Below are 57,671 nucleotides of genomic sequence, written 5' to 3'. Positions count from 1 at the left end.
CCGAACCATAGGCTGCAATCCGTCCGATATCATTCCGTTCCAGATCAACGAGCATAATATGCTCCGCCCGTTCCTTCTCACTGCTGAGCAGTTCATCCGCCATAGCTTTGTCCTCTGCTTCATCCCGGCCCCTTCTTCGGGTCCCTGCGATGGGACGTGCACTGACTTTGCCATTCTCCACTTTGACCAGAAGTTCGGGAGAACCACTTACCAGTTGAAAGTCTGGACTACGCAGCATACCCATATATGGTGATGGATTCACAAGGCGCAGCCATTCATAAATATGCTCAGCGCTCGAATGAAGACGCTTTTCCTGTCTTAAGGACAGATTCACCTGGAACACATCGCCCTGCCTGATATATTCCTGTACCGTACGTACAGCTTGTTCAAAGTCCTCTTGGGGAAAGGATGTCTCCCATCCTTCGGATTCTCTTTCCGCATCTTCAGGCTGCGGTGTACGATTGACCTGCTTGTTGCGACGTTCCAGTGCCTGTTGTTGTTCCTCGGCCTGTGCAGCCCCCATAATATGAAGCCAACGTTTCTGCATCGCTGTCGCTCGTACTTCGGCCGTTGCATACAGGCTACGGATATCCGTTTCGTTCCGGTTAGGCTCTATAGCCAGATGAACCATGCAGAAAAGCGCCTGCTGCTCATGGTCATACGCCCATAGTTCTTCAAAGCGCATCCACCAATAATCCGGCAGACCCGGGTTATCTTCAGCCAAGACTGGAAGCTTCTCCAATGATCTTGCTACATCGTAGCTGAGATAACCCGCGTATCCACCCCCAAAGTCTGGAGCCCCATTAACCTTGGGTGCGCTATACGGGGCAGTCCATCTCTTCAATACATCAAGTGGCTTGCCGCTGTCCGTCGAGGTGGTTCCTTGTGTCACATCATGAATAACCGCTTCTTGACCTTTACCTGAAATTACGGATACGGGGTCTAACCCCAGAAATGTATATCTCCCGCCTTTGCCATTCTCCAACACAATTGCGTATGGTGACGCCTGCTCCCAGGCTGCCTCCCACGATAACGGTAAACCGCCATGATACGGTCCCTCATCCGACTTCGTGATATAGGGCATCATGGTCCAGCCTTGTTCAGCCCACTCCATCCAGTCGGCGTATGTTGTCATCAGGTGTGTCATTGCGGTGTGCCGCCCTCCATCTGTCGCTAGTTCTATTGTCTGATAGTATACTAAAGCGCCGCTTCTTTTAAAAGCATTACGCCAAAAATCCTCCATACCCGTCATACGGGCAAGGAGGATTGGTTTTGTCATTTGTAGACTTAGCCTTCGAAGTTGTAAAGAGGTGTGCTGAGGTAACGTTCGCCGTTACTTGGCACGATTACGACAACGCGCTTGCCTTCACCCAACTGTTTCGCTACCTGAAGACCTGCACGGATCGCCGCACCGGAAGAAATACCAGACAGAATGCCCTCTTCCTTCGCTACCTGACGAGCCGTCTCGAATGCATCATCATTCTCAATGTGAATGATCTCATCATAGATTTCCTGATCCAGAATCTCAGGGATAAAGTTGGCACCAATCCCCTGGATCTTATGTGGTCCTGGTTTGCCGCCCGCCAGAATTGGCGAAGCTGCTGGCTCAACCGCAACAATTTTAATACCAGCGAAAGCTTCTTTCAGCACTTCGCCTGTACCTGTAATTGTTCCACCTGTACCGATTCCTGCAACGAAAGCATCCAACGTACCGCCTACAGATTGAATTGCTTCAACAATCTCAGGGCCAGTCGTTTCACGGTGGATCTTCACGTTGGCTTTATTTTTAAATTGCTCAGCCATGAAATAGGAAGGGTTTTCTTTCAGCAGCTCTTCGGCTTTTTTAACAGCACCATTCATACCTTCAGCTCCAGGTGTAAGCACAAGCTCAGCACCATACGCACGAAGCAAGTTACGACGCTCCAAGCTCATCGTCTCAGGCATTACAATAACGGACTTGTAGCCTTTGGCTGCAGCCACCATCGCGAGTCCAATTCCCGTGTTACCACTTGTTGCTTCAATAATGGTATCACCCGGTTTCAGCTTGCCTTCTTTTTCCGCTTCTTCCACAATGCTAATTGCGATACGGTCTTTCACGCTTGAACCTGGATTCTGGTACTCCAGCTTCACGAATACTTCAGCACTGCCTTCAGGTACGATACGGTTCAGACGAACAAGCGGAGTACCTCCGATGAGTTCTGTTACGTTATTAACTACTTTAGCCATATGAATGCCCTCCTTAGTGGATGAATAAAACTTGAGTCCTGTTAACCTATACTGTGCGGCCGGTAGCCTCTAGCTGTTATAGAAGAACTGCGGAAATCCTGTTGATCCCATCCCTTACTGCTAAGATTTCTAGACAGGGCGGAGGTTTCCGAAAGTTTCTTTGTTCATAAATAGATCCTTTATATCCGAGTAAACGAGTAGGTATTTATTATTTTCATCTTATCAACGTTAACCCTTATTGTCAATATGAGTACTCAAAAAAATACTCTGCCTTTGGCTCTAAGACCGCAGACAGAGTATTTTTATCAAGATGCAGCAGTACGATACAATCTTCTCCATTGAATTCAGGAGGCAGGAATCTCGGACAGGATTACGGCTTCATACTTGTTACGCAGCATTTGCTCTACCTGCGGCAACGGATCAGCCTGACTCAGAGCCAGTTGCATTCGAATCTCCTCACGGACCTCTTCGGCCGACTGCACCTGGCGTTCCTCTTTATCATTAAGTCTGATAATAACATAACCTTCTTCCACTCGAACCGGTCCGGCAATATCGCCAACATCCAGCCCCGCAGCAAGTTGAAGGATTTCTTCTGACTGGAATGGATCATTCCGCTCAATCCATCCCAGCCTGCCACCAGCATCACGAGAGAAGCTGTCCGTCGATTCACTGCGAGCAGCTTCTTCAAAGTCTTGTCCCTTCTCCAACGCATCCAGTAAGGAATCCGCCTCTTCTTCTTCCTTCACTACGATGATGGACAAGTCATATTTCTCGGGGGAAACGTAATCCTCACGGTGTTCAGTCCAGTAATGCTCAATATCTGCATCCTTGATCTGTATGCCAATCGTTGCGATTTTCTCAAGCAGCAGCCTGTAGCCGGCTTCCAATTCAAGTTCCTGTTTTGACAGGCCCAATTGAGACTTCATTTCGTCAAAATATGATTTCTCTGAATCGTACCCATCCATCGCGGCGGCAAGTTCTCTTGCAATCTCTTGGGGAGTGACGATCAGCTTGCGTTCAATTGCTTCGGCAAATACTGCTTTACGGTTTAACATCTGGAGTAATAACTCACTGCCGTAACGTCGTTTCAGCGCATCGGTCCACTCTTTGTCCGTGATAACTTCTCCGTTGATTGTCGCTACGGCGCTTCCTTCTTCCGTATTGGCATCATGGGATGCATCTGCCTCGTCTTTGCCCTGTCTGAGACCATGCATAGCCATCACTGTACCCATGACCAGCATGCCTAGCGTCAAGACAATTACAGCCGTCCACAACCCTTTTTCCTGTCTTGTCATTCCGCATCCCGTCCCCGCATAGATCAGTTCTTGGCTTGCTCTAGGATGGTCTCAAGTTGTTCTTTGTTAAAGTCATAGGCTTCATTACAGAATTGGCAGACCACTTCAGCCTGGCCCTCTTCTTCAATTAGTTGCTCCATCTCCGTTTGGCCCAGGCTGATCAGCGTCTTCTCTACTCGCTCACGTGAACACTCACAGCTAAAATGAATATCCAGCCCTTCCATCACTTGTACATCTGGCAACAATCGGCGAAGCAACTCTTCCAACTCAAGCCCCTGCTCCAGCAAAGTCGTCACTGGCGGCAACGTACTAATGGCATTTTCGATCGCCGTGATCTCTGGATCTGTCAATCCCGGCAACAGCTGCATAATGAATCCACCTGAGACAATAACGGAATTATCCGTATCAACGAGCACACCAACACCTACAGCAGAAGGTGTTTGCTCCGATTGCGCAAAGTAGTACGTGAAGTCTTCGCCCAGTTCTCCTGAAATAATAGGCACACTACCACGATATGGCTCTTTCAGTCCCAAATCCTTCGTTATGTTGATGAAACCTTCCGTTCCAACCGCGCCTGCAACGTCCAGTTTTCCCACACTATTACTTGGCAAATGTACATGCGGATTAGAAACATATCCTCTTACTTCGCCTTTCGCATTGGCATCAGCTACAATCTGTCCAATGGGCCCATCACCGTTGACTTGTACCGTTAACTTCTCTTCACCTTTGAGCATTGCACCCATAATGGCTGCTGTTGTAACCGTACGCCCCATGGCAGCTGTAGCCGTGGGAAACGTATCGTGTCTTCTGCGTAGTTCCTCAACCAGTTCCGTAGTCTGGATAGCAAAGGCTCTTACCTTTCCATTCATTGCTGTACCACGAATTAACCGGTCATGCTTGTTGTTGTTTTCCAAGTCATTCAGCCTCCTTTGGCGTATCGCCATAATAGTTGTAACACAGAAAAAACGGCACAACACTTAAGCTGTAATCTCAGCCCGCTGTATGCCGTCTCTATGCTCACCTTTCCCGGTTCCGCTCATATATAATACGCAGCCCTTCAAGCGTAAGCAGCGGATCAACTTCCTCTATACTACGGGTTTCTTCTGCGATAAGTGTAGCGAGACCACCCGTCGCGATAACTCGGGGCTTCGCTCCCATCTCCTCGCGAATACGTTCTACAATACCATCTACCTGGCCTGCATAGCCAAATATAATACCCGCTTGCATGGCATGAATAGTATTACGGCCAATGACCTTTTTAGGTTTCTCCAGCTCTATACGAGGCAACTTGGATGCCCGCTCATAGAGCGCTTCAGTGGCAATCTGAATGCCAGGTACAATAGCTCCCCCCAGATAGTGGCCTTTCTCGTCAATACAGTCAAAGGTCGTTGCAGTACCGAAATCGACCACGACGAGAGGGCCGCCATACTTCTCAACGGCTGCCACTGCATTAACAATACGATCTGCACCCACTTCACGAGGGTTCTCGTATCGCAGATTCAAGCCAGTTTTGATACCAGGCCCAACGAGCAAAGCTTTTTTGCCTACATACTTCTCACACATCGCTTCGATTACATTCACCAGTGGCGGAACCACAGATGAGATGATGACACCTTCGATGTCACTTGCCCTGATGCCGGACATATGAAATAAATTATAAATCAATACGCCGTATTCATCCACTGTTGACTGACGTGATGTACTCAGACGAAAGTGGTGCAGCAATTCCCGGCCTTGATATACGCCGAGCACCATATTGCTGTTCCCCACGTCTACAACTAGAATCAAAGAGGTTCACCCCTCTTTCTTTTCATTTAAATCCAGACTAATATCCAGGCTCTCAAAGGAATAGGTTAACCTGCCAACCGAAATTACATCCACACCACTCTCTGCAATACCACGAATGGTCTGAAGAGACACGTTACCCGATGCTTCAACCTTCACATGAGGAGCCTGTTCACGTATAAGTTCAACCGCTTCACGCATCCGCTCTGGATGCATGTTATCCAGCATAATGATATCTGCCCCGGCTTGCAAGGCTTCTCTCACCTGCTCCAGATTTTCAGTCTCCACTTCAATCGTCATCGTATGTGGGATAACGGTTCGCGCACGCTGTACCGCCTCGGTGATTCCGCCTGCACCCTTAATGTGGTTATCCTTAATCATAACGGCATCGTACAGTCCAAATCGATGATTCGCTCCGCCACCCACGCGCACTGCATACTTCTCAAGTAATCGGTGGCCCGGCGTTGTCTTACGTGTATCCACGAGTCTGGTCTCAAGACCATCCAGAATATCCACGTAGGCACGCGTACGCGTAGCTATTCCGGACATACGTTGCAGCAAGTTAAGTGCCAGTCGTTCCCCTGTAAGCAGTGAATGTGTACTTCCCTCTACCTCGGCCAAAATCGTGCCATGGGTAACTTTCTCTCCGTCTGTTACCTTAGGTGTAAATACAAGATCAGGATCAACGACCTGAAATACAAGTTCAGCCACGGTCATGCCTGCAATAATACCATTGTCTTTGGCGTGTATAATGGCCTTGGATTGGTTGCCTGCCGGGATCGTCGCACTTGTTGTAACGTCACCTGCACCAACATCTTCACGAAGCCAGTTTTTGATTGATTCGATAAGTCCTTCATTATATCCATTCAGTATCATGACATCAATTCCTCCACAATCGCTTGTTCTCGCTGCTGCAGGCTATGCTTCTGCCACACGATATCATCACGTGCCGGAAAATCCTCACGATAGTGAGCCCCACGACTCTCCTCGCGATGTAATGCACCGCTGGTAACTAACCAGGCACAGGTCAGAAGGTTGGCATACTCCAGCTCTTCCTTATGAGTGAGTGTCTGATCAAAAAATTGCAATTCCTGTTGCAGCTTGTCCATGGCCTTCTGCAGGTCCTCACCATTCCGGCGCAAACCTACCTGACGAACCATCATTTTCTGTAGTCGTAAACGTCTTTCGGATATAGGTTTTTGCTCTTCCGTGATCTTATTGATCTTGTTATTCATGTCCACAGATGAAGGCGCAACCCCTTGTAATAAACTAAGTGGAGGGAGAGATTGAATACGATCAACAATTCTCCGCCCAAATACAATCGCTTCTGATAAAGAATTGCTTGCCAGGCGGTTTGCTCCATGCACTCCTGTAGAAGACACCTCGCCACAAGCAAATAATCGGGAGATGCTGCTCTCTCCACTTAAATCCGTTTTCACTCCACCCATCATGTAATGGGCAGCAGGTGCAACGGGAATCCAGTCCGTTGTCATGTCTAATCCATAACGCATACAAGTCTCATATATGGTAGGGAATCGGTGCTTGATCATCTCTGGCTGTTCATGTGTAATGTCCAAGTACACAAAGGTACTGTTGGTGGACTCCATCTCACTAACAATCGCTCGTGCCACGATATCGCGTGGGGCCAGTTCAAGCTGGGCATGATAACGATCCATGAAGCGCTCGCCCTTCACATTGCGCAAATATGCCCCTTCACCGCGTACGGCTTCTGACACAAGGAAACGTGGGGCCCCCGGGTAACATAGAGAGGTGGGGTGGAACTGGATAAATTCCATATCACGAACAATAGCCCCAGCCCGATAGGCCATGGCTACACCATCGGCAGTAGCTACATCCGGATTCGTCGTGTATCGGTACAGTTGTCCTGCCCCACCAGAGCAAAGAACAGTTGCCTGTGCCTTAACGAACACTTGGGATCCGTCATCCTTCTGAACCAGAGCGCCAATGCATTCCCCTCGATCTCGATCTGTAATCAGGTCAACAACAAAATGCTCATCCCATACTTCAATCCCGGGATGTTCATTCACTTCAACAGCAAGCGCACGTACAATCTCATATCCTGTTGCATCTCCGTTGGCATGCAAAATACGGCGGTGGCTATGCGCACCTTCCTGCGTCAACGCCAACTCGCCGTTCTCCAGATCAAATAAAGTACCCAAACGAATCAGTTCCTTCACTCCGTCCGGACCCTCATTCACCAATACCTCTACCGCTTCGGAGCGGCATAAGCCCGCTCCTGCTACAAGTGTGTCCTGCAAGTGGTAAGCAGGTGAATCATCCTCAGCAATAACCGCAGCGATGCCTCCCTGCGCATATCTGGTGTTACTTTCAAGTAAAGACTTCTTCGTGATCATTAATACACGTTGTTGTTCACTTGCCTTAATGGCGGTAAACAAACCAGCAATCCCTGAGCCTATAACCAGTACATCCGTCTCTACCATGGGTAGCGCAGACAGATCAAAATCAACTAAATATTGCGGTATCATGTTATTCACCTGTCTTGGAGCAAGAGTAGCGCATCCTACTTTACCAACAACATGCGCTCTAGTGATTCTCTGGCTTTGTCGGCAACGGCCGGTGGCACGTAGATTTGCGGCTTCATCGTTTCCAGGCATTTCACCAGTTTCTTCAAGTTGTTCACCTTCATGTTGGGGCATACGAGGAACTTGGTAGCAAAGTGGAACTGTTTATCCGGACTATCCAGACGAAGCTGATATCCTGTACCATCTTCGGTACCTACGATAAATTCCTTCGCTGATGAATTTTTGCAATACTCCAGAATAGCTGTTGTGCTGCCTACAAAATCACCCATTTCTACAACCTCAGGGCGACACTCTGGATGGACAACAAACTCTGCATTTGGATGCTTGGCCCTCATCTCCACCACATCTTTGACTGTGAGCATATCGTGAGTGTTGCAGTAACCTTCCCAGATAATCATTTTCTTGTCTGTATGCTGCTGCACATAATGTCCCAGGTTTTTATCCGGTACCCAGATAATTTCGTCAGAATCCACCGATTGAATAACCCGGACTGCGTTCGCCGATGTACAACAGATGTCAGTCTCTGCTTTGATTTCAGCCGAGGAATTGATATACGTAACCACCTTGGCATTAGGATGTTGTGCTTTCAATTTGCGTAGTCCATCCACATTCACCATATCTGCCATTGGGCAGCCCGCACGTTCGTCCGGGATAATAACTGTTTTATTTGGCGCCAGAATTTTAGCGCTTTCACCCATAAAATGAACACCACAGAAAACGATCACATCCGCATCTGTCTGTGCTGCCTTCTGGGCTAACAGAAATGAATCTCCACGGAAGTCGGCAACCTCCTGTACTTCGTCACGTTGATAATAATGGGCAAGAATAATGGCATTACGTTCCTTCTTCAACACCATAAGCCGCTCACGCAGCTCGCGGTTCATCTCAGCCTTGCGCTCTAAAGCCAGAGCTTCCACCTGTGATCCTCTCCTTTATCGGGACAGCGTCATGCGCTGTTTCGTGGGCTAACCTAGTCGTTATCTTCGCTTGAGAAACGAATCACAAGCGGTTTAACAACTAATTTACACAACGTTCACGACTCTGTCAATAAATGAAAAAGGCCCGGAACAGCGCTGTAACCACCTGTTTGCTAACTGGTTCGCCATCTAACTCCCGTTTATCTTTATCTATCCTCTTTTAAAATAATGGATAAAAAAAGAGAGCCTCGAGGGCTCTCTTGATTTCACCTGCTATCATAGCCAGATGTATTGTGCATTAAGACGTTGGCTTCGTTCCGCCATCATCCGGGTTATTGTTATTACCCTTTTCCAGATTCGGAGCTTCGTTTGGAATATCTCCAGCTGGTGGCTCAGGCGTTTCATCTTTACCTTGAATACGAACACGCACATCACCGATGGTGTCGATGATTGGCTCTCCGCCTTCAGTTGGTGTGCCTTCACCATCATTGTCATTCTCTGCTTTTGGAGTCAAAGAACCTGTTTCGATCAATTGCTTGATCTGATCCATTTCCAAAGTCTCAACCTCAAGCAAAGTTTGAGCGATCAGGTGCATCTCTTTTGAATGTTTAACAAGCAAGTCCTTACACTTCTCATAACAGTCATTGATAAAGCGTTGCATTTCCTGATCAATCTCGTAAGCAATGGAATCCGAGTAATTCTGTTCATGACCGATATCCCGACCAAGGAATACCTGTCCTTGTGAACTTCCGAATTGCATAGGTCCCAATTTCTCACTCATACCGTATTCCATAACCATGCTGCGAACAATACCTGTCGCTTGCTGGAAGTCACTGTATGCACCAGTACCAATTTCTCCGATGAACAATTCTTCAGCTACACGACCCCCGAGAAGTCCGGTTACTTTATCCAGCAATTCCTGCTTGGTAACCAGCATACGGTCTTCTTTTGGCAACATGATTACATATCCACCCGCACGTCCGCGCGGAATAATGGTCACTTTATGTACCATATCAGCATGTTCGAGGAAGTATCCTACAATGGTATGACCTGCTTCGTGATAAGCAACGATTCGTTTCTCGCGATCACTGATGACACGGCTTTTCTTCTCCGTACCAACGATGACACGGTCAATCGCCTCGTCAACTTCCTTCATGGAAATATCTTTACGGTTACGACGCGCTGCAAGCAATGCCGCTTCGTTCAAGAGATTCTCCAAATCCGCACCAGAGAAACCTGTTGTACGCTTCGCGATGATATCCATCTTCACATCTTTGGTCAGTGGTTTATTACGGGAATGTACTTTCAGGACAGCTTCACGACCTCTTACGTCAGGGCGGTCAACCGTAATTTGACGGTCAAAACGTCCAGGACGCAGCAAGGCAGGGTCCAAAATATCTGCACGGTTCGTTGCGGCTATGATGATAATACCTTCGTTAACTCCGAATCCGTCCATCTCAACGAGCAACTGGTTGAGTGTCTGTTCACGTTCATCGTGACCACCACCAAGACCAGCACCACGCTGACGTCCTACAGCATCAATCTCATCGATAAAGATGATACATGGGGCATTTTTCTTCGCATTTTCAAACAAATCACGTACACGTGATGCACCGACACCGACAAACATTTCCACGAAGTCGGAACCTGAAATAGTGAAGAATGGTACACCCGCTTCACCGGCTACGGCACGAGCGAGCAATGTTTTACCGGTACCTGGAGGCCCTACGAGCAACACGCCCTTAGGAATCCGTGCACCTACAGCTGCGAATTTACGAGGGTCCTTGAGGAAGTCTACAACCTCAACAAGTTCCTGTTTCTCTTCGTCAGCACCCGCAACATCTTCAAATGTAACCCGCTTCTTCTCTTCGTTGTAGAGACGAGCACGGCTTTTACCAAAGTTCATTACTTTACCGCCGCCGCCTTGAGCCTGATTAAACAGGAAGAAGAACAGCAGGAACATAATGATCAAAGGAATAAAGGAAGTCAGCAACGTCAACCAGATGCTGTCACCTTTCATTGGCTCCTGATGATATTGGAAATTGTTAGTTTCACTTGCAGCTACAAGCTCACTAATTGCCTCATCCGTAGGAGGAATATACGTTGAGAAATTTTCTGATTTGGCGCCATCAGGTGCCTTCTTGTATTGACCGGTCACGAGATACGTTTGACCGTTGAATTGAACCGTCAATTCAGAGACATTGTTGGCTTTGATCGCTGCACGCAACTGATCATATCTAGGATTATCGGTGGCTTCGCCGCCATTGCTGACGAACTGGACTATCCCCACCACAACTAAAAAAAGAATCAAATAAAAACCAGAATTCCGGATGAACCGATTCATCCCCTACCTCCTCTCGAGACACTTTAATTATTTTAACATAGCCCGACATGGCTTCTCAACAGAAGCCAAGAACAGCTCAAGGCTTGGGTCGGGCAGGATATTAGCTACTATAGACTTCCGGCTTCAAAATCCCGATATAGGGCAGGTTCCGGTACTTCTCCGCAAAATCCAAACCGTAACCAACGATGAACGCGTCAGGAATGTCAAAGCCTGTGTAATGAGCTTCCAACTCAACTTTACGGCCTGAAGGCTTGTCGAACAGCGTAACCACACGCACCGACTCGGCACCGCGGTTTTCTAGCAGTTCAATCAGATAGCTGAGTGTAAGTCCGCTGTCGATAATATCTTCGACAATCAGAACTTCCCGTCCTTCAACGGATACATCCAGATCCTTAATGATTTTGACAACACCTGATGACTTGGTTGAAGCGCCATAACTGGATACCGCCATAAAATCCATTTCAACAGGTACCGTTATGTTTTTAACCAAATCAGCCATAAATATAAACGCACCCTTGAGCACACAAATGACCAAAGGATTGCGATTTGCATATTCGGCACTTAGTGTTGCGCCTAATTCCTTGACTTTACTCTGAATTTCTTCTTCACTGATCAATACTTCCTGAATGTCGTTCTGCAACTGTGCGAACCTCCTAAGTTATACTATGAAAGCCTTACCTGAACCATAACCACTACCCCTGAATCGCTGAATCGCCTACAGTCATGTACAGGATTGCGGAAGTGCCCTCCCTGACAGGAGCCACATTGGACCGTCGAACACCCGGTAACCAGATGATATGACCTGCTCCATCACATACCACAGGAATACGTGGACGGACAGATGGGGGGATTTTCTCATCGATGAAAATATTTTTCACCTTTTTGCTTCCGTTTAATCCCATCACTTTCATGGTATCTCCAGGTAACCGTGAACGCACAACCAGCGGCATAAGCAGTTGATCCGCATCAAACGCGGCTTGATCCGCCGATTCCGGTACATGATAGTCCTCGGGACTCACCGTCATCAACCGAATATGCCGGTTAATTGGGGTGAGTGAAAGCTCATAAGTTCCACTCCATTGCGCAAGACGATATTCGTAAGATTGATCCTGTACGTCCGTCCGTATGCCAAAAGAAATCAGATTATACTCCCGAGTGCAGGCGAGTGTCTGTCCTATATCCAGGCTCCAGGTCGTCACATGGGTCTCCATGACCTTGTGCCGAATGGTTTCTATACGGGTAAAGTCGACAAAATCACTGTCCAAAGGCAGATAATTCAATATTAGTTTAATCAACCTTCGTTGTAAAGCGACATGTAACTTCAAGAAGGAAGGCACCTCAAAGGTTTGCCTTCCGCCGTTCACCTGCACTAGACACCTGTATGTGTCATGTGCACTCTGCTCCATGAAATCGTCTTCATCACCCACAATTTCGGCAAGCCGATTCAATGACGGCGTGAGTTGTCCATTATACTGCCCCAAAAAAGGAAGCACATCCAAGCGAATGGCATTACGCCGATATTTACGCAGGGCGTTGCTCTCATCATTGAAATACATAAAACCCTGGGTATTACAAGCTTCTACAAGGTCTGTCTTGTTTATACGAAGGCATGGACGAATAAGTTCCACATTTTTTTCTCGTCTTTTAAACTTCATTCCTGAGAGTCCCGACAAGCCGGTTCCACGAAGCAAATGAAGCATGACCGTCTCCGCCTGATCATCGGCATGATGTGCCAAAGCGATGCTTGCTGCATTATATTTGGAAGCCACTTCATGAAGAAAGGCATATCGCTTGTTGCGGGCTGCTTCCTGTGGTCCTTGACCCGTCAACTCCATATATGAAGGTACATCGGCCTTGGTCCATTCAAATGGTATACCAAGCTGCTGTGCCAGTTCCATCATTTTCTCCGCTTCGTCATCAGATTCACTCCGGAAGCCATGATGTACATGGGCACAGATCAATTCAAGTGGCACATGCCGCTTGCTGATCTCGTGCATGATATGCAAAAAAGCTACCGAGTCCGGCCCGCCCGATACTGCGACGACAATCCGATCCCCGGGAACCCATAACTGATGCTCTTCCGCTGCATCCAGCACGTTCTTCACCAGCATGTTCCAGCGTAAAGCCTCCATACCTGTTCCTCATTCCTTGCGTTATGTATATGCACTCTCACAGATCAGAAAAGTAGTGCATAGATGAGCACTCCAATAAGTAATATCACAGATACAGCAAATGCATTTTTAAGCCAGCGCGGTGTTGTACTTTTGGAACGACGGCGGAGAGGCGTGGGGCGTGCCATCATTTCCTTCCATCCTTGTGCCGCATGACCTGCATCACGAAACTGACCTCGTAATGCCTGAGTCGTCCAATTGCGAAAAGGACCCAGTCGTTCACTGCGCTCCACCAGCGCTACAAGCTGATTCACACTTCGCAGTTGCGGTAATCCTTCGGCTGCCAGTGCCTTGAGCGCGTCTGCTTCAAGTACATGAATCAACAATAGTGCAAATGCAAATACATCATAGGTACCATCTGCTGTGCGGCTGCCTGCATTCCAGAAGCCCCGATCATACCATTCGGTGAACTGTTTGACGCTTCGACCAATCGACGTAACTCCGCCGTAGTCGATCAATTCCACCTGCCCATAGTCGGATACCAACACATTCTGAGGTTTGAGATCACCAAACACCCATCCCGCCTGATGCAATTGTGCCAGCTTCTGCAAAAGTCTCAGTCCCACCAGAAGTGTCCAGTCTGTCCCCTGACGCCGAATGAAGTGATGAAGTGCCTCACCTCGAACGTAACGCATCACATAAAAGGGAATATCCCGGCCACGAACGGCATAATCATCCACATCTTTAAGATAGGAAGGAATGCCGCTCTGCCGAAGGGCCTCATGATTACGCTGTAGTTGAAAAGATTTGAGCACATTGACTTCCGATTGCAGATCAACCGGATCAAATCCCATTTTTAGCGCGTAGTGTTTGCCATTTTCACCCCGTTGGACAAGAAAAACGATGCCATTGGCTCCTTTGCCCAGTAGCTTCCGAATCGTGTAACGACTGCGATTCCATTTCCCTGTAACCACGGTTCCTGGCGGGAAAGAGGCGTCAGACAACGTTGTCACCGAGCATCCCTTCTCTTTCAATGCGATAGTTCCCTTCTATTTCCTGCTGTTTCTCCAGTGTACCATAACGGTAAAAATCAATCACCTTCTGAATTGCAGGACCTGTCGGCGTTGCACCCTTCATCTGCAACCTTCCAAACAGGGACCGAACACGGCCTGGATCCGTTGTCCAGTCAATATCCATTACCGCATCTTCTCCACTGTGTCGTCCGGGAAAATGAAATACGGAAAGCTTGCTCTGACCTATACGCGCCTGCAAACTTAACATTAAATCACGAATGCCTTCTTCTACCGCAGCCAGTTTGGGCTTCATGCTGGCACTGACGTCTATTAGCAATATAACCTGTAAGGCTGTAGTTTCAGCCATATCATCCATCACTTCCACGACCCGGGCGCGTTGTGCAGGCTCCAGATCGGTTACCGTTTTGGGCTCCTTCTCTCCCAAAATTTGTGTTAACTCTCTATTAACCGCCTGCTGAATGGTCTGAACCACCGTTTTCCTTGTCATCATCTGCATCGTATGGGCAAGCTGCCGTGTACCTACAATTTGACTGATTCCACCTCCGGCTCTGGCAATATCCTCAATCTCCCGACTGCCCAACTCACCAATGGTTCCATAATCAATCACACCAACCACATTAACCGTAATTCCCTCTTCCTGTGCTTCGGCCGCTGCCAGCACCGGACTTGGTCCTACATTGGAACAACCGTCGGTGATCAATAAGATTTGCTTCATCCGATATCCCTCCGTTATTCGTTACTCTCCAACTCTATGACTAGCATTGCCAGAATGAAGAGACTTCAAACAGAAGAATATGCAATTAACTGACGGTCCGTGGACGCTCCATTCGGTTGATGCCAGGCACACGCAGTGTGGCCCATTCAGGGCGGAAATGCTCTACTTTTCCAACAACGACGGTCATATCATCCAATATCTCATGCTGCTGATATCTTATGACACTTTCAAGCAGGCAATCGGCCAAATCTTGTGGATCATCTGTATCAATCTCTTGAATGAGCCGTTTCATCCATAACTCTTTGTTCACCGCATACCCCGGTGCATCATAGATGCCATCCGTCATCATAATGAGGATATCCCCTGGTTGTAGCTGTACTGTCACCAAATCCACTTCAATATCTTTAATAATACCGATTGGCAAATTGCTGGCTGAAACCTGAATAACCTCCTGTCCTCGTTTGATAAAACTTGGCGTCGATCCGATTTTCATAAACGTTGTCTCTGCCGTATATTCATCAATCAGTGCCATGTCCACTGTGGCATACATCTCTTCAGGGGAGCGCAGCATCAGAACGGAGTTCACGGATTTGATCGCCAGTTTCTCGTCCATGCCGGACTGTAACAACTGCTCCAGTATGTTCAGCGCCGCGCTGCTCTCCATGCGTGCCCGTTCTCCATTGCCCATTCCATCACTGAGTGCCACTGCAAATGTACCGTTGCCTAACTCAACCGTACTGAAGCTGTCGCCTGACATCACATCTCCCCCTTTTGCGGCGGCAGCAACACCCGTGGTAACCTCGAAGGTTTTGGCCGAACCAAACGTGACGGTTGCCAGTCCCTGACGAGGATCGGTCATGGTCTCATGCAAGACGGCAATATGCTCGTCCAGTACATCCGAGATCAGCGGAGCAATCATTTTCCGGCACTCATCGAATCCACGTGTATATGCATGTACAATCTCAATCTCTACATTGCCCGCTTCCAGATTGATGATCTCAATGGAGTGAATGGACAAGCCTAATGACTCCAGTGCGTCCCGAATCTGCTCCTCCTGCTGCACCATCTCATCACTTTCCCGCTGAATTTCTTTGGCCAGGTCCTCCATGACCTGAGATACACCAGACAATTGCTCTGCAACCAGCTGCCGGCTATCAATAATTTGACGCTTCCATTGCATGTTATGTTGATGCAGTCCATACTGGGCACGCATGACTTCAAGTACCTCTTCCGGCTTCGCACACACCCTGTTCCAGTCCACTGGAATCTGCTTGCCTGAGATCTCCGGATTTGCTTCAATCGTACTCATCACGTCCGTCATATATTTGTAGGTTTGAATAAACTTTGCATCCCAGCATTGTGTACGCTTGAAGCAGCTTGCACATGTGCCCTCGGCAACCGCATTCATGAAATGATCCATTCCACCTTCTTTCTGTACTTGTTCACCCGCCCCGGACATCTGATCAAAGCTGCGTGACAATTGACGGAATACCTGCGAGAATCGGGTTACCCGTTCTGCCGTGATATCCCGTATCCGTTTGGCATACTCATGCTGGGATTTCGTATGATCCTGCGTACCCGGTACATATTTGGATATCGCCGTCATCAGGCTTTTAGGTGTTAACATGAATAGTACGATAGCTGCACACGTCTCCCATAATGAGTTCATCACATCGCCCGGTCCTCCCAGATATATGGATAGAATGGACGAACCCAGTAGCATGCCCAGTGCAACCGCCGCACGTTTGCCCTCTCGAAGCATACCCGCCAGCATCCCGGCAAAAGCAAGCAGGCTCATCTGATATACCGCTGACATGTCAGCCAGACTCAGAATCAAGCCCGTAATAACCCCAACTGAGGCTCCCAGGGGGGCTCCGCCCACCAGCGCAAAGATTAATATGAGATAACGGGAGAGCATATGCTCGACGGATAAGGACTGAATGGTCCACCCTACGGCTCCCGTCATAACGGAAGCGAGCAATATGATTAGGCAGAGGATCTCCTCGTTCTTTAGGCTGAACTTTTTTTTGCGGTAGGTGAAGATCGGTATGGCTTGTATAAAAACAAGGGTGAGCACAAAGCTTAGTACGGAATCCATCGTGAGCATCAGCATGGCGTACCAACTGAAGGATGGCCCGATCACAACCGCGAATAATTTGACCATAAATGTAGTCGTAAACACCATCGTTGGCGCATAAGATAATTCAGCACGATCATATGACTCCAGACCGCGGAAGAGCAGATAAAAGATGGCGATCTCCGATGCAACAATGAGTGGTACTGGAAACGGTGCAAAGAGACTGCCTGCGAGAAGTGCAGCGCCTACCGGAATGATGTAATCCCTGCGCATGAAAGCAATTACGGCAAAGTACGCAATGGCAAAGGGAGATAACTCATTCAGAATCATCGCCTTTCCGAGCAGGAAACCCATAAACGTAAGCAGCAGTACCCATTTGCGGGAAGCAACCATCTGGACAGCCTTGCGGGAGCCAAGCCAATGTTTCAGACGTACCGACAGCTCCTCCCGAGCTTCCGTACCACCTTTACCTGCTTTCATTCCCGGAAATTGAATGACATTCCACTTTTCCATCATCCTCAAGGCACCCCATTCGATTAATTTGAGTTTTCGTGTTTCGTTCTCGATGGTTCTGATTATAGATAGAATAGAAGACGTAGTTTGTCAGAATAGGTGGGCAGGGTCCAAAAAGTTTACGACAAAAGAAATGAGTCTGGCGCGGTGGAGCGAAACCCCCGGCCTTATTGTAGTTTCATTCATTCCCCTACTTGATTCCGACAAACGGAATGTCTGATTTTGAACCGGAGATGGTTTGGTCTCGCCACCATTTGAGCAGGATAACTGTGGAATGCCACGGAAACCTGTCGGTAAAAAATGGTAGACGACAAATGTTCTTATGGTTCCATTTTGCCGTGCAGAAAAACTGGGGATATGGAGCTTCACCTTACAAAAAAAGCTATTCAACTACTCATCTGTGAAAGAAACGCAAAAAAACCGTTAGCCCATAGGCTAACGGTTTTACTTATATGTTTAGATCAGGTTGTGACAGATTACACACGCTTGGCTCCACGGCCTCCGCGTTTGCCTTCTGTGTTCTTCTTAAGCGAAGAGATCCGCTCTTCACTATCTTTCAGGAAGCGTGACATTTTATCCTCAAATGAAGGTTTGCCTGCTGCGGGCTTGAAAGAACGGCCTCCGCGGTCGCCACGGTTAAATCCACCGCCGCCACCACCACGACCTTGGCCACCACTTGGGCCTCCGCCGCTGAATCGTTCGCGATCTCCTCCACTGCGTTCCGGTCTAGGAGCTCTCGGGGGTCTAGATTGGGTTTGTTGCTCAACCGGTTTGTCAACAGCTTGCTTAATGGAAAGTCCGATCTTGCCATCCTTGTCAACGTTGATAACCTTCACTGTAACGAGGTCATTCAGCTTCAGGTGGTCGTTGACATCTTTGACGTAATTGTCGGCGATTTCCGAGATGTGAACGAGACCCGTGACACCTCCTGACAGATCCACAAATGCTCCAAAATGCGTGATTCCTGTCACCTTGCCCTCTAACTTGGTGCCCACTTCAATTGCCATAGAATAAAATGATCCTCCCTTAAAAATATACAACCCGATTTTTTGAATGCCAAAATCAATGCTGCGCTAATGTAATTATACCTTATGCCATAAACCAAGGTCAACTGAACACTACCCCATCAGAGAGCCTATTTTTTCCGGTTTAACGGCTTCAGACACACGGATAACAAACCTAGCTCGGTAATAGACCGAATTCCATCAGTTCCCTGACTCTTCAACCTGGATCGGCGTTTCCTCAGGAAGATAATATCCTTTTTTCCGTGCCAGCTGTCCTATGTATTCAGGGTCATTCAACCGGCTGACTTCGTACTTCAACTGTTCCAGCTTCTTCAACGTATCTTCCTTTGAAGCTTGCTGAGTGGCCAGATGAGAACTCTTGTCCGAAATTTGTGCAGTCTGCACAAGGAATGTATATCCTGCCCATATTACAAATACAATCATAAACGTCATCCAAAGCATGAGGCGCCTTTTTGCACCGGCAGATTTTCCTTGGTTAGTTGGAGCCTTTGATCTGCCCACAGGTGTTTTACCCATTACGGACCTCCTTAAAACCAGCGTTTCCACATCGCTGCAATTCTTGTACCCACACGGATCATGAAGCGTGGCGTTACCCAATGTTTCAGGAGCGGCCTAAACATCCAGCGGAACAACTTGCCGAAAGGTACCAAACACTGCAGCACCAGCCTGCCCAGGAATAATAGTATCGCAATTACAAAACCGAATAATACGCGAATTAACTTATAAATTCCTTTAGCCGGCATAACGATCAGGATGTTAAGGATATGTCCACACCAATGAATCAGCGTTCTTGCGAGTTTAATTAACATTACCACAAAACGCTGGGTTGTAACACTTAAAAGCCAAAAATAGAAGCAAACCCCTATAATCAGCCCCAAAAAGACATAAAACCGCAACTGTCCGTGGTTTCCGGCGTATAGCATCCGAAAAACGAACAGCGCGGAAGCAACCCAGTACAACAGATCGAGCGTGTGAATACTCCATCTTGGAAACCGCAGCTGTCCGGACAGTACCCGGTAACTGTCGTAGGCCATTCCCATCACGACCCCCGAAGTAAGCATCCACATCAATGTGATCCATTGAGTATCCGGACTCATCGGAACATCTTGCCAAACAGGCCTTTACCATTTTTGGACTGGGAACCGGGGTCCAGATATTGGAGCGAACTGACTGTGCCTTCAATGGATAACAGACCTTCCTCCAGGCTCAGGTTTTTGATATGTAAATTGTGCCCCCGGATGGTCAGATGCCCAAGTTCAGTCTGCAGCAAAAATTCCTCACTGTCGAAGCTCTCCACGTTGGAGACACCCGTCAGATCCAGCAGTTTCCGATTCTGCATGCTCAGATGATGCTGTTTGGCCTTACCGTGCTCAACCATGGCATGTACCCCTCCTTCTTACACCTAGCTTATGGATGAGGAGGTTGGAATAGAACCAGCGTTGTTGAACAAATAACCCGGTATCCATTAAAAAAACAAAAACGCCCTTCCCTGTTACAGAAGGACGTTTCGATTCAACTTGCATTGATTGAATATTTAATACCAGATGTACTGTTACCAGTTCATTCCGTTATCCTTGGCGATCGGCTCTTCCTTCACCAAGGTGTAGAGGCTGCTCGCCTCATCCTTCTTAGTACTCTCGGCAATTCGTTCCACCCTCACGGTGACCAGTTTCTGACCGAACTGAACCGTCAGCTCATCGCCCACTTTGACAGCGGCGCTGGGCTTTGCTTCACGTCCGTTCACCAGAACACGTCCTTGTTCAGAGACGTCCTTGGCCACAGTGCGGCGTTTGATTAGCCGGGAGACCTTCAGGAATTTATCAAGACGCATTATTTTACGGCTTCTTTAAGTTTGTTGCCTGCTTTGAATGCAGGAACAGTGGACTCAGGAATCACGATTTCATTCCCTGTTTGTGGGTTACGTCCGGTACGACCGGAACGTTTGCGGGTCTCAAAAGTGCCAAAGCCGATCAATTGTACTTTGTCTCCGCTGGCAAGTGCATCTGTAATTTCTCCCAAAAAGCCGTTCAATACGGACTCAACGTCTTTTTTAGTCAAACCACTTTTGGTTGAAATGTTGTTAATCAGATCTGTTTTGTTCATTTTTAAAAGCCTCCCAAATTGAAAAAAAAGTATCTGCGATTCCTGACAATGCATCGATTGCCGCTGATTCGCGTTAGGTCACTACACATGTATTCTGGCTTGGTATCTGAAATCCTGCCTTGGTCCGCTACTTTTTTTAGCTTTTTGTCGATGGTCCGCAGGCAACAGTCTAAGACCAGTACCCGAAACCATCTGTCGCTAAACACCAACTCCAATTTACACAGATGAACACATGTTCGTATTATCATAACACACTGCATAGCATGAATGGAATAAAGTTATCTGGCTTTCCCAGAAAATTGAACCCGTTATAATCCTGCCTTCTTCGCATCCTGCCAGAATTGCTCCATCTCTTCTACATTGCTATCTGCTGGTGTTCTTCCCTGTTCACGCAAACGCTCCTCGATGTACTGGAACCGCCCGACGAACTTGCGGTTGGTCGCAGCAAGCGCCTCTTCCGGGTCCGTATCGATGAATCTTGCAACGTTCGCGGCTGCGAATAATAAATCACCCAGTTCGAGCTTCCGTTCTTCCGCAGACTGGCCTTGTTGCACCGCTTCTTTCAACTCCGCCAGTTCTTCCTCGATCTTGGCAAACACACCTTCAACATCATCCCAGTCAAAGCCTACTTTGGCTGCTTTCTTCTGTAACTTGTATCCCTTCATCAATGCAGGCAAGTCACGCGGTATACCATCCAACACGGAAACCTTCTGCTGATCCTGGCCTTTGCGCTTCTTCTCCTCTGCCTTCATCTGTTCCCAGTTCTGAAGAGCTTCATTCGCATCTTCTGCCTGATTATCTCCAAAAACATGTGGATGGCGGAAGATTAGCTTATCATTCAAACCTTCGATGACATCATACACATTAAATGTGCCCACTTCTTCTTCCATCTGGGAGTGCAATAAAATCTGCAGCAGCAGATCACCCAGCTCTTCTTTCATATGGTCGGGGTCATCCTCATCGATCGTCTCAATGACCTCATAGGTCTCTTCAATCAGGTTTTTGCGAATGGACTGATGCGTCTGCTCCTGATCCCATGGACAGCCACCCGGACTGCGAAGAATATTGACGATCTCATGTAAACGCGCAAAGGATCTGCGACGCAGGGCATCATCAGTGTTCTTCGGCACATAGATCAGTGACAGATTGCCGTACCCTTCGATCCGGTCCAGTTCGTGCAATGGAATCTTGTGAATGACCTCCTGGTCCTGTACACCCAACGCGTGACCAACAAATACCGGATAATCATCCGGGTAAACCTCCATCAGGCATAGCTTCACATCCGAAGCAGTGAACACATCGTAGACTTGTCCGATCAACGTATGTAGCTGTGGTTGTACCAGTTCTGTGTTCAGGCTGCTGGCATCCAGGAGTTGAAACCCTTCGATTGGATCGAATCCAAGTCGTATAAAAGCTTCATCTAGGAAGCTCTCCCCGCCCATGACACGCAATGAGATCCCCATCTGCGGACAACGTTCTTTGAGCAGGCGTACACTTGCTTCTGCTACCATCGGATGACCGGGTACGGCATACACAATCTCTGTTCCGGCCTCACCCTTGCGAGCGGCTTCTATCAGTTGATTCGCGATCTCATCATATACCTCGGGGAAGGAGGACTTCGCCTCATAGATGCCATCAAATGATGTCATCTCTAGTCCCTCTTGCTTCAGATCATTCAATACGGGATGATCCAGGGTACGTACATACAGCGTAGCTGCCTGTTTCATTTTTTTGATAATACCTACGGTCAGTTGGTCTGCATCTCCAGATCCAAGACCCACTACGGTTAAAGCTGCACTCATTACATAAACCTCCATCCGGACTACCCTGTCCAGGCTCATAATCATCGTGTCTGAACAGGACTAATTACATGTATTATACCAGAATCATTCGATATCCTATAATTGTATATTAGCTGTGCTGGGTGTAGAAGCACCGTGAGCATGGAGCTAGCGCAGCACACACAGTCTGCGCAGCAGCTTGGCAAGGCGAGGCCCTAACTTGGGCACGGCCGCCAGCTCTGCGGCGGTAAGTAGCCCTGTCCGGGCCGCCGCCAGCAAGAACACGGCCGAGCCTGCGGCAATGCCCAGCAGGCTCACGCCCATCGCGGCCAGCCTGCGATCGGCCGCGACACCCATGCCGCCGAGTACCGCTTCGGCGGCCCAGGCCGTGCCTACCGCCGCCAGACTCATGGCGGCGATCACCAGCGCCGGCTTCGCCAGGACGGCGCCAGGGGCAGGGCGCAGGGCGACAAGTCGCGCCAGCAGCGCCACATTCAGGCCAGCCGCCAGCATGTAGGCGACTGCGCCTGCCAGAGCCGCGCCGCTGATGCCCAGCGCCGGCACAAACATGACGTTCAGCAACGCCTTGACGCCTGCGGCGGCCAGCATGCTGAACGCGGGTGCACGCACGGCGCCGAGGCCTTGCAGCAGCGCCGCCGCAATAATGCTGACGGTGCTGCCCGCAGCCGTCAGCGCCATGTACCGCAGTGCTTCGGTGCCTGCGGCATCTCCGTACAGCATGCGGTTAATCGGCTCCGCCAGCACCGCGAGACCCGCGGATGCCGCCAGGCCGATCAACCAGAACCAGCGCAGCGCGAGGCCTGCTTGCTGCCGGACGGCTTCTGGCCCGCCCTTTAATCGGGCTTCCGCCATCGCCGGAATAAACAGCACAGATAGTGACGTAGCCAGCATCGTCACCAGTTGAACCAGCGGCAATCCACGGTTGTAGATGCCAAAGGAAACCATCGACTGAAGCTCATCCAGTCCTTCTCCCCGCAGCAATCGGGGCACGGTGAAGGTATCTACCAGATTCATCAGCGGTACAGCCAGCGACCCGAGACAGACGGGAATGGCGTACATGAGCAGCGTCTTGATCCACTCACCATTGGATCGTGATCGTTCTGCCAGAGCGGGGCTAACAGCACTCACCATTTTCCTCTGTGGCGTAACTGGTCTATGCTCTTGATGCTCCTGACGTTCTGATCCAACCTCTCCGCCATTACTGCTCCATTCCGACGAATCCAATTGCCCTGTGACCACTTCCCTGTCTTTCCGCCGATGACGCACCATGTACCCTAACATGGTTAACAGCCCAACCATTCCACCAGCAACGGAGCCCATCATTGCACCAGCGGCAATAGTCTCAAGCGAAGCGTCCCGTCTCATCAACCACAGAAGCAGAACAATCATGACGGTGACACGTATCGTCTGCTCCACCACTTGTGATACCGCTGTTGGAACCATCTGCTGTAATCCCTGAAAATATCCACGCAGCCCTGTCATCAACGGTACGAACAACAACGCCCACGAAGCAGCACGAATTGATGGAACCACATGACGGTTGCCAATCATGTCAGCGATCAGCGGCGCACCTGCATACATCATGAGCGCCATTATAATTCCAATTCCCCCGAGCAGTAGGGAAGATAGTCGAATAATTCTTCTGCTCTCGTCTGGTCTTCCGAGTGCGTTCTGTTCTGCTACGAATTTGGATACGGCCAGCGGCAGTCCTGCAGCAGCAAGCGTGATAATGAGCATATATAACGGATACACCGTATTATAAATGCCAAATACACCGTCTCCTCCCAGATTCTGCAGCGGAATCTTCTGAAAAGCACCAATGATTTTGGAGATAATGGCGGCAAGACCAAGTATAAATGCACCCTGTAGCAGCCTTGAGCCTGTAGATGGCTGTTTCATAAGTCCCTCCTGCGTAATCCTTTTAAGCATACCTTGCTATTATAACTGCCTGAAGGCACACAGACTAACCCTCCCCATCACAATCATCCGGATTATCTTCGTTGTCCCTTGAAATGCAAAAACTCCCGTATGCCCAAGACAGGGCACCAGGAGTTGATCTGCGGTCTATTGTTCCATTTGCTTGCCAAGGAAACCAGCAGCTGTCTCGGACATCTTCACTTCCATCTGAGACATCTTCACCGATTCATCCTTATTGAACAGGATAACCGTTCCGATGGGGTCACCACCTGAAATAATCGGCGCAATAACAAAAGAGGATAACGTCTCGTCATGATCTTTGCTAAGCTCATAAGAACCGTTGTTGGTTTCCAAAATGGTCTTTCTGTTTTCCATACATCCCTCTAACAGTTGACCTACCTGCTTGTCCAAATACTCTTTTTTCGAACCACCTGCCACCGTGATAATGGTATCCCGGTCAGAAATCATCGTTACATGTCCTGTACTCTCATACAGGGATTCTGCATATTCTTTGGCAAAATCACCAAGTTCGCCAATTGGCGAATATTTTTTAAGGATAACTTCTCCATCACGATCCACGAAAATTTCCAGTGGATCACCTTCACGAATACGTAACGTACGGCGGATTTCTTTTGGAATGACCACACGACCAAGGTCATCTATACGGCGGACAATACCAGTAGCTTTCATTTCACATGTTGCCCCACTTTCTCGAGAAGATTTTTCAACTACTGTTCCTTAATGGGTAGAGGAAAGTCCCAGAACGTTTAGTGTGATATCTTGACCATAGTATTCATCTGTTCCCATTTCCTTATACATGCTTCGGAGAATATAGTTGTGTAACTTTCGAAGAAGGCGACCATGTACCCATACGGCTTGAATATATAAAAGAAGAAGCAAGAAGGAGGTCCTAAGTCCTCCCCTTGCTTCTCTGTATGGTTGTCCATATTTACGTAGTACAAGGCATTCATTTCGGGCGAATTCAACCCTGAACGTATGCTAACACAGCAAATTTACCAGCTTACTTGCTGCTTGTACCTTCATCTGTAGTTGCATCTTTGTCTGTTCCAGTCGTACCTTGGTCAGTCTTGGTATCCGTACCTGTGGAGTCATCCGTTTTTGGTTCGGTTGTTTTCTCTCCTTCAGTTCCTGTACCCGTTGTACCTTCAGTTTTGCCTTCTTCAGCTTTTTCTGTTTTTGGCAACTTAACTTCTTTTACGATTTTGTCCAACTCATTTTGCATGAACGTATCGATCTCAGCAGCTGCCAATTGGCTCTTCAGACTTTCTTTTTGTTCAGCCGTCAATTTAGCAAAGTCAGCTTCTGTACGAGCTTCCACTTTCATGACGTGGTAACCGTACTCTGTCTCTACTGGATCACTGATTTTGTTCAGTGGCAATGTTTTTGCAGCTTCCTTAAATGCCTCTACCCAGCTGCCTACAGGTGTATTTTCATACAGTCCACCCTTCTCAGCAGAACCTGGATCTTCGGAATATTTTTTTGCAATTTCAGCAAAATCAGCTCCGCCATCCAACTTGGTTTTTACTTCTTTTGCAATTTTAAGTGCATCTTCTTTTTTACGCTCTTTTTGCGTTTTTGGATCTGTGAAGTTAATCAGCACGTGACGGACGGAAGCCGTTGTGAACTGATCTTTGTTTTTCTCAAACTCAGCCTTGATTGCATCGTCCGTAACGCCTGTTTCTTTATCTTTGATTACTGTCATGATCCGAGTCATGTAGTTTTTAATGTTATCGTCTGTCAGGTTCTGAGCTTTGAGCATTTCTGTCCATTGATCTGCCTGAACAGAAGCTTTCATTTTATCGAATTGCTCAGTTGCCGCTTTGGTACCGGCTGTTTTGGCATCTTCGCTTGCTTTGCCACTCAGATATTCATAAGCAACTTCCTGTTTCACCAGATACTCTTTGAAATCGTCCATATCCATCATTTGTGCATACTCCGGATAGAGGAATTTCATGACACGTTGCTCCATGTCAAATTCATTGGCTGTAATAGTACCACCATCATACGTAGCGACTACAGCACTTGTATCCGTCGATTCCGGTGTTTTTGCTTCTTCCTTCTTGCCACATGCAGCAAGCAGTGATAAGGATAGTACTGCGACCATGCTCACAGACAGTACTTTTCCTACTTTTTTATACTTTGGTAACATCCTTTAGTTCCCCCTTTGATTTAAAAGCAGTTTTCATGGACTCCAGAATTTTCTCTACCAGCTCCATCAGTTGCTTATCCCCAAGCCCCTTGCCTTTAGCGTGAATCAGCATATGGGGTCCTTGTTCAAATTGTACACGTCTTTCGAACTGATTTCCAATGTGCGCGATTTTTGAGAGTTCAAAGGCATGTTCACGCCCTTCATAGAACTTCACAGTAATGTCCTCACCACGTTGGGAGATGGATTCAATGCCGTAGATTTTGCCGTATACTTTCATCCGCGCAACAGCCAGCAAGTTAATGACAGCTTCCGGAAGATCACCGAACCGATCAACCAATTCGTCTTCCAACTCCATTGCATCGTCGAAGGATGCAATGACCGCCACTTTTTTGTAGATCTCAATCTTCTGGATACTGTCATAGATATAATCGGACGGCAAGTAGGCATCGATACTGAGATCCAGGGTTGTGTTCCACTCGTCTGAAGGTACCGGCTCTTCACCAAGCATCGTAACTTTGCGTTTGTTGATCTCCTCTGCGAGCATCTGGGAATACAGATCAAACCCGACGGAAGCGATGAAACCATGCTGCTCCGCTCCTAGCAGATTTCCCGCACCACGAATCGACAAGTCACGCATGGCGATTTTGAATCCTGAACCCAGTTCGGTGAATTCTTTGATGGATTGCAGACGTTTCTCAGCAACTTCAGTAAGCACTTTATCCCGTTGGTACGTAAAATAGGCATACGCAATACGGTTGGAACGACCCACACGCCCGCGCAGCTGATACAGCTGGGAAAGTCCCATTTTATCCGCATCATGTACGATCAGTGTATTTACGTTTGGAATATCTACCCCGGTCTCGATGATACTTGTGCTCACAAGCACGTCATATTCACCATCCAGGAAGTCCAGAATCGTTTTCTCCAGCTCTGTTTCCGACATCTGACCATGTCCCACACCAACTTTGGCTTCAGGCACAAGCTCAGAAATTTCGGCAGCCATCTCCTGAATTCCCTGAACACGGTTGTAGAGGTAATACACTTGCCCACCACGGGCAAGCTCACGCTCAATGGCTTCCCGAACAAGCGCCTGGCTGTGTTCAACCACATAGGTCTGCACCGGGAAACGATTCTCTGGAGGAGTCTCGATAACGGACAGATCACGCACACCCAGCATGGACATATGGAGCGTACGCGGAATCGGCGTTGCCGTCAGCGTCAGCACATCCACATTGGTTTTCAGCTTCTTCAGTTTTTCCTTATGAGTTACTCCGAAGCGCTGCTCTTCATCGACAATCAGCAGTCCCAGGTCCTTGAACACCAGGTCCTGCGACAGCAATCGATGCGTCCCGATGACAATATCCACTGTGCCTGCCTTGATGCCTTTGGCTGTTTCATTCTGCTCTTTACGGGAGCGGAACCGGCTAAGCACATGAATGTTGAACGGATAACCGGAGAAGCGCTCACGGAACGTCTCAAAATGCTGCTGTGCCAAAATGGTTGTTGGCACGAGTACAGCCACCTGTTTGCCTTCAATAGCTGCTTTAAATGCAGCCCGAATAGCCACCTCGGTTTTGCCGTAACCAACATCCCCACACAATAAACGATCCATTGGACGGTTTTGTTCCATGTCCTTCTTGATTTCTTCGATCGCACGCACCTGATCACGTGTCTCATCGTAAGGGAACATGTCCTCAAATTCCTGCTGCTCCGCAGAATCCTTGTCGAATCCAAACCCTTTGGAGGTCTGACGCTCTGCATACAGCTTAATTAGATCATCAGCAATATCCTGTACGGATGTGCGGACTTTATTTTTAACCCGTGTCCACTCATTGCCGCCCAGTTTGTATATTTTCGGTTCTTTTTCTTCGGAACCTACATATTTCTGAATCAAATCAATCTGTTCAATAGGTACAGACAGTTTGTCTCCACCCGCATAGAGAATATGCATGTAGTCCTTATGAATACCGCCTACCTCGAGGGTGCCGATCCCAAGGTACTTACCAATCCCGTGGTTCTGATGAACGACATAATCGCCCACTTTTAGCTCGCTATAGGATTTGATCCGTTCAGCATTGTCTACATTCCGAATCGGTTTGCGTACTTTACGCTGTTTTTGCGAGAACATCTCGCCCTCGGTCACAACAGCCAAATGAATGGACGGCATTTCAAATCCCGTTTGCAAATTACCGATCATCATCTCTGGCTCTGGAATATCATAGTCCATCAGTACCCGGCGCATCCGCTCGAGTCGCTCCTCACCGTTCGCCAGCATGAGCACTTGGACTCCAGCCTTATGCCAACGCTCCATCTCTGCCTTCAGTACGTTCATCTGTCCGTGGAAATCCTGCATGCCACGACTGATGAAGTTCAGAATGTTCTGTGGTTGGGTGTGTGGAACTTGGCGCAAAAAAATCGACATAAATAGCGTCTGGAATGGACGCTCATACAAGAGTTCATCACCGTCTGCAGATAAAGGAAGATCCGGAAGTGTTTTTCCGTTTTGCATCAAATGAAGATTCCACTCCGATTCATCACGGTCAAGCTGTTTCGATGTCTCCGATAGTCTGGCAGGCTCATCAAGAACCAGCAGGGTATCTTCTGGCATATAGTCGTAGATCGTTTTGTTCTCCGGATAGAGCGGAGAAATATATTTATACATTTCGGAGAAATACACGTGCTCCCGCAAAAGCTCGATCTCCCGGTGAATTTCTTCACGGAGACGCAGCTTCGCCTGCCGATCCGTCATTTTCTCCAGCTGTTGCTCCAGCAAAAGAGCAGCCGCATCGGCAGCCTTTTCCATTCGTTCACGATCTGCAATTAACTCCTTGCATGGTAAAACCGTAATTTCCTCAATCCGTTCAATCGAACGCTGATCCGCGGGGTCAAATGTCCGAATGGAGTCGATCTCATCATCAAATAACTCCACCCGATATGCGATCGATGAAGTAACCGGATAGAAGTCGATGATACCTCCGCGTACACTCATCTCACCACGAGATTCCACGCGTTCCACACGATCATATCCGAGCTTTACCATCTCCAGCAGGAAAGAGTCCAGTTGAAGTGTGTTGCCCTGTTTAATCAAAATTCGAGCATTGGCCATCACTTCCGGAAGCGGAACATAACGTCTTACCCCGGAAAAAGGAATAACAACAACGCCCCTGAATCCCTGGGCGCAGCGGACCAACACATCAATACGCTGACCCAATGTTTCCGGGCTGGAAACAGCAGCTTCAGCAGCGACAAGTTCGTTGGCAGGATAGATTAACACCTGATCAGGTGAAAGCGCTTCCTGTAAATCTTCTGCAATTTTTTGAGCTGAAAACATATTATGTGTTACTACGAGCAATGGTCGGTTCATTTCCTGATGCAAGGCAGCCAGCATAATCTGACGCGCCGAGCCGGATAGACCTGAAACCAATTGTTCCTTCATGCCGGACTTGATTCCGGCTGTAATGGACCCGAAGTCCGGATCTTTGGAAAAAGCCTGTATAAGTGCTTGTAACAAAAGGGGCACCTCTCTTATAACTTACTTGATTATCTCACGCATACGCGTAACATCACTATTAAAATGGATACAAATTCCTTTTTGTCCTGTTTCATCATATCGGATTACTCGTAACATTGCCACATCTGTTGATGCGGCTGAGCCTGATTTCGAGATAGCGATGGCTTTCATGCCAACTGAAAAGAAGCCTCAGCAGGCTGCCAAGGCTATAAAAGGTGGAGCGTTATTACGCAACCGCCCTCAACTGTCATTCGATCCTGTACGGGCGATGTCTACTGAAGCGGACTCGCGAGCAGGCTAAGCTCTGGATTGTGCTCCAGGGCTTCCTTACAGTAATCACATGTAATCCGAACGGTAATGTCACCACCGGAATTATACGCTATTATATCCCTCCGCTCGTCGGGGGTCAAGAAATGAAAGCCGAGCTCTACTTCCGTTATCCGGGCAGAATCGATTCGTCCAATAAAGGTACGGCAATGCCTACATACGTAATTCACTGACATGTTTATGCCTCCTGAACATGGTTTATACATCCAGTATGTCCAGTATGGCTGAATTGAACCCGTCTTGTATGATCATTTTATCAGTATGTCTAACAAAATTAACCGTTAAACTTCGCCATTGTTTGTTCAAACGTATGAGTCAAGCTATGCTCCAGAGCATCACATGTTTGCTCAATGGTCTGATCAAGGGCTTCTTTTTCTTTCTTCATGAATGTCGACAGTACATAATCAACAATGGCATGTCCTGGTTCAGGCCGGGATATTCCCATGCGTACCCGGTTAAACTGCTGTGTACCGGTATGCTGAATAATGGACTTGATTCCATTATGTCCGCCTGCACTACCTTGGTAACGCAATCTGACTTTGCCAATCTCTGTATCCATGTCGTCGTACACAACAATCAGATCTTCAAGACTAACTTTATAAAAATCCATATATGCTCGAACCGATTCACCAGACAAGTTCATATAGGTCATTGGTTTGATCAGTACAGTTTTCACACCGCCAATATTGCCTTCTCCAATCAGCGCTTTACATTTATTCTGTGTAATGGAGATATTATGACGATCAGCCAACCGATCCAGTGCCATAAAACCGATATTATGACGGGTTTTGGCATAGTTCGAGCCTGGATTTCCAAGTCCGACAATCCACTTCATCTTGTTCCCTCCTTCGGATTAGCCTGAGGTGAGGCATAGACTTCGAATCTTATATTTCATATAATATCAAGAAAGTAAAGATCGATTTACTGTAGTGTTCACAGTTAATATTTTATCGACCCAGGAAGGTGAGCGGGTTTTGCGCGAAGACAATGGACAACTGACTCAACATAACGATTTTATCTATCATCTCGAATATCACGTACCTGTACAGGTATACGACCGCGACACCCATATTGAGATTGGTCTAATCACACGTTTCGATAATCAATTCGTCGAAATTGCCGACACGCTTTTTCATCGGCGTCGTTTCCGATTTATCTCCCGCCCGGGGTATTAGCTGACCAGCGTCTGTTTCACTTTTAATAAAACGGCACGCCGACAGGGGTTACATTTTCCATTGAACCGGAAAACGTAACCCCTCTACTACTTTATGCAGACATCCTTATTCAATTTCAAACAGCTTGCTGATTGACAATTCCTCATGAACCCGGATAATTGCTTCTCCGAGCAAAGGCGCTACAGACAACACTTTGAGTTTGCTTGTCGGATTAGCATGCGTAATTGGAATGGTATCCGTTACGATGACTTCCTTCAATGGTGCATTCTCCAAACGTTCCATCGCAGGTCCGGACAATACCGGGTGAGTACAGCACGCGTATACTTCTTTTACGCCGCCTTCCATCAGAGCATTCGCTCCCAGTACAATTGTTCCCGCCGTGTCAATAATGTCATCGATCAGGATAGCTGTTTTACCCTCGATGTTACCGATAATGTTCATCACTTCGCTCACATTTGGCTCAGGACGGCGTTTATCGATAATTGCCAGGGGTGCATTCAGGAAATCAGCCAGTTTACGTGCGCGCACTACGCCACCGTGGTCAGGCGACACAACAACCGGATTTTCGATCTGTTTCGACCGGAAATATTGAGCCAGAATTGGCACGCCAAGCAAATGGTCGACTGGAATGTCGAAGAATCCCTGGATCTGCATTGCATGCAAGTCCATCGCGATAACACGGGTTGCACCCGCTTTTTCAATAAGGTTGGCAACCAGTTTCGCTGTAATCGGGTCACGCGAACGTGCCTTGCGATCCTGTCTTGCATACCCATAGTAAGGAATAACGACGTTAATCGTCTTGGCAGATGCCCGTTTGAGTGCATCAATCATAACGAGCATTTCCATCAGGTTATCATTAACCGGCAAGCAAGTGGACTGCACGATATAAACGTGACAACCCCGAACACTCTCGGAGAGTTTCACTTGAATCTCGCCATCACTAAAGCTGGTTGTGTGAGATTCACCCATAGGGATCCCGATATAATCAGCAATTTGATGGGCAAGCTTGGGGTTAGAATTGCAAGTAAATATTTTTAATTTCGAATCAAAATAAGTCATAAAATAAAAACCCTCCGTGCTGGTTCATTGGAATCAATAAGCGTCTGCGACATGTCGGCACCTCCCGATCTTCGGGAGGCAATCTTGTTATCAAAACCCCTTATTGGGGTTTGGCATTTTGTTTCTTGGCTTTGGCACGTCCGCGAATCTTCTCCGCATAACCAGGTTTATTCTCCTGACGTGGACGAGCAATGGCCAGATCATTCTCGGGAACGGAATGGGTAACGGTGGAACCAGCAACCACATAAGCGCCTTTTCCTACCGTAATCGGTGCAATCAGATTGACGTTGCTGCCTACAAAAGCATCATCTTCAATCGTTGTCACAGCTTTATTATAACCATCATAATTGACAGTTATTGCCCCGCATCCAACATTTACGTTTTTCCCTACTTTGGCATCTCCAATATAGCTGAGATGAGATACTTTGGAACCTTCATCAATTGTAGCATTTTTCACTTCAACAAAGTCACCAATTTTTACGTTGCGACCCAGTTTAGTCCCTGGACGCAAATTAGCAAATGGACCTACCGTTGCATCAGAACCAACCTCGGCATTGGATACTACCGAATGTTTAATCGTAACTCCGTCCTGAATAACGCTGTCTTCCACATCTGCCTGAGGACCAATATGACATGCTTCACCGATGGAAGTTGTGCCTTTGAGGATCGTCCCCGGATACAAAACTGTATCTGATCCAATCGTAACATCCGCTCCGATATATGTCGATGACGGATCAATGATTGTCACACCGTTCAACATATGGCGTACGGCAAGACGTTCACGCATGAAGGCTTCGGCTTGCGAAAGTGCCAATCGATCGTTAACCCCGATGGATTCAGCGATGTCATCCGACATGTAAGCCTCAACCACATCTCCATCATTACGCAAAATGCCGATTACGTCTGTGAGATAATATTCTCCCTGAGCGTTCTGGTTCGTTACTTTATCCAGCGCAGCGAACAATTTTGCATTATCGAAACAGTATGTGCCTGTGTTAATCTCATTCACAGCATCTTCCTGTTCGTTGCAATCCTTCTGTTCTACGATCCGCTGTACAGAACCATCTTCTCCACGTATTACTCGGCCGTAACCTTTGGGATTGTCCAACTGAGCCGTAAGTACTGTCGCTGCTGCCCCGCGACTCTCATTGTGATTCATCAGACCTTCCAATGTCTCACGAGTCACGAGCGGTGTATCTCCACAGACCACAATTGTGGATCCTGCTTCGCCGCCAAGCAAGGATTTAACTTGCTGTACTGCATGACCTGTGCCCAGTTGTTCCGCCTGGAGTGCATACTCTGCTCTGGAACCTAAAAATGACTGCACCGCTTCGGCACCATGGCCGACGACAACCACACTGCGTTCAACGCCTGCGCTGAGTGCTGCATCCAGCACATGTCCAACCATAGGTTTACCGCATACGGGATGCAGTACTTTGTACAATTTTGATTTCATTCGTTTGCCTTGCCCTGCGGCAAGAACGATTGCCATTCGTTTCAAAATTAACGACCTCCTGTTCTGAAAAACCCATTGAAATGCATTGCTTATCTATATCCAATGAGTATCGTTCAGCCGGCTTCAAGCCGGTCCTGTTCATCGCCTGCTGTCTCTGTAATCACACGTAACAACGCGGACACCAACGAATCGTGACCTATATGTATACGCCGTGTACCTGCGAGCTTAACCGAATCCCAATGATTCCTAAGATGCCGCCCTGCCACCAAGCGCACGATGCGCTTTTTGTTCTCTGCTAATAAACTCAATACTGAATATATCTTATTCCGGTCAAAAAGAAAAGAGAGCCATAAGACATGGCTCTCTTTTCCTTCGAACCCCAATAATGTTCTTAGGCACCTTCTTCAATGACTTCTTCCTCAGTTGCCGCACGATCGTATTCAGTCAAAACTGCTGCCTGAATCTTCTCACGTGTACCGGAAGAGATCGGGTGGGCGATATCACGGAACTCTCCATCAGGAGTACGTTTGCTCGGCATAGCAACAAACATTCCGTTGTTACCATCAATGACACGAATGTCATGAACGACGAATTCGTTATCGATGGTAATGGATGCGATAGCCTTCATTCTCCCCTCCGAGTTAACACGGCGGAGTCTGACATCCGTAATTTGCATGTGTGTGTTCACCACCTTTTTCCATCAGAACTTGGTGTATAATTCCACACAGCATATACGAACTCCTTCTTTTTATAACCACAAAAATTTCCTAATTTCAGGAATTTTTTTATTTAATACACAATTCGACAACGTTCATGCCAGGTCGATGGAAAAGACCTTTTAACGACATAACATTCGTCATCTTTCTACAGGTCGAAATAGTTTCCAGGCTTGACGGAAATCTGTCTGCTCTTGGCATCAACCGCTGTTAGTTTCGCCAGAGATACATAATCTGTTAACAGGCGTTCTTCTGAATCTACAGAACCAGATTCCACCAGTACCCCTACCCCGGCTACTGTAGCATTAAACTCGGCCAAAAGATCGATCATTCCTTGCACCGTACCCCCGGCCTTCATGAAGTCATCCACAATAAGTACTCTGGAATGCTCACGCATCGCCCTGCGGGACAGGGACATGGTATGCAGACTTTTATGGGACCCGGATACATAATTGATACTTACGGCCGATCCTTCTGTAGCCTGATGGTCCCTGCGTACGAGCACGACAGGCAGGTTGAGCTGGGCACCGGTCGCATAAGCCAGTGGAATTCCTTTGGTTTCTACCGTCATAACCACATCAATATTCATATTGCCAAAGGCCGTTGCAAAAATCTTGCCGGCTTCATTCATCAATGCAGGCTGACCAAGCAAGTCGGACATGTACAGGTATTCTCCAGGCAAGATCCGATCAGGTTGCGCGAGCTGGGTCGAGAGCCGCTCCGCAAATGCCAATGCCAGTTCTCGGGATACCTTCGGAATCCATCTTACTCCCCCTGCTGCTCCAGCCAGTGTATGCAGTTCTCCTGACCCACCTTCTTCGAACACTTCCTTGATAATCGCCAAATCTTCACTAATTGAAGACTTTGCGGCACCATAACGTTCGGCAAATGTGGTCAACGGAATAACCGTATGCGGTCTGGACAATAAGTATTGCGTCATTTCAACCAGCCTTGCGCTTCGTTTTAACTTCTTCACAGAGATCCATCCTCACGATCACGGAAACATCCAAATCCGAATAATTATTTAAGAATATAACACCTTTATACGTGTTTGTACATTATAAAAGCGAATTTTACGTCAACATACGCACAGCGTACACTTCTTTACAGAACCCTCGCAGACCATTGTATATCCGGGCAACCTTGGATTCTTTGGAAACCAGACCAAATACCGTTGGACCGCTACCAGACATTAACACGCCGTCTGCACCCAATCGAATCATGGCATCCTTCAGATGCTGAACTTCCGGATACAGTTTCAACGTTACATCTTCAAGCACATTGCCCATCTGATTACAGACTTCCGTAAATGATTGATTGCGAATAGCCTGCTCCATTTTAGCTGCACTCGGATGACGAACAATCTTGTCACTGCGGAACCTTCCGTACACATCGGCTGTAGACACATTAATCGGAGGCTTGGCCAGAATTACCCAGCATTGCGGCGGATTAGGAATGGGAGTTAACTTCTCACCACGGCCTGTAGCGAGTGCAGTTCCTCCTGTGATACAGAATGGAACATCCGACCCAAGTTCAGCTCCAAGCTCCTGCAGTTCGTGATCCGGTATATTCAACCGCCACAGACGGTTCAATCCACGCAACGCTGCTGCTGCATCACTGCTGCCGCCGGCAAGTCCGGCTGCAACTGGAATCTTTTTATCCAGATGAATATGGACACCCGTACGCACGTTATAGCGCTCCTTAATGAGTCTGGCTGCCTGGAAAGCCAGATTCTTCTCGTCGAGCGGGATATAACCCGCCTGACTGGAGATGAAAATAGTATCTCGCGGCAACTCCGACATTTCCAGCCGATCAGCCAGATCGACCATGGTCATGATCATTTCAACTTCATGGAATCCGTCGCTTCTTTTATGTAAAACGTCCAGCATCAAATTAATTTTAGCAGGCGCTTTTTCGTAAATTTTCAAGGCGTTCACCCGTCCTCACCTTTTCCCTAAGACAACTTAACATATTATATCAAAATGGGGCTGTCAAGTCATTTGTATTCCGCATCTAAGGGGAAAAAGCGGGGTTATTCCTGACGGATTTCCCCGCTTTTCAGTCTGTTTGAATCGGATTAAGATTTGCGGGCAGCCTGCTCAGCAAGTTGAATGGCTCTTTTCACCATGTTTCCTGCATCCTTGGCTTTAATTCCACCCCAACCTTCCTGTTGGACCGTATCATAGAAGCCCAGGTCTTTCGCGAGCTCATTCTTCAGATCCTCTGACATAACACTTCTTCTTCTGCGACTCATGAACCATCCTCCTCCAAAGTATCCTTCATAATGTGATGAGTTCGTTCACGTTTTGGACATCTTGTCATCAGGCTATATTCAGTTTCCTGCATTGCTTTAAGAAACTGTCCTTCACCTGTCCATATAGTATGCCGCGACCGTTCCTCGCTCATTCCTGAGTATGTATGGGTTACGTTAGAGGACGAATTGGTGTTTAAAAAAACAAAAAAGCGATCCGCCTTGTGGGGCGAATCGCCTGTAAATCGATACTTACGTCTCCATATAGGAGCTATGCGTCTGGCTGCCCGGGTCATAAACCATGACTTCCACCGACTCCGTAAGTATATCCGCATAACTATAAGATACTCGCTTGAAGGTTTCTTGCTCCTCATCAAGCTTAACAATAAAAACAGAAGGGTACGTTTCTTCCAATACACCCGTACGCTCAATGGTCTTACGGCGGCCACCATTAGCCCGCAACATAATTTTCTGACCAATATGTGCATCGAGATTGCGTTTGATATCCAACAGCGTGTTTTTAGCCATTGTCGACGACCACCTCTTTTCTTGTCCATTATACCGGATTTTACAGTCATTGTCAAATCAAAACTAATTATTATATCAGCATCAAAAAGTTGTTGTCAATGAATTTTTTTGCAAACAAAAAAAGCCCCAAATTGGGACTTTAAATGGCCTACATCAGACTGCCGACGGGTTCACTTTTAACGTAGATAAATCATTCAGCCCAGGCAGACCTACCCGGTAACTCCCCCGTGTCTCGACACCACCCACACCCTGGCTACCACTGATGGTATTGTGCAGAACATCACTCATATTGACCGTATCACGCACAGATGTGAAGGAGGCCTTGGCTGCCACATAGACCGGGTCAAGTGCATGAATGAGAATTCTGCCTGGAGAACTGGCAAAGTTCGCTCCAGCGCGCAGCAGTGCCTCAAAATGGGACTGACAGGCCCCTGCCACAATAGTGAGTGCGTCCAGATGGCGTTCATATTGTCTGGCCACCTGAATGGCCGACACAAAATTTTGCGAGTTCTTGTAGCTACCAAGACTATATAAGTCATAGGGCTGACGTGTCTTTAGCACCCCATCATGACCCGTAATAACTACGATATCCGGACGTACTTTGGGTAATAAGCGGTATAAGGTATCTGCCATTGCCGATTCATGGACATATTGTCCCTCTGCGGGCACACGAAGTTGCTCATAGAGATCCATACTTTTTTTCAAATAGTTCGGATCTCCATCCAGATGAAGCACCTTTCCAGGCATTTCAAAATAAGCCGGTTCCTGCTGAGCAGACCAATCCTGTACCAGACCTTCGCGATTCCGCTCAGCCTGTTCCATACGATTCTGCTGCAGGCGGGACAGGGTCTGATGTGCTTTAACATGCGCCTGTCTGGTCTTGGCGCTTTGCGGTTCATAGGGAACCTGTATCAAATCGTCCACCGGGGAATCGGCAAGCAGCCGGAACTCAGTCCCTTTAATGACCGCAGCATCCAACTGGAGGCCTTCCACCCGAAAAGTCACATCGCCGCCGTATGACTTCCGAACGACCAAGTCTCCGATATTCATCAACGTAATCACCTCTACCCCATCGTATGGGCAGAGACCCGGTTTGGTTCATTCAAATTTTACAGCGCTGCACGTACCCCTGCTTCCCACATTACGGTGCTGAGTGTGGCATACTCTTGCAGACTCAACGTCTCTCCACGTCGGGACGGTTGAATACCTGCCTGCTCCAGCAGAATGTCTGCCTGTCCCCGGTTATCCTTTGTGAAGAAACGTGCTTTCAAGTTGTTTGAGATTGTTTTTCTCCGCTGGGCAAAAGAAGCCTGTACCACTTCGAAGTAGTGTGCTTCATCCGGAATCTCCACTGGCGGTTGCTCGCGCACTTTCAGCTTAATGACAGCCGATTCCACATTAGGTTGCGGAATGAAGACCGTGGGCGGCACAATACACACAAGCTCCGGCGTACTGTAATACTGAACTGCGATGCTTAGACTGCCGTAATCTTTTGATCCTGGTGCAGCAGCCATCCGTTCAGCCACTTCTTTTTGGATCATGACAACAATACTGTCTACCGGCAGCTTCTCTTCCAACAGTTTCATCATGATTGGAGTCGTTACATAATAAGGCAGGTTAGCCACGACACTGACTTTGTCCACGGATGCAAAATCCGTATTAAACAACTCAGCCAGATCAAGCTTCAACACATCCCCATGATGAACACGTACATTCGAATAAGGCTGCATCACTTCTCCCAGGATTGGGATCAAGCGCTGATCAATCTCTACGGCTGTGACAGGACCGGCTACCCGAGCCAGTCGCTCCGTAAGGGCTCCAATACCCGGCCCGATCTCTAGTGCGCCCTTGGACTCGTCCAGGTCGGCTGCATTAACGATTTTGTTCAGTATATTTTGATCGATCAGAAAGTTCTGACCCAGACTTTTCTTAAATGAGAATCCATGTTTTTGAATAATCTCCTTCGTTCGCTTGGGCGTTGCAATTTCTATCGTATCTTCCATGTCCTTCATATGCTCACAATCCTTCACGTTCAATTTGCGCTAATGCTGTAGAGAACTCTTCCCGTGTAATCTGAAATACACTGAGACGTTTGTGGAACTGCTTACCGTTACAATAACCGATGCCCAGCAGATTGCCCATCTCCATGCGACGTGCAGCAGCCTGCGGATGCACGATAAGTCCTGCCGCGATCAGGTCCTCCCAATCGATCAGACTCGGAGCACCTTCGTATGATGTATGTACGCGCGCCAGAGCATGACGGATCGCCTCTGGTGAGGCATTCTCCACCCCAATGTCTCCTTTGCGCGTTGCATCGGCTTCCGGAATGAAAGCATGCTTGCATCCAGGCACCTTATTCGCAATAATTTTACGAATGCGTTCGCCGGCATGATCCGGATCTGTCAGTACAATGACTCCCCGTCTCTCCTGAGCAAGCGCAATCCGCTTCAGAATGCGTTGGTTGATGGCTGATCCACCTGTTTCTATTGTATCGGCTTCCACGGCCCGACGGATGGCTACCGTATCATCACGGCCTTCCACCACAATGACTTCTTTTATCATGTTCCATTTCTTCCTTTCTAACGCAAAAAGAAGAGGAATATCCTCTTCTCTGCCAAACGGCGGGGGAGACTGAATTCAGACTCCTCCGCCGCATATTCCGCATGAATCATTCATGCAACTATTTTATAGCATTCCCATTTCAAAGTAAAACGATTTTAGTTCGCTTCCGGCTTCACCGGACCGATCACGTAGACCGTCTTGCCTTTCTTGCGTCCAAAATTCAGGGCATGCTTCACACTGTCATAATACACATCAATTTTGTTCCCTTTAATCGCACCGCCTGTGTCTTCCGCACGACGGAATCCCAGACCTTCGATATATACCCACCAGCCAATTGGAATGACTTTGGGATCAACCGCAATGGTGCGCCCTTCCGTTACACGAGTACCGGAAGCTGTTTTAGTTCCAATGCCAGGCTCTTCAGAAGAGTAGGCAGTCATGGATACATTTTTAAGTACTTTGGAGTATTTAAAAGAAGTCCCGGATACGGTAATCACTTTGCTGCCCGAGGCAGATGTTTTCTTCGAGTTCGTTGTTGTAGCCTTTTTGGTTGTTGAAGTTTGAGCCGATACGGTCTGAATCTCAGGTTCTTTCACGACCGGTTTTGCTTTGGTGCCGACAGCGATCACTTTATCTACACGATTATTCGCGACAGATTTGCGGACCATTTTTTTGGAGACCAATTCTCCATCCTGAAATACCTTTTCGATATGCTGCACAAGTTTGCCTTCTTTGCCGTTCACAACGACACGGTTATCCCCTTTGTACAAGCTAGGGTCAGCCGTTTTAATGACTTTGTAAGCGATCGGTTGCTCTACTTCGACTGTACGCTTTGTTACGCGCACTACACGGATCTTCATCTCCGCTTTGATCGCAGTTCCAAGCGCCGGATACACTTTATCATTACTTTCAACTTGAATACCTGATTTTTGAATTGCATCTTCTACCGATGAATCCGTTGTATACAGAGTCTTGGTGTCTCCGTCTGCCGTAATGTTAACTGGAACGGCCCGCTCAATAACAATTCGGTCTCCATCTGTAATTGCCCCGTTCATGGACATGGATACCTTATCGTGAGGGCTGACTGTGATCGACTGCTCCTCCAGCATTTCCTGAAGCATTCCTGTACGAGTCTCTACCACCTGAGCTTTGCCATCAATAACCAGTGAAATTTGTTTCCCGGCCTGACCGTAAACGACTAACAAGATCATGATTGTAAGCGCAATTGAGAAAATCGCGATCAATGCCATTTGACGCATGTTCTCATGCTTCCACCGCAACGCGAAAGACTTACTGGATGATCGTGACTCATGGGTCTCTTCTGGTTGGAATGTGCCCACTTCTCCGTCCTCCTTCATAGCCTCGCCGTCTAAAGTAATGCATGATGTCTTTGACGTGACTATACCAAATTTTCTACAGAACACAGATTGGACCAACATAATCCGGTTCTGCACCATGAATCAATCTTCGCAACATGATGTCATCCTCCTGAATACCTACCGTATGATGACAATATTTCTTTTATTCAAAAACAAAAAAGCCAAAGAAAGAGTGTAAGAGGAACTCTTTCGTGGCTTCCGAATGATTTTGAATATCGGAAATTCATGCACGAGGTTGCCTCTCTTTTTCCGCTTGCGAGGTTAGCTGTCGGGTTCGGGCGAAAGAGAGCCGCCCTATCTTGGGTCACCCGCTCATGGCGGACGCCCTTGAATTCACCCCGAGACCCAAAGAAGAAATCAAATACGGCTTCGCAGATCCCTTCGCTGCTTTTGGGTCAGCGAACGTTGCGCATCGGCCAAATACACCGATGTTTAAGCCCTATTGGTTCCCCCGCTCTCCGTTAACGGAGACTCAGCGAGACTGATTCATGAAAGTAATGTTGTTTCATCGGAAAGTGTCCCTTTGTTCATCCCCCGAACATCTGTCCAATTTTCCGCACAACAATTCACTGAAAAGATGATATCCTGTTTTGATGCATGTTGTAAAGCGTTGATCAAGTACGTTTTTCTGAATATTTGGTTAAAATATTGTAATATTCTTGATTTATTTGGATCAAAGAGCAAATTACCTCCGCTTACCTGCCTTTTTCGCCTCATTTGCTCGTTTTTTTAACGAATTCCAAATCGTTCCATGGCATTTTTGGTTGTTATTGCAGCAATTTCCTCCACCGAAATGCCTTTAATTTCCGCAGCTGCCTCTGCAACCAGACGTACATGCGCTGTCTCATTTCGCTTTCCACGATAAGGGTGAGGTGTCAAATATGGAGCATCTGTTTCAATGAAAAACCGGTCCATAGGAACCTTCTCCAGCACCTCTTTGGGCTGCTTTGCATTTTTGAATGTGATCGGTCCTCCGAAGGAGAGATGGAAGCCCATATCGAGACAACTTTTGGCTGTTTCCCAGCTACCCGAGAACGAGTGCATCACACCACCAACTTCACCCGCTTTCTCTTCACGCAAAATTCTTATGATATCCTCATGTGCATCCCGATTATGGATGACAATCGGCATGTTTACTTCACGCGCCAAAGCAATTTGTTGTCGTAATACGCGATGCTGTATTTCTTTTGGTGATGTATCCCAATGATAATCCAATCCAATCTCACCGATCGCAACCACTTTTTCATGTTTGCATAAAGATGCAATCCACTCCAAATCGCCGTCCTGCATTGTGATCGCATCTACGGGATGCCACCCTACAGCTGCATATATAAAGTCATATGTTTCAGCGAGTTTCATTGTGGTTGGAATTGTCTCCCGGTTAAAACCAATGTTGATCATGCGACCAACTCCTGCATCCACAGCACGCTGAATCATGTCCTCGCGGTCCTCGTCGAATTGTGGTGCATCCAGATGTGTATGTGTGTCGAACAGCATCATGTCTGTATCTCCCTTCATGTCGAAATAACGACTATCTTCTTTTTCAAAATCACATTTGTAAAATTCAATAATTCAATGACTCATACATAAAACATTTTGGGTATCTGTGTATTACATCATTACGTTTGTTTCTTCACAACTACAATATATAGAAGATATACGGATATTCTGATCTATATATTGCTATTTGTGCTTATTCTCCCTGCTTGCATTTACAAAATTATGTCGATCTACATATACGCCCCATTAAAGCAGATTACTGTATCATGAAAAATAGCTCTTTTAGAAAGTGTTTTGATATCGAAATTCTTCATCGGATTATACCCACACGATTACAAGAAATAGGGGCGTATATGTGACGGTAATTCGTGAATAATCGCATCCACCTTGTTTTGCGGGTAATACAAATGATGTTTCCCTCGGTGAAGCCCACTGATGGAACGGACAATGTCAGATACTTCTGACAACTCACGTAAATTGTCCTGTCGATCCAGAAGAAGAATCTGCTTATCTGTGGATTCATCCGGACGAAACACATCATACGGATTATCCGAGGGAAAATCAATTTCAAGATCATATTCGGGATCGAGACCAGCCTGTACAAAAGCTTCCCGAATCTCTTCCATCATTGTCAAGTCGACCTGTTCAAGCTCTACATACTTATATAACTTGCGATCCATAAAACGTTCGCATAACTCACTTAGAACAGTATCGTCCTCCTTTCGCCACTGTGTAAATGCCGTCTGAATTAAGGCTTCATCCAACTGCAAATATTCATCTACGGATAATTCTCCTCCAAATAATTGAGGGAGTGGATCAATCATGAAGCGAAATTGAAAACCATGCTGTATGAGTGTTTTTGCTCGCTTGAATATTTGCCGCAATATAATTTCAGAACTACGAGTTACCGGATGGAAGTAAATCTGCCAATACATCTGGTACCGAGACATGAGGTAATCCTCCACAGCATGCATGCCTGACTCCTTGACTACAATCCGCCCATGATAAGGACGCAGCATCCGAAGGATACGATCAAGGTCAATCGTGCCGTAATTTACACCTGTAAAATAGGCATCCCTGAGCAAATAGTCCATTCGGTCTGCATCAAGCGGACTGGTCACCAAGTTCACCACAATCGGCTTTTCATACGTTTTTTGAATGACAGACGCTACTTTCTCAGGAAAATCAGGAGCATACCGTCTTAAGATCGCCCCTACTTCGGTATCACCTGTAATAATGCGACAAGTCCAATCTTCGTGATTCATGTCAAAAGCTTCCTCGATGGAGTGAGAGAATGGCCCATGCCCGAGATCATGAAGTAGAGCTGCACACAGAGCTACAATCTTTTCTTCCTTCGGCCAATCCGAATAATGACTTCTTTCAAATTGAGAGATGATCTTGCGTGTGATCTCATAAACACCTAGTGAATGTGAGAACCGACTATGCTCTGCTCCGTGAAAGGTAAGGTAAGAAGTACCCAGCTGACGAATCCGGCGTAGACGCTGAAATTCCGGGGTGTTAATTAACTGCCATATAACCGGATCTTGCACGTGGATATAATTATGTACCGGATCTTTGAATACTTTCTCTTCCGTTAAACGTTGTTCCATGTCGACTCACTCCTTTAATTCCTTTTATATTAACGCTTTGAGCTCTGCGATTCACCTAATATTCGACACCATATGACGAACTTTGTCGAATGAAGTAGTTTTGTCGTTTTCCAAATCGACAAAGCTGACATTGAGGTTTAAATGCGAAAAACTGCTGCCAATCCCTTACCACCAGTAACCTTGTGAAAAACACCCTTAATTTTAAGCTAATTTTAAGGTTGACTGATTTGGGAATCGTTGGTATGATGAGTATCATAAAACATAAAATAATGTCGAATAATGACAAAGATAGTTAGCTGAGAGGAGCACTGATTATAATGATGAAATCAACAGGTATTGTAAGAAAAGTGGACGAACTGGGACGGGTAGTTATTCCAATTGAATTGCGCCGTACGCTCGGTATTGGTGAAAAAGATGCTCTGGAAATCTACGTTGACGGCGAGCGCATCATGTTGAAAAAATACGAGCCTGCTTGTATCTTCTGTGGTAATGCAGAGAACGTTACTTACTTCAAAGGTAAAATTGTTTGTAACGAATGTATTTCCGAAATCCCTGCACCTGTGACAAAATAAGAAAAACCAGGTATACTGGACTTATCTAAATTGTTATTTCTAACCTTTTAATATTCCTTAATAGCCTTCCCGGTGTGAACCCCACCGCGGAAGGTATTTTTTTGCCTTGTTATGGGTTCCATTACCCAAAGTGATTCTGTCACACGCGAACTGGGAGACAACGATGAAATTTGTTCGGAATTTTTTTAGCCACTCTGCTCTTTTTAATATTCCACTAAGGTTGGATATAAGCTTCTTTTCAGGTTATGTTCCCCACAACAGAAGATATTTGGTAAGATTACTACTCGATTAATGCATTATACACATCCCGCTTCGCCAGACCGCGATCGGTAGCCGTTTTTTTCATTGCATCTTTGCGGTTGTGTCCTTCACCCTCATAATGGCTGACATGATCCGCGAGTGACATGAGCTGCCACCATGCTTCGCGCTCAGCCTTACGCTCCTCTTCCTTAATGCCTTCTACCAGCAAACAGTACTCGCCAAGAGGCGGATGTTCTTCAAGCCAGTCTATGCATTCCCTCACAGTGCCCCTTGCGAATTCCTCATGACGCTTGGTTAGTTCACGTGCCAGGACAATCGAGCGATCACCCAGAATTTCTTCAAGGTGGACTAATGTTTTCCGGATACGGTGAGGCGATTCATAAAATAACAAAGTCCCGTTGGATTCGTCAAACGCCTCCAGCACTTTTCGCATGTCCTTTTTCTCCCGCGGCAAAAAACCGCCGAATGTAAAACGCTCCGTCGGTAATCCGGACACGATCAGAGCAGACAATGCAGCGTTGGGCCCCGGGATGGGAATGACCGTTATTCCGGCTTCCAGTGCAAGCTGCACAAGGTCAGAACCAGGGTCCGAAATGGCTGGCAAACCAGCATCGCTGACGAGTGCCAAATTTTTTCCTTCTATTATATAGCGTATCAGTTCAGGTCCACTCGCCCCCTTATTATGCTCATGATAACTAAACAGCATCGAAGGTGTAATTTCAAAATGGGTAAGCAGCTTTCGGGTCTGGCGTGTATCTTCTGCTGCAATGATGTCACAACTCTGCAATGTCTTGATGGCACGGAAGGTCATATCCTCCAGATTACCAATGGGTGTTCCAACCAGATAGAGCTTGCCTGATCCTTCAGGCTGCTCCGCATAGCTTTTTTGAATATGCAAAGTCATCTAAAGCCCTCCTTTCGTAGTACGCTCAGGTTGCTGACCATAGTAAATATCCATAATCTCTTCGCAGTATTTCCCCTCTTCATTGTAGACAATGAGTGGAGGAAGCATCCTTACTTCGGGTTTACCATCTTTCATTCCTTCAATTAACACCATGTTGGCTTCCAAATGAGCACGGGGATGTACCATCCGAATCCGTTTTGGTTCCAGCTTATACTCACGCATGAGCGAGATAATCTCTGCAAGGCGCTGCGGACGATGAACCATCGATACTTTGCCGCCATTACGTACAAGTCGACTGCAAGCTTGTATCACTTCTTCCAGGGTACATCCGATCTCATGACGTGCCATTGCCTGATGTGTGTTCATCTTGAGATCACTGCCATTCAGAGGCATGTATGGAGGATTAACCGTTATTGCATCGTATACAGCATGTCCTGTTTCTTTCACGAGTTCTCGCAAATCACCTTCACGAATCATAATCGACTCATCCAATGCATTTAATTGCACACTGCGACGCGCCATATCAGCCAAACGTGGCTGAATCTCGATCCCTTCCAGACTAGCCTGCGTACGTGTTGTAAGCAAAATGGGAACCACCCCGTTACCCGTACACAAATCAAGTACACGACCCCGTTTAGGTACCGAAGCAAACCGGGCTAATAATACGGCATCCATCGAAAAACTAAACACTTCATCACTTTGAATGATTCTCAGATCATGAGAGAGCAGATCATCAATCCGCTCTGACTCATGTAACACAACTTCATTTGCTTTCATATGTTACGCTCATCCTCCGGTACTCTATATCTCATGTTCGTTTAGTTTAGGTTTATAACCTTGAAAAAAAACCGTAGGGGATCCCTACGGTCACTTCATTTATTCAAAAAAGACAGGCAGAACAGACAATCGCCTTCCGTCCGCAAATGTCCATAATAGACGTTGCAGATATGGAAGCCTTCGTGATACAACCGGGCTAGATTATCATACCCTTCACCCACAACATCCTCGCCTGTAGCCGGACCTGCTGGTCTTGCTACAGGAGCGAGTGCTGAGGAGATCGGCAGATCTGCCGGAGCCTCACGTTTGAGCAGTTTGCGTAACTGCTCATTCTCGATGGTAAGCCGCTGATTATCTTCAAGCAGCTCCTTCACAATCATTTTTAACTCTCCTAAATCACCGTGCAACTGACCCAGTTGGGTTTCCATTTCATGAATGTGCGTAAACAGATTTTTCTTTTCCAAGTTTCCACCCCGAAGCAACCTTTATGGTTTACTTGATAACGACGTCATCCAGCGGAAGTTCTTTGACTTTACTGATGTCGAACAGTTGAACATGGACTGTGCGGCTACCGGCATTAATTCCGACAACTTTTCCTTCACCCAATGAGGTGACGACCAATTTGCCTACAGCTGGCAGTTCTTCTCTCACACTTTCATAGTTATCATGCTCAAATTTCAGACAGCACATGAGTCTTCCGCACAACCCTGAAATTTTCGTCGGATTCAGTGACAGGCTCTGATCTTTAGCCATCTTGATTGATACCGGCTCAAAGTCTCCCAGCCAGGAAGAACAACACAACACACGGCCGCAAGGTCCGATTCCACCAAGCATCTTCGCTTCATCACGTACACCAATCTGTCTCAGCTCGATTCGTGTCCGGAATATGCTTGCCAGATCCTTGACCAGCTCCCGGAAATCAACTCTTCCTTCAGCTGTAAAATAAAATATAATTTTATTGCGATCAAACGTAAATTCCACATCGACCAGCTTCATTTTGAGGCCATGGTCTTTGATTTTATTTAAACAAGTACCGAATGCTTCTTTGGCTGCACGTTTGTTCTCATCAACCACACGGGCATCTGTCTCGCCCGCAACGCGGATGACTTTCTTCAGCGGCAACACCACATCGGACTCGCCCACTTCCTTCTTACCTACGACAACCTTACCGTACTCAACCCCCCGCGCTGTCTCCACGATAACGCAGTTTTCTTTCTCAATGGGAAGGTCCAGGGGATCGAAGTAATAAATTTTGCCCGCTTTTTTGAAACGGACACCCACTACACTGTACAAAAAATTAACCCCCTTGTAAGCCAACCCCACTTCGTCTGAAGCCCCGTCTTCTTAGGGAACCGGCCGAAGTTATAACCGTTTGCATATGATTGGAGCTAACTTTGCCCTCTCCCAGTCTTATGCCAAACCGATCAAAAATTGCTCCAGACAAAGCTGGCCATTGACGTTGAAACGCAATTTTTTTCTGCATGCTGCGGCCATATCCATATAGGAGACCCACTGCTCTGTGCTGCGGGTATGTGCCAACTGAGATAACATGTCTAACTGATCTATAAAAACGATATGTTCATGCCTATCGTACTGAACATACAGCATGTCCCTAAACCATAGATGGAACAAACTGAGTAACATGTCCAGGTGTTCAGAGAGTCCGGTTTTAAAAAGCTTCTGCTGTGCAGAGATCAATGATGTACTTCCTCTACCCAGGGACTCCTTCCCTAATTGTAACATTACGTTTCTAATTTCTGCAAACCAATTCTGCTGGAGAATTTCTCTACATGCTTCCAATCCTGACGCTAAATGGACGGCAGAGCGAGCCAGATTGGCAGGGTTCCCTTCCTCGATCAGGGATTGCAGCATCTCTTCCGGATTAAGTGCGCTGAACGGCACCAATTGGGAGCGTGAGCGGATTGTTGGCAACATGGCCTGTCCATTATCTGTAATCAGGATGCCGACTGCTGGTACCTGCGGTTCCTCCAGAAATTTGAGCAAACTGTTTGCTGCCTGCACCGTCATTTTCTCAGCTTGTTCTATAATATATACTTTGGGATGTCCTGCCTCTGATCGGTATGAAAAAATACGCTGCAGATCCCGGATTTGATCTATTTTAATGTTGTTTCCATCTGGCGCAAGCATGGTTAGATCCGGATGGTTACCATGATCTACCTTACGGCATTCAAGACACTGCCCACAAGCGTCATCTTCAAGCTCTGTACAGAATATTGCCTTGGCAAAGGTAATTGCCGTCTTCCGTTGCCCACTACCAGCTGGACCGCTAAACAAATACGCATGGCTTATTGCATGACGTCTCAAACTGCTTTGTAACATTTGCTTGGCCGCTTGTTGACCCATAATCTGTTGAAAGGACATACTTCCTCCTCAGAAGCTTAAATTAATAAGCATCCCCCGAATTTCCCCTACTTGTTGTAATAGAGAGATTTTTCCTTCTTCTGTATCCAGCAGTTCATCAGCCATGGATAACAGAGCGGAGTCAATTTCATCAATCAGCTTATAACGCTTGCCTCTGCCACGACGATCCCAACCCCTTGTCTCTTTCATGGATACACCGCGACGAACGGTCTCTTCCAGGAACCTTTTAACAAGTTGCTTATACGCCTTCAGTTCACGAATCGTCATGGAACGTGCCAAGCGATCTCCCTGAAGCTGGATTTCACTAAACCGGCGATTCAGTTCAGCTTGTGAGGCCCGTTCCCCCTGGTGATTCATCATATCAGAGAAATTTTTGGATTGAACCGGTTTGGAACCTGAATCAGTAGAACTGATCCCGCTCTGAATCGGTCTGAATCCAGGATTGATTTTCATGGATACGCCCGCTTTCTATCATAGTTAGCCAATCGCCCATCAGCACAGTGCGCGTTGCGCCTGTGCGTGAGAATGAGGCTTTTATATATGCTGATCACACTCTATATATAATGGTAGATACACATCACCATCAAGGACTTGTTCTTTGTAGTCAACCTCTTTCCGAAATGAACCATTCCCCCAGCTGGGAAATGCAATCCGGAAAGAGTATGCTGATTCTTCTCATCAAGAAAGGCGTTCCGTAAGTGGCACGCACGAACTCTGTTAACTCTTCTTGCATCCATCGTTTCCAACATGCTATCGATCATGAAGGACCCTCATGAGATCCATGCAATAGGTTTAATTAGAAATGTTCGAAGCGATCTACCGGGAGAACAAATACAGTAGCTCCGCCTACTTGAACTTCAACAGGTAGCGGCAGGTAAGAGTCGGTTGTTCCACTCATCGGTGTGACCGGAGTCACGAGCTGTTCACGAACCTTACAGCTGCTGCGAATGACGTTCATTACGGATTCGACTTGACCATCATCGACACCGATCATAAACGTCGTGTTGCCTGCCTTCAAAAATCCGCCCGTACTGGCAAGCTTCGTTGCCCGAAAGTTTGCTTTGACCAATGCGCTGGATAATCGGTTGCTGTCTTTATCCTGTATAATCGCAACAATCAGTTTCATCCTGCATAACCTCCTTTAGAATAAGCACCTTTATCAAATGCCCTGTCTATATATTAGACAATTACTCGTCAAAATCCTTCAAAATCCCTGTCTCCAGCGACAAAATCATTGCTGCCAAGACATCCTCCTGCTTCATGGAAGCATCGATAACTCTGAATCGTTCCGGGAACTGCTCTTTTAATAGGAAGTAACCCTCTCGCACTTTACGGTGAAACTCCAGATTTTCCAGATCCAGACGGTTCACTTCTCGGCCATCATGAGCATCGATCCGGGCAAGCCCCACTTCAGGCTCAATGTCCAGATATAAGGTCACATCCGGCATGAGATCACCGATCGCAAAACGATTAATGGCCCATACATTCTCTATCCCGAGTCCACGGGCGTAGCCTTGATAGACCAGACTGCTATCGACAAATCGGTCACAGATGACTGCTTTTCCAGCTCTCAGCGCAGGCTCTACTTTCTCCGCCAGATGCTGGCTGCGTGCAGCTGCATACAATAGCGCTTCGGTTCGAGCATCCATTGCCGTATGAAGAGGGTCCAGAATAATCGAACGTATTTTCTCCGCAATCTCAATTCCACCAGGCTCTCGGGTAACTACGTAAGGTATACCCCGTTCTTCAAAATAAGAACCTATTCTACCGATCATCGTTGTTTTACCGGAACCCTCTCCCCCTTCCAGCGTAATGAATTTACCTCTGCCCTGCATATGCTTCCCTGCTTTCTATGTCGATAATTGCATCTATTGCTGCTGTAATTGAAAATGCTTAGACCCTCTTGCTACAGGATATGATTTCCCCCGCCCAGAGGTGTATAGCTACAGCTATATCGGTACGTAATAATAACACCAAGATCATACAAGCTTGTTTCTTTCTATCATACTATAGGTCAGCAGTTACTCCAACATGAACAACAAACTAAAGCGCTCAACCGTAGATGATCCATACCCATAATGGAAGCATAATTGATCCGGCAATGGCACTTACAATCATGGAAACTGAACTGAGGGCTACCGCATTCTCTCCATACTCAAAAGACCTTGCCATGCCGAGGGCATGAGATGCTGAACCCAGTCCAATTCCATAGGCATGTTTACTGCGAACTTTGGCCCATTTCAAGAGCATCGGCCCCAATAATATCCCTGAGAATCCTGCAATCATCACAAAAAGCGATGTGAATGAGGCATTCCCTCCAACCTGATTAGCGAGTTGAATAGCCACAGGAGTGGTCACGGATTTTGGCAATAAAGCGATGACCATTTCCTGAGGATAGCCAAGCAGAATGGCGATTAAAGCCCCTGTGGACACACCTGTAATACTGCCTCCGATCGTTCCGCCCACAATTGGAATGATATTTTTCTTCAGCACATGCAGGTGTCTGGACAAGGGAAAAGCGAGAGATACAACTGCTGGGCCCAAGAGCTCCTGTATCCATTTGCCACCCAGCATGTACGTATCCAGCTTTATACCGGAAATCACCAAGATAAGGATCAGTATGGCAGTCGTTGTAAGTACAGGCATAAGTATTGGCCATCTCAGCCTTTTATATAGACGAGTGGCTGGAATATATACAGCGATAGTTAGCGCGATCATTCCAATTCCGAGGATGAATGCTGACAAGTGATCGCCTCCTTTTTGCCTGAATGAGACGATCTCCATGTCATAAGCCACTCACTTAATTTGGCAGATATCAGACATGTGATTAATGTGCTAACGATCAAACCAAGAACTAATAATAATGTGTTAGCTCTAAAAAAATCAAAATGATTAATGATGCCCACAGTAGGTGGAATGAACAATAATTGTAAATGGGATTGAAGCCACGTTGACCCTTCTTCTCCCCAGCTCATTTTGATCCATCCCAGTTGAATGGTGACAAACAATACCAGCATGCCCACAATACTACCTGTTAACGGCAGATGTAATACAGCTTGAATCAAGTTTCCAATCCAATAAAAACCGTACATCAACAAAACTTGCAGGACTATTCCTGTATATTTTTTTAGCGGAATACCCAAAGTGTTCCCTTCTTTCTTATGTCTATCTGTATAAGTTGAACTAGAGTGGATCTTCATACCTGCCGAAAGCAGGAACGTAACTGAACGTGTCTGGAGCAGAGCACGGGGCGGAGCGCTAACGACCCTGTGACGTCTTATTCAGCGATTTGAAGCGTCCGCAGCAATCTAAGGAATCTGAAACACGCTATATTGGAATAACCAGCCGTTTACAGCGTGTTTGTTGGGTGAATTTGGTTAATAACATGTCTCAGGTTCCTTACAAAATAAAAGGAGGACTCGAAGGCCCAAATAAGACGTCCTCGGTTCCTTAGAAAATCGTCTGGACAATTCGCCAGGTCAGCAATCCTTGACTTCAAGATGTTGAACCTGACATTCTTCAGCGTATTGCATGCCTGAGTTTTGAAGACACACCCTAGCAATTAAAATAATGACCAAGAGACCCTCACATATGTAGGGTCCGATATCGCTATCCGTATTGGTCATATTGCCTACCTATTGGTGAATGCAATTCAGATCTTCATGTATTCCCTTCATTCCTTCATAACCTTCAATACCTGTAGAGATGCATCAGATACCCCATGAAACTTTGCACCCTCATCCCGAAGGAGGTGTATACGAGCCACCATCGATGTACTAATACGTTCACCAGAATATACAAGCGGTATCCCTGGAGGGTATGGAATAACCATCTCGGCTGATCTACAACCCGCGCTTTCTTCTATCGGGACATTGATCGTATCCATCTCTACAATCGGTTGCAGTGTAAAGGAAATCGGTTCCGAGTGGCAAGTATTTTCTTGTAAATTGTTCCACGTGGAAATATAATGGGCCGAACCTTTCGCAATCTGTTGCGATGGCTCTGCATTGGATTGGACCTGCTCATGCCCATCGGCAGAGCTGATATGGTGTAAAGCCTGCAACAGGTGCTGAGCATCTTGCACCGTTGAGCCTAGGCTGAAGAGCAAGACGACGTACCGTTCGTCGCTCATCTCGGGCACACAGCCGCATGCTTCCAGCTGCTGCTGTAGCCCATAACCGCTCAGCACCCCTGTGCCGTCATAGATGACGGCCTTGAATGGGTCCTGAGCGGTATACCCCGCGGCAGATGGCATCGCCGCCGCGGTCAGGCCCTCCCGTGTCTGCTGCGCAGCGGACACGGACAAGCCAGCCGGCTTCGCTGTTCCGGCTGGCGTTTCTGGCTGCAGCGGCTGTGCAGGCTGCAGCAACTGGAAGCGCGGCAGCTCCGCGAGGCCGCGCTTAAAGGCTTTCACGGCGGCGAGCCCCGCCGTGAAAGTGTTCGCGCCCTGCACATGCAGTAGCCGGCGCGCAAGATCAAGCGAAGCCATCACGGGGTATGATGGGCTTGAGCTTTGCACCATGGCCAGGCGCTGCCTTAACAGGGACCGGTTTAACCGTGGTCCCTGAATGTGCAGCATGGCACCCATGGTGAAAGCCGTCAGCATCTTATGCGTCGACTGCACAACACCGTCTGCTCCGCATGACAGTGCAGAGACTGGCAGCTCCGGATGCTGCCCATAATGCGCGCCATGCGCTTCATCCACGAGCAGTGGCATGCCAGCAGCGTGGCATACTTCGGCTATGGGCGTCAGATCAGCGCCCATGCCGTAATAATTGGGCAACGTGACTAATACGCCCTTTGCCTCAGGGTAGGACTGGACAGCAGCCTGAACCGTCTCTACCGACGGCATGACCGCAAGTCCAGACGCAGGATCGACCCACGGCTCCAGAAATACAGCTCTTGCGCCCGCCAGCATCAACCCGTGAATAACGGATTTATGTACATTCCGCTGCACCAGCACAATACTATTCAGCTCATCACACACAGTAAGAAGTAAGGATAGATTACCAGCCGTACTTCCACCCACAAGGAAGAAACTCTCCTCTGCTCCAAAACAATCTGCCGCAAGCTCCTGCGCTTCCTGGATCACACCTTCTGGATGATGCAAATCATCGGTGCCCGTAATCTCCGTGACATCCATCTCCATCATCTCGAGAAATGAACGCACTGGTGTCAGTTCTATTTCCGAATGAGCCCCTTCATCGCTGAGTCGTTCCCCACTCCCCATGTTAGCCCCATGTTTCTCCACTGAACTGAATTGCTCTATCCTTCCGTTAACGTTCCCTCCTGCATCGCTCTGAATCTCTCCGTTGTGCTGGTGTTCCTCATTAACGATATCCTTAACTGGAGGTTGCCCTGCTTCTGCTTGTTCTACCAAATGTCGATAAGCTTGACCATTCTTATGCCCAGGCACATGAAAAGAACGCTGCTTCGAATCACGATACGCAAGCAACGCTTCATATAAAGGGGCTCTACTTGATTTATTTTTATGATCCATGAAATAACCATCCTGTACATATATAATGTGCGCCCTACGCGCTTCAAAATGCTTCCTAATCCAAGGGAACGCACTCTTCCCCATCTCCACACGCTCTACTGCAAATGATCTATACCATTATATCAGCATACGCCTTCCCAAGATGGCAAACAAGACATTCTCTTCTCTTAAAAACAGAAAAAGGCCCATTGGGCCTCTATACACATCAGCATCGTTACAATGTGATGTTTCGCTTCTACTTCTATTAGCAACATTCATTATGCGTTTTTTTGTACCCAAATTTGCTTCATTTGATGAATAAAATAATTGTACTTGGCATCCTGCGCGTCGGTATGAACCATTTCTGCTTCACAAGTGTCACATATGAATTCAGATACAATAAAAATGCCTTCTCTTTTTCTTTGCTCGCAGATAATACATGTGTGTTCGGCATGTTCTTCCATGAACCATCCCACCTTGTTTTACGTTTACTATCAGTATTGCACAGTTTCTATTATTTTAAACATTTTCATAGTGCTTTCTTTCTATAAAATATATATATTCGCCCACCCCCTCGTGGGTGTCTGTACCGAAAAATACATTCAACTCCCTACAAGAACATTCACCTGCTTATTTATATACAGTACTCCTACAATCCATCGCATTTACCTCTACATCACGTATCTCTTGGCCTGACTCAAACTTATATTTAATTTCCTTAAAAAAACTTGGAATCCCAGCCGATATATAATACATGATAGCGATATCAAAGCCTGACAGCCCGTGTATTCGGGAGTATACTGAGATAAGCTCCGTCGAATCTCAATATCTTGTACAATCGTCATGGTGTGAGATACAAGGTTCATATACATACATGCATGATTCATTCCCTTTTACTCGTGTAAGAACAATGAATACCTACCCCACACAAACGTGAATCCGAAGGAGGATATATAATCGTATGATCGCCGAACCGGAGAATAAAGCAACATTTTATCAATACCGGCTTCTGAAAAAAAAGGCTATCGCCCGCAGTGTCATTTACAGCTATCTGTGTCTGCCGGTCATCATGCTCTTATTCAATCTACTCGCATTCTCCTGGACTGGCCTCTTCTTTTTTGTACTGGCAGGTCCAATCACCATCTGGATTCATTATGTCATCGCCAGAACCATATTACTTCTGGTCCGTACATCTTACGCCAAACGCTGGCGCTGGAATCTGCGTATGCCCTGGTTAGGTTATATCCCTGATCAGCATTTTAGCTTCCGTATGTTTGTCCGGGTACACCTTAACATGAGCTGGATTGGACTATGTATCATTACAGTATGTTTGATATGGTCGCCATTGTCCTTCACCCTCTCGCTGATCTTCTGGCATTTGTGGTTGCTGGGCCCTCGCTTATATGTTGTAATGGTTCTCTCCCGCGAGCGCAAAGACGGACTTATCAAATTGAATGAACAAGATGTCTCATACTATCTGCAATAACACTCCCTCATTTATGCAGTACTCAATGTAATTCACTTACTTGTAATACATAACCGCTGAGCCCTTCGAATAATCTGATACAAAAACATGATCGTTGTATCGTTCAGTTGACTCAGCCTCACATGCTCAAATAAAGGTTATCCACTGTGGATAACCTTTATTTATTGTTCCTTTCTCATCCATTATCCACAGTATGGGTATAGTAAAATGAGTTATCCCCATTCGAGTCTCCGTTCTTCTCCTCTTTTCCTCCCGCTGCTCCATTCCTTCTGAACCTGTATGACCTCTGATCCACCATACGTGATAGCTTCTCCCATCATTACTAAAGCCTACTTCGCTAAATAACAAAAAGCCCCCGTTCAAGTACACGGGAACTTTACTATATTTTAAGGAACATCACAACGTTAATTAATCATATACAACCTTACCCGCAACAGCTCAATCGTCTTCAGCCAATGATTTAACTGTCGTTTGAGTAGCATCATTTCTAGGAACCATTAGTGTAAAGGAACCATCATGTACTGCTAAATGCACAGTATGTCCTTCCTTTGCAAATACACGCAAGGTACTGGATTCATTGGATGTACCCTTGGCTTGCCTCTCTGTCCAACCCCAGCTTTTAATCTCGTCTAGATATACCTCAGGCAAGCTAGTACTCTCACTAATACCAGACAGCGTATATCGAACATAATCCATGTCCGAATTATTTTCAGACTGGTCAGATTTATTCGCTACTTTAGGCACCGGAAAACTCTTCTCGTTCACCGCACCTTCATATGAAGTCCATACAGATCCTGATGCTTCACCGCATCCTGCTAGAACAACGGTCAAACAAAGCAACAGAAATGATTGTAGTCCAAGTCTCCGCCAACTTAACACACACACCCTCCTTTTCACAGCTGCACATTCCAGCTCTGTGGTCAGGTACTTTTAGCATATTTAACATAGTCCTATTATACTGGTTTTGCCGCTGTTATCCGTAACAAAAATGTTACCTTCCAGTATCGATCATGTCAGAGCTTCCACTTATCATACTTAATCCTTATAAACAAATAAAAACCACCACCGAATAACATCGGCAGTGGTTCTTCGCTTGGCGGCGTCCTACTCTCCCAGGACCCTGCGGTCCAAGTACCAT

General features: G+C 47.1%; 57 protein-coding genes and 1 riboswitch (1 of these 58 running past the window's edge). Of the genes, 3 read left to right on the top strand and 54 right to left on the bottom strand.

Features of this window, described 5'->3' with window-relative positions:
• From IFU39_RS31020 to pth, 27 genes are all read right to left on the bottom strand, one after another.
• Positions 1-1,147: the 5' portion of an anthranilate synthase component I family protein gene (locus tag IFU39_RS31020; protein WP_192136400.1), read on the bottom strand. The gene continues 467 nt to the left of window position 1, outside the view; the window shows 1,147 of its 1,614 coding nt (coding positions 1-1,147); the start codon lies at positions 1,145-1,147; its stop codon lies off the left edge, out of view.
• A 140-nt stretch (positions 1,148-1,287) separates the two neighbouring features.
• Positions 1,288-2,226 (bottom strand): cysteine synthase A, encoded by a 939-nt coding sequence (gene cysK, locus IFU39_RS31015; RefSeq protein WP_036668448.1) that lies wholly within the window; start codon positions 2,224-2,226, stop codon positions 1,288-1,290.
• A 344-nt stretch (positions 2,227-2,570) separates the two neighbouring features.
• Positions 2,571-3,521 (bottom strand): peptidyl-prolyl cis-trans isomerase, encoded by a 951-nt coding sequence (locus tag IFU39_RS31010; protein WP_192136399.1) that lies wholly within the window; start codon positions 3,519-3,521, stop codon positions 2,571-2,573.
• 23 nt (positions 3,522-3,544) lie between these two features.
• Positions 3,545-4,465, bottom strand: a complete 921-nt coding sequence (gene hslO, locus IFU39_RS31005) for an Hsp33 family molecular chaperone HslO (protein ID WP_047844508.1) — start codon at positions 4,463-4,465, stop codon at positions 3,545-3,547.
• 73 nt (positions 4,466-4,538) lie between these two features.
• Complete coding sequence (locus IFU39_RS31000; RefSeq protein WP_026081372.1) at positions 4,539-5,309, bottom strand: type III pantothenate kinase; 771 nt, start codon at positions 5,307-5,309, stop codon at positions 4,539-4,541.
• 6 nt (positions 5,310-5,315) lie between these two features.
• A complete protein-coding gene (gene nadC / locus IFU39_RS30995; protein WP_192136398.1) occupies positions 5,316-6,182 on the bottom strand; it encodes a carboxylating nicotinate-nucleotide diphosphorylase in 867 nt (288 codons plus the stop codon).
• On the bottom strand, positions 6,179-7,813 hold the full coding sequence (gene nadB, locus IFU39_RS30990; RefSeq protein WP_192136397.1) for an L-aspartate oxidase: 1,635 nt from the start codon (positions 7,811-7,813) through the stop codon (positions 6,179-6,181). Before nadB ends, nadC begins: the two co-directional genes overlap by 4 nt.
• Before the next feature lie 35 nt (positions 7,814-7,848).
• Positions 7,849-8,787 carry a quinolinate synthase NadA gene (gene nadA, locus IFU39_RS30985; protein WP_036606114.1) on the bottom strand — a complete coding sequence of 313 codons (939 nt, stop codon included), beginning with the start codon at positions 8,785-8,787 and terminating at the stop codon, positions 7,849-7,851.
• Positions 8,788-9,085: 298 nt separating this feature from the next.
• A complete protein-coding gene (gene ftsH, locus IFU39_RS30980) occupies positions 9,086-11,131 on the bottom strand; it encodes an ATP-dependent zinc metalloprotease FtsH (protein WP_036606115.1) in 2,046 nt (681 codons plus the stop codon).
• 100 nt (positions 11,132-11,231) lie between these two features.
• On the bottom strand, positions 11,232-11,771 hold the full coding sequence (gene hpt, locus IFU39_RS30975; RefSeq protein WP_017691352.1) for a hypoxanthine phosphoribosyltransferase: 540 nt from the start codon (positions 11,769-11,771) through the stop codon (positions 11,232-11,234).
• A 52-nt stretch (positions 11,772-11,823) separates the two neighbouring features.
• Positions 11,824-13,263, bottom strand: a complete 1,440-nt coding sequence (gene tilS, locus IFU39_RS30970) for a tRNA lysidine(34) synthetase TilS (RefSeq protein WP_192136396.1) — start codon at positions 13,261-13,263, stop codon at positions 11,824-11,826.
• 44 nt (positions 13,264-13,307) lie between these two features.
• Positions 13,308-14,255 (bottom strand): serine/threonine protein kinase, encoded by a 948-nt coding sequence (locus IFU39_RS30965; protein ID WP_036668459.1) that lies wholly within the window; start codon positions 14,253-14,255, stop codon positions 13,308-13,310.
• A complete protein-coding gene (locus tag IFU39_RS30960; protein WP_091018321.1) occupies positions 14,239-14,991 on the bottom strand; it encodes a VWA domain-containing protein in 753 nt (250 codons plus the stop codon). Before IFU39_RS30960 ends, IFU39_RS30965 begins: the two co-directional genes overlap by 17 nt.
• 85 nt (positions 14,992-15,076) lie before the next feature.
• Positions 15,077-17,584 carry a stage II sporulation protein E gene (gene spoIIE / locus IFU39_RS30955; RefSeq protein WP_179198589.1) on the bottom strand — a complete coding sequence of 836 codons (2,508 nt, stop codon included), beginning with the start codon at positions 17,582-17,584 and terminating at the stop codon, positions 15,077-15,079.
• 473 nt (positions 17,585-18,057) lie between these two features.
• Entirely contained in the window at positions 18,058-18,588 is a 531-nt protein-coding gene (locus IFU39_RS30950) for a S1 domain-containing RNA-binding protein (RefSeq protein WP_017691357.1), read from the bottom strand.
• 198 nt (positions 18,589-18,786) lie between these two features.
• Positions 18,787-19,122: an FtsB family cell division protein gene (locus tag IFU39_RS30945; protein ID WP_017691358.1), complete on the bottom strand. Its 336-nt coding sequence runs from the start codon at positions 19,120-19,122 to the stop codon at positions 18,787-18,789.
• A gap of 11 nt (positions 19,123-19,133) precedes the next feature.
• Positions 19,134-19,703, bottom strand: coding sequence for a spore cortex biosynthesis protein YabQ (gene yabQ, locus IFU39_RS30940; RefSeq protein ID WP_017691359.1), 570 nt, complete (start codon positions 19,701-19,703; stop codon positions 19,134-19,136).
• Positions 19,700-19,984: a sporulation protein YabP gene (gene yabP, locus IFU39_RS30935; RefSeq protein ID WP_036606119.1), complete on the bottom strand. Its 285-nt coding sequence runs from the start codon at positions 19,982-19,984 to the stop codon at positions 19,700-19,702. The genes yabQ and yabP overlap by 4 nt, the downstream gene beginning before the upstream one ends.
• Positions 19,985-20,158: 174 nt before the next feature.
• Positions 20,159-20,437 (bottom strand): RNA-binding S4 domain-containing protein, encoded by a 279-nt coding sequence (locus tag IFU39_RS30930; protein ID WP_017691361.1) that lies wholly within the window; start codon positions 20,435-20,437, stop codon positions 20,159-20,161.
• Complete coding sequence (locus IFU39_RS30925; protein WP_017691362.1) at positions 20,437-20,709, bottom strand: HU family DNA-binding protein; 273 nt, start codon at positions 20,707-20,709, stop codon at positions 20,437-20,439. Before IFU39_RS30925 ends, IFU39_RS30930 begins: the two co-directional genes overlap by 1 nt.
• Positions 20,710-21,017: 308 nt before the next feature.
• Positions 21,018-22,511: a nucleoside triphosphate pyrophosphohydrolase gene (gene mazG / locus IFU39_RS30920; RefSeq protein WP_192136395.1), complete on the bottom strand. Its 1,494-nt coding sequence runs from the start codon at positions 22,509-22,511 to the stop codon at positions 21,018-21,020.
• Positions 22,512-22,658: 147 nt separating this feature from the next.
• A complete protein-coding gene (locus tag IFU39_RS30915) occupies positions 22,659-24,410 on the bottom strand; it encodes a putative polysaccharide biosynthesis protein (RefSeq protein ID WP_192136403.1) in 1,752 nt (583 codons plus the stop codon).
• A 165-nt stretch (positions 24,411-24,575) separates the two neighbouring features.
• Positions 24,576-25,118 carry a stage V sporulation protein T gene (gene spoVT, locus IFU39_RS30910; RefSeq protein ID WP_036606123.1) on the bottom strand — a complete coding sequence of 181 codons (543 nt, stop codon included), beginning with the start codon at positions 25,116-25,118 and terminating at the stop codon, positions 24,576-24,578.
• Positions 25,119-25,449: 331 nt separating this feature from the next.
• On the bottom strand, positions 25,450-26,598 hold the full coding sequence (locus IFU39_RS30905; protein ID WP_091018326.1) for a peptidylprolyl isomerase: 1,149 nt from the start codon (positions 26,596-26,598) through the stop codon (positions 25,450-25,452).
• Complete coding sequence (mfd, locus tag IFU39_RS30900; protein WP_192136394.1) at positions 26,582-30,109, bottom strand: transcription-repair coupling factor; 3,528 nt, start codon at positions 30,107-30,109, stop codon at positions 26,582-26,584. Before mfd ends, IFU39_RS30905 begins: the two co-directional genes overlap by 17 nt.
• 272 nt (positions 30,110-30,381) lie before the next feature.
• Positions 30,382-30,612, bottom strand: coding sequence for an anti-sigma-F factor Fin family protein (locus tag IFU39_RS30895; RefSeq protein WP_017691368.1), 231 nt, complete (start codon positions 30,610-30,612; stop codon positions 30,382-30,384).
• Positions 30,613-30,710: 98 nt separating this feature from the next.
• A complete protein-coding gene (pth, locus tag IFU39_RS30890) occupies positions 30,711-31,271 on the bottom strand; it encodes an aminoacyl-tRNA hydrolase (protein ID WP_036606126.1) in 561 nt (186 codons plus the stop codon).
• Positions 31,272-31,410: 139 nt separating this feature from the next.
• Between pth and IFU39_RS30885 the strand changes: the two genes are divergently transcribed.
• Positions 31,411-31,611 carry a hypothetical protein gene (locus IFU39_RS30885; RefSeq protein WP_192136393.1) on the top strand — a complete coding sequence of 67 codons (201 nt, stop codon included), beginning with the start codon at positions 31,411-31,413 and terminating at the stop codon, positions 31,609-31,611.
• Positions 31,612-31,716: 105 nt separating this feature from the next.
• Here the strand turns inward: IFU39_RS30885 and IFU39_RS30880 are convergent, their stop codons facing one another.
• From IFU39_RS30880 to IFU39_RS30815, 14 genes are all read right to left on the bottom strand, one after another.
• Complete coding sequence (locus IFU39_RS30880; protein ID WP_017691370.1) at positions 31,717-32,670, bottom strand: ribose-phosphate diphosphokinase; 954 nt, start codon at positions 32,668-32,670, stop codon at positions 31,717-31,719.
• Positions 32,671-32,770: 100 nt separating this feature from the next.
• Positions 32,771-34,162: a bifunctional UDP-N-acetylglucosamine diphosphorylase/glucosamine-1-phosphate N-acetyltransferase GlmU gene (gene glmU, locus IFU39_RS30875; protein ID WP_197997996.1), complete on the bottom strand. Its 1,392-nt coding sequence runs from the start codon at positions 34,160-34,162 to the stop codon at positions 32,771-32,773.
• Positions 34,163-34,239: 77 nt separating this feature from the next.
• Positions 34,240-34,434, bottom strand: coding sequence for a hypothetical protein (locus IFU39_RS30870; protein WP_124118801.1), 195 nt, complete (start codon positions 34,432-34,434; stop codon positions 34,240-34,242).
• Between the two features lie 83 nt (positions 34,435-34,517).
• Positions 34,518-34,802, bottom strand: a complete 285-nt coding sequence (gene spoVG, locus IFU39_RS30865) for a septation regulator SpoVG (protein WP_017691372.1) — start codon at positions 34,800-34,802, stop codon at positions 34,518-34,520.
• 188 nt (positions 34,803-34,990) lie between these two features.
• Complete coding sequence (purR, locus tag IFU39_RS30860; RefSeq protein ID WP_017691373.1) at positions 34,991-35,818, bottom strand: pur operon repressor; 828 nt, start codon at positions 35,816-35,818, stop codon at positions 34,991-34,993.
• A gap of 97 nt (positions 35,819-35,915) precedes the next feature.
• Positions 35,916-36,770: a 4-(cytidine 5'-diphospho)-2-C-methyl-D-erythritol kinase gene (ispE, locus tag IFU39_RS30855; protein WP_036606140.1), complete on the bottom strand. Its 855-nt coding sequence runs from the start codon at positions 36,768-36,770 to the stop codon at positions 35,916-35,918.
• A gap of 149 nt (positions 36,771-36,919) precedes the next feature.
• Entirely contained in the window at positions 36,920-37,096 is a 177-nt protein-coding gene (locus IFU39_RS30850; RefSeq protein WP_017691375.1) for a small, acid-soluble spore protein, alpha/beta type, read from the bottom strand.
• 249 nt (positions 37,097-37,345) lie between these two features.
• Positions 37,346-37,621 (bottom strand): biofilm formation stimulator Veg, encoded by a 276-nt coding sequence (gene veg / locus IFU39_RS30845; protein WP_017691376.1) that lies wholly within the window; start codon positions 37,619-37,621, stop codon positions 37,346-37,348.
• A gap of 153 nt (positions 37,622-37,774) precedes the next feature.
• Positions 37,775-38,671 (bottom strand): sporulation peptidase YabG, encoded by an 897-nt coding sequence (gene yabG, locus IFU39_RS30840; RefSeq protein WP_091018332.1) that lies wholly within the window; start codon positions 38,669-38,671, stop codon positions 37,775-37,777.
• Between the two features lie 59 nt (positions 38,672-38,730).
• Positions 38,731-39,633, bottom strand: coding sequence for a 16S rRNA (adenine(1518)-N(6)/adenine(1519)-N(6))-dimethyltransferase RsmA (gene rsmA, locus IFU39_RS30835; protein WP_192136392.1), 903 nt, complete (start codon positions 39,631-39,633; stop codon positions 38,731-38,733).
• Positions 39,634-39,637: 4 nt separating this feature from the next.
• Complete coding sequence (rnmV, locus tag IFU39_RS30830; protein ID WP_017691379.1) at positions 39,638-40,183, bottom strand: ribonuclease M5; 546 nt, start codon at positions 40,181-40,183, stop codon at positions 39,638-39,640.
• 155 nt (positions 40,184-40,338) lie between these two features.
• Positions 40,339-41,523: a 3D domain-containing protein gene (locus IFU39_RS30825; RefSeq protein ID WP_091018335.1), complete on the bottom strand. Its 1,185-nt coding sequence runs from the start codon at positions 41,521-41,523 to the stop codon at positions 40,339-40,341.
• Between the two features lie 273 nt (positions 41,524-41,796).
• Positions 41,797-42,050, bottom strand: a riboswitch (cyclic di-AMP (ydaO/yuaA leader).
• Between the two features lie 241 nt (positions 42,051-42,291).
• Positions 42,292-43,062, bottom strand: coding sequence for a TatD family hydrolase (locus tag IFU39_RS30820; RefSeq protein WP_192136402.1), 771 nt, complete (start codon positions 43,060-43,062; stop codon positions 42,292-42,294).
• Between the two features lie 332 nt (positions 43,063-43,394).
• On the bottom strand, positions 43,395-44,672 hold the full coding sequence (locus tag IFU39_RS30815) for an HD domain-containing protein (RefSeq protein WP_091018341.1): 1,278 nt from the start codon (positions 44,670-44,672) through the stop codon (positions 43,395-43,397).
• Between the two features lie 317 nt (positions 44,673-44,989).
• Here IFU39_RS30815 and IFU39_RS30810 point away from each other — a divergent pair, with 317 nt between their 5' ends.
• Positions 44,990-45,244: an AbrB/MazE/SpoVT family DNA-binding domain-containing protein gene (locus IFU39_RS30810; RefSeq protein WP_024633700.1), complete on the top strand. Its 255-nt coding sequence runs from the start codon at positions 44,990-44,992 to the stop codon at positions 45,242-45,244.
• A gap of 280 nt (positions 45,245-45,524) precedes the next feature.
• On the opposite strand, the gene rsmI is transcribed toward IFU39_RS30810, so the two are convergent.
• From rsmI to IFU39_RS30750, 12 genes are all read right to left on the bottom strand, one after another.
• On the bottom strand, positions 45,525-46,409 hold the full coding sequence (gene rsmI / locus IFU39_RS30805; RefSeq protein ID WP_036606130.1) for a 16S rRNA (cytidine(1402)-2'-O)-methyltransferase: 885 nt from the start codon (positions 46,407-46,409) through the stop codon (positions 45,525-45,527).
• A complete protein-coding gene (locus tag IFU39_RS30800) occupies positions 46,410-47,186 on the bottom strand; it encodes a tRNA1(Val) (adenine(37)-N6)-methyltransferase (protein ID WP_091018344.1) in 777 nt (258 codons plus the stop codon).
• A gap of 95 nt (positions 47,187-47,281) precedes the next feature.
• Complete coding sequence (gene yabA, locus IFU39_RS30795) at positions 47,282-47,650, bottom strand: DNA replication initiation control protein YabA (RefSeq protein WP_017691386.1); 369 nt, start codon at positions 47,648-47,650, stop codon at positions 47,282-47,284.
• Positions 47,651-47,678: 28 nt separating this feature from the next.
• Positions 47,679-48,479: a PSP1 domain-containing protein gene (locus IFU39_RS30790; protein WP_053778939.1), complete on the bottom strand. Its 801-nt coding sequence runs from the start codon at positions 48,477-48,479 to the stop codon at positions 47,679-47,681.
• Between the two features lie 117 nt (positions 48,480-48,596).
• Positions 48,597-49,568, bottom strand: a complete 972-nt coding sequence (gene holB, locus IFU39_RS30785; RefSeq protein WP_192136391.1) for a DNA polymerase III subunit delta' — start codon at positions 49,566-49,568, stop codon at positions 48,597-48,599.
• Positions 49,569-49,577: 9 nt separating this feature from the next.
• A complete protein-coding gene (locus IFU39_RS30780) occupies positions 49,578-50,021 on the bottom strand; it encodes a YaaR family protein (protein ID WP_017691389.1) in 444 nt (147 codons plus the stop codon).
• A gap of 343 nt (positions 50,022-50,364) precedes the next feature.
• A complete protein-coding gene (locus IFU39_RS30775) occupies positions 50,365-50,694 on the bottom strand; it encodes a cyclic-di-AMP receptor (RefSeq protein ID WP_017691391.1) in 330 nt (109 codons plus the stop codon).
• 61 nt (positions 50,695-50,755) lie between these two features.
• Entirely contained in the window at positions 50,756-51,403 is a 648-nt protein-coding gene (tmk, locus tag IFU39_RS30770) for a dTMP kinase (RefSeq protein ID WP_105602451.1), read from the bottom strand.
• A gap of 217 nt (positions 51,404-51,620) precedes the next feature.
• The gene (locus tag IFU39_RS30765; RefSeq protein ID WP_192136390.1) at positions 51,621-52,313 is read right to left on the bottom strand and encodes an LrgB family protein; all 693 of its coding nucleotides are present in this window, start codon (positions 52,311-52,313) and stop codon (positions 51,621-51,623) included.
• Positions 52,283-52,660, bottom strand: coding sequence for a CidA/LrgA family protein (locus IFU39_RS30760; RefSeq protein ID WP_076329926.1), 378 nt, complete (start codon positions 52,658-52,660; stop codon positions 52,283-52,285). The genes IFU39_RS30765 and IFU39_RS30760 overlap by 31 nt, the downstream gene beginning before the upstream one ends.
• Positions 52,661-53,241: 581 nt before the next feature.
• Complete coding sequence (locus IFU39_RS30755) at positions 53,242-55,068, bottom strand: aminotransferase class I/II-fold pyridoxal phosphate-dependent enzyme (protein ID WP_192136389.1); 1,827 nt, start codon at positions 55,066-55,068, stop codon at positions 53,242-53,244.
• 257 nt (positions 55,069-55,325) lie between these two features.
• Positions 55,326-55,511: a sigma factor G inhibitor Gin gene (locus tag IFU39_RS30750; protein WP_017691396.1), complete on the bottom strand. Its 186-nt coding sequence runs from the start codon at positions 55,509-55,511 to the stop codon at positions 55,326-55,328.
• 497 nt (positions 55,512-56,008) lie between these two features.
• On the opposite strand from IFU39_RS30750, the gene IFU39_RS30745 reads away from it, so the two are divergent.
• Positions 56,009-56,533, top strand: a complete 525-nt coding sequence (locus IFU39_RS30745) for a hypothetical protein (protein ID WP_076216777.1) — start codon at positions 56,009-56,011, stop codon at positions 56,531-56,533.
• Between the two features lie 438 nt (positions 56,534-56,971).
• Here the strand turns inward: IFU39_RS30745 and IFU39_RS30740 are convergent, their stop codons facing one another.
• Complete coding sequence (locus tag IFU39_RS30740; protein WP_017691399.1) at positions 56,972-57,412, bottom strand: hypothetical protein; 441 nt, start codon at positions 57,410-57,412, stop codon at positions 56,972-56,974.
• Positions 57,413-57,671: the final 259 nt, after the last annotated feature.

It is taken from the genome of Paenibacillus sp. CFBP 13594 (assembly GCF_014842675.1).
Lineage (GTDB): Bacteria > Bacillota > Bacilli > Paenibacillales > Paenibacillaceae > Paenibacillus > Paenibacillus amylolyticus_B.
Note: the sequence above shows the minus strand (reverse complement) of the source record. Positions and strands in the feature narration are given on the sequence as shown.

Excerpts from the sequence above, each read along its gene's own strand:
- cysK (WP_036668448.1), bottom strand. The coding sequence starts at position 2,226 with ATGGCTAAAGTAGTTAATAACGTAACAGAACTCATCGGAGGTACTCCG.
- IFU39_RS31010 (WP_192136399.1), bottom strand. The coding sequence starts at position 3,521 with ATGACAAGACAGGAAAAAGGGTTGTGGACGGCTGTAATTGTCTTGACG.
- hslO (WP_047844508.1), bottom strand. The coding sequence starts at position 4,465 with ATGGCGATACGCCAAAGGAGGCTGAATGACTTGGAAAACAACAACAAG.
- nadC (WP_192136398.1), bottom strand. The coding sequence starts at position 6,182 with ATGATACTGAATGGATATAATGAAGGACTTATCGAATCAATCAAAAAC.
- nadB (WP_192136397.1), bottom strand. The coding sequence starts at position 7,813 with ATGATACCGCAATATTTAGTTGATTTTGATCTGTCTGCGCTACCCATG.
- ftsH (WP_036606115.1), bottom strand. The coding sequence starts at position 11,131 with ATGAATCGGTTCATCCGGAATTCTGGTTTTTATTTGATTCTTTTTTTA.
- tilS (WP_192136396.1), bottom strand. The coding sequence starts at position 13,263 with ATGGAGGCTTTACGCTGGAACATGCTGGTGAAGAACGTGCTGGATGCA.
- IFU39_RS30960 (WP_091018321.1), bottom strand. The coding sequence starts at position 14,991 with ATGAAGCAAATCTTATTGATCACCGACGGTTGTTCCAATGTAGGACCA.
- spoIIE (WP_179198589.1), bottom strand. The coding sequence starts at position 17,584 with ATGATGGAAAAGTGGAATGTCATTCAATTTCCGGGAATGAAAGCAGGT.
- IFU39_RS30950 (WP_017691357.1), bottom strand. The coding sequence starts at position 18,588 with ATGGCAATTGAAGTGGGCACCAAGTTAGAGGGCAAGGTGACAGGAATC.
- IFU39_RS30945 (WP_017691358.1), bottom strand. The coding sequence starts at position 19,122 with ATGGGTAAAACACCTGTGGGCAGATCAAAGGCTCCAACTAACCAAGGA.
- yabQ (WP_017691359.1), bottom strand. The coding sequence starts at position 19,703 with ATGAGTCCGGATACTCAATGGATCACATTGATGTGGATGCTTACTTCG.
- yabP (WP_036606119.1), bottom strand. The coding sequence starts at position 19,984 with ATGGTTGAGCACGGTAAGGCCAAACAGCATCATCTGAGCATGCAGAAT.
- IFU39_RS30930 (WP_017691361.1), bottom strand. The coding sequence starts at position 20,437 with ATGCGTCTTGATAAATTCCTGAAGGTCTCCCGGCTAATCAAACGCCGC.
- IFU39_RS30925 (WP_017691362.1), bottom strand. The coding sequence starts at position 20,709 with ATGAACAAAACAGATCTGATTAACAACATTTCAACCAAAAGTGGTTTG.
- mazG (WP_192136395.1), bottom strand. The coding sequence starts at position 22,511 with ATGAGTGCAGCTTTAACCGTAGTGGGTCTTGGATCTGGAGATGCAGAC.
- IFU39_RS30915 (WP_192136403.1), bottom strand. The coding sequence starts at position 24,410 with ATGAAACAGCCATCTACAGGCTCAAGGCTGCTACAGGGTGCATTTATA.
- spoVT (WP_036606123.1), bottom strand. The coding sequence starts at position 25,118 with ATGAAAGCTACTGGTATTGTCCGCCGTATAGATGACCTTGGTCGTGTG.
- IFU39_RS30905 (WP_091018326.1), bottom strand. The coding sequence starts at position 26,598 with ATGTTACCAAAGTATAAAAAAGTAGGAAAAGTACTGTCTGTGAGCATG.
- IFU39_RS30895 (WP_017691368.1), bottom strand. The coding sequence starts at position 30,612 with ATGTCAGTGAATTACGTATGTAGGCATTGCCGTACCTTTATTGGACGA.
- pth (WP_036606126.1), bottom strand. The coding sequence starts at position 31,271 with ATGAAGTGGATTGTCGGACTTGGAAATCCAGGCTCGAACTATGCCAAA.
- IFU39_RS30880 (WP_017691370.1), bottom strand. The coding sequence starts at position 32,670 with ATGACTTATTTTGATTCGAAATTAAAAATATTTACTTGCAATTCTAAC.
- glmU (WP_197997996.1), bottom strand. The coding sequence starts at position 34,162 with ATGGCAATCGTTCTTGCCGCAGGGCAAGGCAAACGAATGAAATCAAAA.
- spoVG (WP_017691372.1), bottom strand. The coding sequence starts at position 34,802 with ATGCAAATTACGGATGTCAGACTCCGCCGTGTTAACTCGGAGGGGAGA.
- IFU39_RS30850 (WP_017691375.1), bottom strand. The coding sequence starts at position 37,096 with ATGAGTCGCAGAAGAAGAAGTGTTATGTCAGAGGATCTGAAGAATGAG.
- veg (WP_017691376.1), bottom strand. The coding sequence starts at position 37,621 with ATGGCTAAAAACACGCTGTTGGATATCAAACGCAATCTCGATGCACAT.
- yabG (WP_091018332.1), bottom strand. The coding sequence starts at position 38,671 with ATGAATATCGGAGACTTGGTCGTTCGGAAGTCATACGGCGGCGATGTG.
- rsmA (WP_192136392.1), bottom strand. The coding sequence starts at position 39,633 with ATGAAGGACATGGAAGATACGATAGAAATTGCAACGCCCAAGCGAACG.
- rnmV (WP_017691379.1), bottom strand. The coding sequence starts at position 40,183 with ATGATAAAAGAAGTCATTGTGGTGGAAGGCCGTGATGATACGGTAGCC.
- IFU39_RS30820 (WP_192136402.1), bottom strand. The coding sequence starts at position 43,062 with ATGATGCTGTTCGACACACATACACATCTGGATGCACCACAATTCGAC.
- IFU39_RS30815 (WP_091018341.1), bottom strand. The coding sequence starts at position 44,672 with ATGGAACAACGTTTAACGGAAGAGAAAGTATTCAAAGATCCGGTACAT.
- IFU39_RS30810 (WP_024633700.1), top strand. The coding sequence starts at position 44,990 with ATGATGAAATCAACAGGTATTGTAAGAAAAGTGGACGAACTGGGACGG.
- rsmI (WP_036606130.1), bottom strand. The coding sequence starts at position 46,409 with ATGACTTTGCATATTCAAAAAAGCTATGCGGAGCAGCCTGAAGGATCA.
- IFU39_RS30800 (WP_091018344.1), bottom strand. The coding sequence starts at position 47,186 with ATGAAAGCAAATGAAGTTGTGTTACATGAGTCAGAGCGGATTGATGAT.
- holB (WP_192136391.1), bottom strand. The coding sequence starts at position 49,568 with ATGTCCTTTCAACAGATTATGGGTCAACAAGCGGCCAAGCAAATGTTA.
- IFU39_RS30780 (WP_017691389.1), bottom strand. The coding sequence starts at position 50,021 with ATGAAAATCAATCCTGGATTCAGACCGATTCAGAGCGGGATCAGTTCT.
- IFU39_RS30775 (WP_017691391.1), bottom strand. The coding sequence starts at position 50,694 with ATGAAACTGATTGTTGCGATTATACAGGATAAAGACAGCAACCGATTA.
- tmk (WP_105602451.1), bottom strand. The coding sequence starts at position 51,403 with ATGCAGGGCAGAGGTAAATTCATTACGCTGGAAGGGGGAGAGGGTTCC.
- IFU39_RS30760 (WP_076329926.1), bottom strand. The coding sequence starts at position 52,660 with ATGTACGGTTTTTATTGGATTGGAAACTTGATTCAAGCTGTATTACAT.
- IFU39_RS30755 (WP_192136389.1), bottom strand. The coding sequence starts at position 55,068 with ATGGATCATAAAAATAAATCAAGTAGAGCCCCTTTATATGAAGCGTTG.
- IFU39_RS30750 (WP_017691396.1), bottom strand. The coding sequence starts at position 55,511 with ATGGAAGAACATGCCGAACACACATGTATTATCTGCGAGCAAAGAAAA.
- IFU39_RS30745 (WP_076216777.1), top strand. The coding sequence starts at position 56,009 with ATGATCGCCGAACCGGAGAATAAAGCAACATTTTATCAATACCGGCTT.